A 57,671-nucleotide genomic window follows, 5' to 3' on the forward strand; every position below is an offset into this window, starting at 1 on the left:
CATGGTTTTAAAAGTGTTGATACGTTTCACTTTTTTATCTATAAATTTGAGCAGGGCAAAGCGCTTATTAATGCCTAAAATGAGTGATAAGAAAAATAATGCGAAGAACATCAAGACACTCGGTAAGTTATCTTCAATCATGTTAAAAAACAGCAAAGCCAAAAAGCAAAACGCAGCTAAAAAGTAAGAGCTAGGTTTAACGACCTGCTTAGCCATTGAATTAAGTCTCCAGTATAAGGAATGCTAGTTATTAATAATCATTATCAAGTTCCTAAATTTGCACCTAAATCGTGTTGCTTGCAACTATTGTCGGTGAAAAATTTTTTAAATAATGATTTGTTACTGGTTTTTGGTAAAGCAGAAATGTGTAAAAAATTGAGTTTGTTTCTTTTATGTAAACATTCGAGATGAAATAACCGTATTGTAAGACAGCTTTGCTTGTGGGATGAATATGAAGGGCATAAGTTAAAGGTTAAGAATAATAAGCGTCTGCGATAAACAAGGTCAGCTATGAAAACGTTAACATCAATTGCTTTGTCATCTTTACTTGGTGTGTTTGCACTGAGTGCCAAAGGGGCAAATCAACTAGATTACATCGACCAACAAAAACTTCATGATATCAATCAAGCCATATCGGCGGCGAATATTGAAAAAGACATAAAAAAGCTCGTTAGTTTTGGCACACGCCATACGCTGTCAGAAACGGACTCAGATACACGAGGTATTGGTGCAGCAAGGCGTTGGATAAAGGCGGAGTTTGAAGCTATTTCAAAAGCCTGTGGTGGCTGCTTAGAAGTGTATTATCAGTCTGAAGTTATAAGCGGTGAAAAGCGTATACCTAACCCAACTGAAGTCGTGAGTGTGATTGCCATACAGCGTGGGCAAACAGATCCCAATCGCTATGTGATGATGTCGGGTGACATAGATTCTCGCATTACAGACGTGATGAACTTCACCGATGATGCACCGGGTGCAAACGATAATGCATCGGGTTTGGCTGGCACGCTAGAAGCCGCGCGTGTACTGAGTAAGTACAAGTTTAATGGCAGTATTGTCTATGCGGCGCTCGCGGGTGAAGAGCAAGGCTTGTTCGGTGGCAAGATCATGGCCAAGCAAGCAAAGGCTGATGGCTGGCGATTAAAAGCAGTGCTGAATAATGACATGATCGGCAACATTGAAGGCGTGAATGGGGTGATCAATAACACCACTGCGCGCATATTTGCCGAAGGCACGCGACAAACAGAAAGCGAAGAAGATATTCGCAATCGCCGTTTTCGTGGAGGCGAAGTTGACTCGCCAAGCCGTAATCTGGCTCGTTACATAGACTGGATGGCTGACCGCTACATTCCGAACCTAGATACCATGGTGGTGTATCGTTTAGATAGGTTTCGCCGTGGCGGACATCATCGTCCGTTTAACGATTTAGGCTTTCCGGGTGTGCGCATCATGGAAACCAACGAAAACTACAACCGACAACATCAAGATTTACGCACTGAAAACGGTATTGTCTATGGTGACACCATAGATGGCGTCAACTTCGATTATGCGGCTAAATTAACTGCGCTCAACGCCGTCTCACTTGCTGGCATGGCTTGGGCACCGACGCCACCAGCAAAAGTCAGCATAAAAGGTGCTGTTTCACCCGATACTACACTGTCGTGGCAACAAGCTGATGACAAAGAAAACCCACAGCTAGCAGGGTATAAAATTTATTGGCGATTGACTGATGCACCGCAATGGCAATACAGCAAGTTCGTTGGCAAAGTTGATAGTTACACGCTGAAAAATGTGGTGATAGATAACTATTTCTTTGGTGTCGCCAGTGTCAGTAAAGATGGGTTTGAAAGCCCTGTGGTGTTCCCTGGTCACGCGGGTGATTTTGGCGATTAAGCACTTAATTTCATATTTGATCAATAAACCAACTTATCAAAAACACAGACCGAGCCAATGAGCTCGGTTTTTTGTCGTAAATAAAGTCTGGTATTCATTCTTAAGTCAGTTAAATTTCCTATAATCCCGCTCTTTTTCTAAATTTAAATAACCTGAGCTTTGGTTAAGAGATTTACTAAAGTATTGAGATTAAATTGATAAGTGCTTTTTCAATTCTGTAGCCGGAAACTTTTAGGGATAACAAGGCGAATTTACGCGTCAATAGCTGGCCTATTGCAAGTAAATTCAACGCAGTTAGCGTTGAAAGTAGCCGCTGGAGATAGATTTATTATCCATAGTTCAGGTTAAATAATATAATAGGCGGCGAGTGATATTGTGAAAACCTTTTGGGCTTTTTTAGGTAACCGAAATTGGATGCTGTGGGCACTATTACTAGGTGTGGCAACAGGGCTTATTTTTGGTGAGCGGGTGGCATTTTTACAACCCATAGGTACTGGGTTTGTTAAGCTGATGCAAATCACGATTTTCCCTTATATTGTGGTCAGTTTAATTGTTGGTTTAGGTAAGTTTAACCCCGAGCAAGTACGCAGCATTTTAGTTAAAGCCGCCACAGTCATGGTTATGCTATGGGTGTTAGGCTTGGCTGCAATTTGGTGTTTTGCGTTCACACTTCCCCAGCATGATGCGGGCACGTTTTTCTCTCCTGCACTGATATCTCCGGCAGGGTCAATCGACTTTGTTGAGCAATATATTCCCGATAATCCATTTGCCTCTTTGGCCGAAGGTAACGTGCCAGCCATTGTGATATTTTGTATTGCACTCGGTATGTCATTGATTGCTAATAAGCGCAAAGGGCAAGTACTCGACTTTTTAGAAGTCGTTGGGCAAGGCTTAACGGTGATCTCTAAAAAGGTCATTGCGATTTTCCCAATTGGTATTTTTGCCATGACAGCCAGCACGGCGGGCACGCTCAGTGTAGAGCAGCTTCATAACTTGCAAGTCTACTGGGTGTTGGTGTTATGTTTGGGCTTGTATTTGATGCTGGTACTCATGCCCATGCTGGTGGCGGCTGCAACCCCCGTTAAATATCGAGATCTTATTTATGTGATGCGCAATGCGTGGATCACAGCGTTCAGTACCGGTAATGTGTTTATTGTTTTACCAGTGATCACTGAGGGTATTAAGGCGCATTTACGTAAAATAGGTCGCGCCGACGAGCAAGCCGATCATATTGCCGAAGTCTTGGTGCCGATTGCTTATACATTCCCAAGTCTTGGTAAACTAACCACCTTAATGTTTGTGATGTTCGCGGCTTGGTTAACGGGCAACCCAGTGAGTCTTACCGATATTCCCAATGTGACCTTATCGGCCATGCTCAGTTATTTTGCCAATGTACACATTGCCATTCCATTTATGCTTGATACGCTGCGCATTCCAGCCGACAGCTACCAGCTTTATCTATCTATGTCGGTATTGAGTGCCAAAGTTGTCTCGCCAACCACTGTGGTATATATCTTCGCCTTTGTACTATTGAGCATTTTTTACTGCCGAAAGCAGCTGCATTTTAAGCGTTTAAGAGCGGCTTATTATGTCATGTTACCAGCGGTGTTATTACCTGCATTTATGTTGGCCAGTTTCACTTTTAATACTCAACTGGCTGCGAGCAGCAAAGCAGCGAATGAAGTCATAGCTAACATGGTAGTGTCTGATAAAGTGCCAGCACATGTATTGAATCATGTGCCAAAAGCCTACCAAAGCGGTGAGTTATCTTTGACTAACATTGACGTCATTAAAAAACGCAACTTACTGCGGATTGGCTACGTAGTCGATAACGTGCCGTTTAGTTATTTCAATCAGAATAATGAACTTGTGGGCTTTGATATTAGCTTGGCGCACAAGTTAGCAAATGACTTAGATGTTGAAGTAGAGTTTATTCCATTCAAAAAGCACCAATTGAGCGAATACCTTAATAAAGGCTATTTCGATATTGCGATGTCAGGATTGGAGATAAATGTAGCCGACTTAACTAAAGTGCGTTTCAGTCAAAAGGTGTTAGAACTGCAATTGGCTATTTTAGCGAAGGACTATGAACTCGCGCGTTTTAAAAATGTTGAGCAGATCAGAAGTCTGGGAGATTTAAATTTTGCGCACATGGAATATGGTCCTTTGTTAAAGCAAGTGAGCCAGCGTACCAGCTCAATTCAGTTTAAACAGTTGTCGACCTTGCAAGATTACTTTAAATCCCCTGAGCAATTTGATGGCTTAGTTATTAGTGCTGAAGCTGGGTTTGCATGGAGTATGTTCTATCCTGAATATGGGGTGGTGGTGCCTGAAGGCGGTATGCAAAAGTATCCGGTTGGCTTTGCTGTTGCAAAACGTAATCTTGATTTATTGAGTTATGTAGATGCATGGCTGGCCATTCAGCAAACCAATGGGAGCATTGATAATGCCTACAATTATTGGATTTTAGGGCAGGGAACCCAGTCAAAAGAAACCCGTTGGTCAGTACTTGATGATGTAATTCAATAAAAATAACCTGAGTTCAGGTTAAATAAAACTTTAATGCGAGGAGCTCTTAGAGCTCCTTCGCGTTGTGGCTATAAATATTCAAATTACTCACTAACCGCTTCTAATTGCTTTTGTTTACTAAAACTATATTGTAAGAAAACAGCAATACTCCAAATCGACAAAGACACTGCCGTTGCCATTGCAGCACCGGTTAAGCCAAATCTAGGAATTAAAAAGCCATTCGCGAGTACATTGATAATAATGGCCAAAACACCGTACTGAACCACCTGCTTTCCTTGTCCTGTGTATTGCAGCCAAGTGGCGGTTAATGCCGCAAGGGCACAGATCCCATAACTTGGAATGAGAATGAGTAGGGCAGGGCTTGCATCTATGTAGTCGCTTCCAAAAAGTGTTAAAAGCTGAGTCGAAAAAGTCCAAAGCAATAAAGCCACCAGCACAGTGAGGATTAAGGTGATAGTTTTTGCTTGCTTAAATAGCTTTTCTGCGGTGCTGGGTTCTTTATCTAAATATTTACCGATGAGGGGTAAAAATAAACTGGCAATGGTCACTTGCGCAACGGGAATAATATGCGCGAGTGTATTGGCTGCCGCAAAGTGACCTACGCCATGTTCGTTCGACAGCCATTCCAGCATGAGTAAATCACTTTGATTTAGCAAAAGCGTCACCAGCATGGCTAGCATCATAGGAATTGATAGCTTGAGCAATTCATTGTCAGGCGTGTTTGATTCGATGGGGGTGAGTGTAACAATCTTTCTTTTGACCAGTAGCCACATCTGCCAAACCACGATAGAAATAACAATCATGATCCCCGCGATAATGACAAGCTCGACACTCATATCAATATAAAACTGCGCTAGGATAAGTATGGCAAAGGTCTTAAGCAGAGGCAGTGCAACACGCCATGGTAAATTAGAAAATGCCAGTAGTTTTGCGCTTTGTAGTACTCGGCTTAAGAGCGCACCAAGGGCAATAATGGGAACGGCAACTATCATCAGAGATAGGGCATGATGACCATCAGCATCAAAATGGATCACATAGACGTAGCTTAAAAACCAAACCAAAGTAATGATCACGACAGACAGTGAAAATGCCCGTTTTATATAACATGCCAAATAACTCGATACGGCGGAATTATCATTATCAGCGATATGTTTCGACAGAATACGAGGTGCAAGTCTGTCCCCGCCAAGTAACACGAGTACCGAGGCTAGCATCGTTAAACTATAAGCAACTTTGTAGTCACCATATTGGTGTGCTTCTAAATGTTGACTTAAGGTTAGATTAAAGCCGTAGTCGGCAGCATAGCCAAAAATAATTGAGCAAACGAGTATCCATGCACCCTGGCTCAGGTAGTGCTTCTGTTCTTTCACACTGTTCATCCTAGTTCACGTTTTATGAGACTATAGACGCAAATATTGAATAAAATATGGAAATGAAAAAGATGAATAAAGGTCAAGTTTAATAAAGCTGCGGTTACGCGAAATGCACTTTAGTCTAACGAACATATTTGCACTGAATTGGACGTTGAAAATAGCTAGTTTGGTGCAGAATATAAAGAATCGGGTAAATTCTTTAATAAAATCATAGTTAAAAATCTGGTCTAAGAGTTGCTTATAGATTTTTGGATAATTTATAAAAGTGACTTTATTATGACTGCGGCATTATGTTACCGAGCATCTCATTCCCTTCATTATTCTCCTGCTTTGATCCGCATTGGCGGGCTTGAAGAGCGACAAGTTATAAAGCTTCTAAAAGAGCATATCATTGATATGTATGCCAATTCGCCTGAGGAGTGTGTGCATACTCTAAATATTAATGCACTGCAGAGTGAGACCATTAAATTTTGGAGTGCATGGTGCGGTGATGAAGCCGTTGGGTGTGTCGCGATTAAATATTTATCACCTTATCACTGTGAAATAAAATCAATGCGCACCAGCAACCAAGCCCGCGGCACAGGAGTGGGTCGTCAATTGCTTGAGCATGTTATTAAGTATGCCAAACTCAACGGTGTAAAACGCTTGAGTCTAGAAACCGGCACCATGGATTTCTTTGCCCCTGCTCGCAAATTGTATAGCCAAAATGGCTTCGAACTTTGCGGACCATTTGGTGATTATGAGGTTGACCCGCATTCGTGTTTCATGACTTTGATCCTCTAATAGAGAGTATCTGTACCTAAACGTAATATATCTGAAATAAATCTGTAGTAATGTCAGTGCCTTCAAAGTTATAGCAAGTTATCAATAAGCTTGCTGAGGTGGCGGCAAAGTCAGGTTGGGTAAAGTGCCGAAATTCAGATATAAATTCAAAGCATTCAGTATTGCGCTGGCAGGGATGCTGATCGTCATCGCAATGCTTTACCCAAGAGAAATAGCCAATAAAAAGCAAGCTTTGCTCAATCAAGTACAGTCTGACTTTAATTGGTTATTACGAGATTTAAACCAACAGCTCGAACAACTTAATCACTTCTTTACAGAGTACGACGACTTAGACGCGGCTTGCACTGAGCAAACTTTATATGAACTACGCCGTGCGCACTTTAAAATTCCCAACATTGCCGAAATGGGTATAGTGAACCCAAACGGCGAATTAATTTGTACCAGTTGGAGCAAGCTCGATACCCCTCTTAAAACCGCGGGGCCAAAGCCGGCTCGTTCTGCAGAGTTACGTTTCTTTGGGCCAATTCACACTAGCTTTATTGGCGAGGCTGCACTGGTTATCGCGAAAACCCGCACCGATGGCTATGAGATAAACGCACTGTTACCGCAATCCATATTAAATCGCCACTTAGATGACTTAGACAGACCTTATAACTACATTGTGATTGCTGACTCAAAATCGGGAGTGCCGATTTTTAAAGTTGGGGATTACAGCTTGCCAGTAGACAATCAATTGTTTCCTATAAATAAGCCAATTACGTTCGAAAGTAGCCTATTTGATGATGGTAAGTCGCACGTGTTGGTGGCATCTCCCCTTGAGAATTTGTCATCCTTGTCGTTGTTATTAGCCATCAATGAAGATGCGCTTTATAAAAAAGTCTATCAGCCATCTACTATTAGCTTAGTCATTTATGGGGTGACATTTTTACTGCTGTTTTTATTAGTTAAAAACTATCAGAAATATTACCAAAGCCGTAAAAGTCAGCTCAAAGATGCCATTTCACAAGGCCAAGTGACTAATTTCTATCAGCTCATTTGGGATACCAGAACCCGTGGCTTTATCGGTGCAGAAACCTTAGTACGCTTAAAAGATCCTATTGAGGGCATATTAACCCCCAACTTGTTTTTGGCAGACATTGAAGCCAACAACTTACTTAAAGAAATGACCTATGAAATCATAAAAACACTAATACAAGACGCGGAAGTACTCACTCAACAGCATAAAATTAAAAAGGTGAATATCAATATCACAGGTGAGCATTTAAAAGACGCGCAATTTAAAGCTCTTATTTTAGAATTAAATCAGCTTATTCCCGTGCTGGTACTCGAGCTGACCGAAAATGAGCTGTTAGAGTTTGATAATCAGCATGTGATGCAAACCATTCAAGACTTTAAAGCCGAAGGTATTTTATTGGCGATAGATGACTTTGGGACGGGCTATGCGGGCTTACAATATTTAAAGTCTTTACCGCTAGATATTATCAAAATTGATCAAAGTTATGTGGCAGCCATAGGCACTGAATCACAACTTGCGACTATGTTAGATGCCCTAATTGAGCTTGCAAAGACCTTTAAGATTGATGTTGTAGCAGAAGGCGTTGAGACTCAAGCGCAAGCAGATTACTTGGTCGATAAAGGCGTGTATTTACATCAAGGGTGGAAATACCACAAAGCTTGTTTGCTCAGTGATATTCCCATTCGATAATAGGTTTATAGTTTAGTCAAAGCTATAACGTCTTTTAACCTCAACAACTTCGACGACATAAGATTTATACCATTTATCACGACCTAACTGTTGTGCAACGGCATGTTGGCTGTCTTGGTGCCAGCGTTTTATGTCATCTTCGTTTAGCCTATAATACCAATCCTCAATAATACTCAATCATTTTAAGGGACTAAAACTGACGCTAACTTCGTTGAAAACTTCTTATTTAGAACAACTAAATCGCAAAATTTTCGCCTCGTTATCGACCAGTTTTCCTTGCCTTAAAATAGTTCGCTTAATTAAGAGAATTGGTATGAGAAATCGTGACTTCTTTATCGCCCTCTTGCACTGCTAAAAAGTCTTGGCAGTTGTACTTTTCAAAAGCGAGTTCTCGCATTACTTTGACCATTTTGGAATAGTCAGCATCTTGCTGATTGGCGATGGCTTTAAAAATGACGGCGTACATACTTGCTCCTATATACTCAATAAACGACTTATAAATGTGTGGTTCTAAAAGCCTGATAGGCAGACAGCGCTTTGGGGACTGACATAACAGGATTCTCGCCATGTCCTGCACCTTGGCTAAAGCTGTATTGCCAAGTGAGGTTTTCAGGCGCACCTTGATCTAATACTTCAATTAAGCCATTAAATGATCCTGTAATAATGCTAGGCTCTTCTGCCCCTAGGCTTAAATAAAAGAATTTAGGCTTTCCAGCTAATTGCTGAATGTCTTTTCGAAATTGCTCAACTACTACTGAATCGTCATACCAAGCAGCGGGGCTAAAAGCAAAGTAACCGTTAAATAAGTCAGGTTTGGTGACCATGGTATAAATCACAAAACTGCCTCCAGCAGAGTAACCACTTAAAATACGCTCGCCACTGAGAGAATAATGCTTATGCATATAAGGCAGTACTTCGGTCTCTATGAATGATAAGAATAAATCTGCTTTGCCAAATATCTCAGGGTCGTTATCGCTTGCAGGGCGAGGTTCGATATTGACATCGCGACGCGCATAAGGGGGCACTAAATCTCGGTTGCGGGTATTGGTCCAAAACTGATTAGGAATAGACACCAAAATAGCTTCGGGGTAAGTTTTTTCCTCGGCAAACTCATCCAATACAGTGTCCCAGCGGGCTAGGTTAAAGTTGCCGTCAGAGCGAATAATGAGGGGGTATTGTTTATCAGCAGAATAATTTTCGGGCAGGCGGATAAATATTTTTCGAGACTCATTGAGCACCTGAGACTCAATCACGCGGTCTTCAAAGTCCGACATATAGTATTTGTTATATTGATAGGCTTTAAAACCTGAAAACCCTAACGCAGCAAGTAAAGCACAGCCTAACAGCCAAGATTTCTTATTTGATTTTATTTTTTTAAACATACTTTAAACACTCAAGTCCTTGTTTCTGATTGGGTAACTTAATTTAAAACAGTGAACATGAAAAGTCATCGGTGCATTCTTGTTAATCAAAATTGTAAGCAAAGGTGTGAAAATGTTTCTTCACATTCCTTTCACATCCAATCATAAACACTAAGCCCAGACATAAAAATAAACGGAGTTCACCATGGGCATCGCAATCAACTTAACGAACCTGACACACCATATTCCTATTAATAAGGACTTAAACTTAGCACTACTTGAAGACGCGTCTTTGCAAATTAATGCAACTGAACAAGTTGCCATAGTAGGCGCATCCGGTAGCGGTAAAACGACTTTGTTGAGCATTTTGGCAGGACTTGAACCGCTGCAAAGCGGTGAATTGGCTTTTATAAAACAGCAGGTCGTGCTTAATTCTGGCGATATCAATCAGCATAGTGGTTTTGTGTTCCAACAATTCCATCTAATTCCTGAGTTAGATGCATTGAATAATGTGGCACTGCCATTGAAATTAAAAGGCGATAAACAGGCATTTGAAAAAGCGCGCAATTGGTTGTCTAAAGTCGGTCTTACTGAGCGTGCTGATTTTTCGGTCAGTAAGCTCAGTGGTGGGGAACAACAGCGCGTTGCCATCGCGAGGGCTTTTGTCTCTGAGCCTGCACTTATTTTTGCCGATGAGCCAACGGGGAATCTTGATGAGCAAACCGCAGAGCATATTAGTCAATTGATGTTGCAATGCTGTCGCGAGACTAACGCAACCTTAGTGTTGATTACCCATAACCAAGCTTTAGCTGAACAGCTCGACACAGTTTATAAACTAGAACATGGGAGGTTGCAGCTATGCTCGTAAATACACTTTCAAATCTTATAGATAAACGCGCGCCAGCGTCAGGCAATGGCTATTCTATTAAGTCGTTATGGGCGCTCTCTTGGCAATTTCATTGGCAGCAAACCCGCTCACGCGTCAATCTAGTTCAGTTACTCACGCTGTTCATCTTATTCTTCTATTTAAGCTTCACCACACTGCTTGGTAATGGCGTACAAGGGTATTTAAAACAAAATTTGCAGCAACTGCTGGGTGCTGACTCTGTTGTACAAACATTCCAACCTTTAAACCAAGCTCAGCGTTCGTCGTTTACCCAACACAGTCATGTGCTTAGCGAAACCCAAACCTTTAATGTCACGCTGACTCATCAAGTTGCAGATAAACATTTGGCCCAATTAGTCAGATTAAAAGCAGTTGATGATAATTATCCAGTACTTGGCACGCTTGGTGTGAGTGAGGAACAAGGACTCACTACAACAGAGTATACAAAAGGACCAAGCCAAGATGAGATTTGGCTAGAGTCACGCTTAGCCGCAGCTTTGTCACTTAAGATCAATGATGAAATTAACGTTGCGGGGCAAACCTTTAGATTCACGCATTATTTAATCTCAGAGCCTGACAGATTAAGTGAGGGTCATAACAGTGATATGCGTGCCATGGTGCACTTAGCCTCCCTTGCAAAGCTAATAGAAGGCAATACACTTGAAGCCAAATCATATCGATACTTAATGGCACATGATGAAACACAATTACAAAGCCTAGTTTCAGAAAGTGATGACATTGATGGCGCGACGTTCATCAGTCAAACCTTGGGTAATCATCCTTTAGCTAAAAGCTGGCAGCGAGTCGAAAAGTTTATGGGGTTAGTGTCTGTGTTATTGGTCATTTTGGCGAGTATCATTTTGGCATTGAGCAACCAAAACGTCATTAAACCATTGCAAACCTTTAGCGCAATTTGTATGGCGAATGGTTTAGCAAAGCAGGCCTGTAAATGGTTGGTTATTTTTGGGTGTTTATTTACGACGCTTATTACTTTAGTGCCAAGTGTTTTACTGGCAACAGCGACCACTTATGTTGCAGTGCAGTGGCTAGAAAATTACCACATTGTGATTGCGCTTGATTGGCAGTGGATGGCGCTGTTAGAGGTGATAGTCATCGCGCTTAGTCTGTATATTGCGCTCACTCTACCTGCTTGGTATTCGGTGCTCACTTCACCAGTTAAGCGTTTACTTATGAGCTATCAAGCACCTGCACGTAAGCAATGGCTCGCTATTATGATGCCCGTTGTCGCTATTATTGCGCTAATTATATGGTACTCAGATAATTGGACTTTAACCGTCATGGTCGTCGGCACACTGGCGGCTTGCCTATTTGGCTTAGTTTTGTTGACTTGGTGTGTACTTGGCTTGGGTAAGTGGGGGCTATCAAAGCGCGCTCAGCTATTTGGTTTTGCACTTTATCTTATGCAGCAACGTATTTATGTTAAAGGCGCGCAGATCATCGCCCTAGGCTTGAGTTTGACCTTACTGTTATTATCACTGCGGATCACGCAAGATGTCACCAATATACTTGAGCAACTTACTTATAAAGACCAAGGCAATGTGGTAATAAGCCAAGTAACTAAAACTGAGCAACATGCCTTAGCGCAGTTTTTAACTCAATACCAAGGGAAAATTAACCATATCGCCCCCTTTCAATACGCGCAGTTAACGCATATCAATCAAGTAAAGCTTAACGAGACTGGGCTGCAACCCAGTGAGTCATCAGCGCGTTTAGAGCGACCCATTCGTCTGCACTGGCAAGCGCAAGTGCCAAGCAACAATGAAGTTGTATTAGGCAGCTGGAAAAGTGACCAAGTTCTTAAAGCAAATCAGTGGCCGGTTTCTATCGAAAGTGAAGTGTTTGAAGACATGCAATTTAAATTGGGTGATGTATTGCAAATGCGCATGGGGGATCAGTCTGTGGAGTTGCTTGTTGCCGCTAAACACGACTTTGTTTCGGGTGGCAGTAATACGACGTTTTGGTTTGTGAGGCATAGCAATGATGCGGTTGAAGACGTTGAGACATTTTATATGGGAGATGCACAACTGAGCGATGAAGCGCTGGCAAACCTTGGCCAAGTTTGGCAAGCACACCCAAGCATGAGGATGATGTCGGTAGATACTATGCTGGCTGATATACGTTTTTACATGAACTTTTTAATCATGATAGTGGTGATCTACAGTGCATTCATTGCACTTCTTACAAACTTACTTTTAGCGGCTGCAATTTCGGTGCATCAAAAGCAAGATAAAGCCCGCAATGGGTTATTGACTGTATTTGGTATTGATAAAACAAAGCAAAAGCTACTGATACTTTATGAATGGACGATCATCACTTTATTACCCGCTTTGGTGGCGACTATGTGCGTTTATTTCTCCATTGCCAGCTTTTACAAATATGAGTTAGCCATGCCTTATGAAGCAAATTTTATTGCAGTTTTAACACAAGCTTTATTCATTGCTACAGCTATTGCCATCACTGGAATTTTAATGTCTTTGAATCAGTTAAAATCCCCTACAAGAGCCTTACTTGAAGAGCAGTAGAAAATTTTTGTAATGATTTTTACAATAACAGTGCTTGGCTAAAGCACTGTTATTGTGTGATATTAGTACCCAATGAATGCACTGAATAAGGCAACTCTCATGCATAGACCTTGGGTAAATTGGGCAATTAAAACCATTGAAGCAGATTACACTCGCTCTGCGGATACACATTTAATTCGTTTAGATTTAGCGTCTCATCCCGATGTATTAATTTATTTAAAAGATGAAAGTACACACCCGACAGGTTCTTTAAAACACCGTCTTGCGCGTTCACTATTCTTGTATGCCTTATGTAATGGCCACATTACTGAAAACACACCTATCATTGAGTCTTCATCAGGCAGCACTGCCGTTTCGGAAGCCTATTTCGCAAAACTACTTGGCCTTGATTTTATTGCCGTGGTGCCAAAATCTACGGCGCAAGAAAAAATCAAACAGATTGAGTTTTATGGTGGTCGCTGTCATTTAGTTGAGCAAACAGATCAAATTTACAGCGAGTCGCAGCGTTTAGCCGATGAGTTAAACGGTCATTATATGGATCAATTTACTTATGCCGAGCGTGCGACAGACTGGCGCGGTAATAACAACATTGCTGAAAGTATCTTTAAGCAAATGCAAGACGAGCCTCATCCTATTCCAAGTTGGATAGTAATGAGCCCAGGCACTGGCGGCACATCAGCGACGCTAGGCCGTTATTTACGTTTTCAAAAATACGATACTAATTTGTTGGTGGTAGACCCAGAGCACTCAGTGTTTTATGACTATTTTCAAACTCGTGACAACAGCATTACGCTTAATCACGGCAGTCGTATCGAAGGCATTGGCAGGCCACGTGTTGAACCGTCGTTTATTGTAGGAGTCGTAGATGAGATGCAAAAAGTACCAGATGCCGCCAGTATTGCCACCATGCATTGGCTTAGTAAAAAACTAGGTAAGCGTGTGGGGCCTTCATCAGGCACTAATATGTTCGGGGTGTTGAACAAGGTGCTTGAGATGCAGCAGCAAGGTCAAAGCGGTGCCATTGTTACTTTATTGTGCGACAGTGGCGAGAGATACCTAAATACCTATCACAATCAGGATTGGGTGACTGACAATATTGGAGATTATAGTCAGTACAACGTTTTTTTAGAACAATTTGAATAAACTAATATCAATAATAAAAGAAGTAAATACATGCACTTAAGAATCGCAACTCAGGATGATTTAAACGATTTATTGCAATTTGAACAAGCAGTCGTAGAAGCAGAAAGGCCTTTTAACCAACATATAAAAGCCAAAAAAGCGACCTATTACGATATTCCTGCGCTCATTAACGAAATCAATAGTCAGTTATTAATACTAGAAGAGAAAGACCAAATTATTGCAACAGGTTATATTCAAATAAGGCCTAGTAAGCAATCTCTTTCTCATGAAAAACATGGATATTTGGGATTTATGTATGTGGCGTCAGAATATCGAGGACGGGGCTTAAACAGGTTAGTTATGGATGCCTTGATTGGCTGGGGCAAAGCACAGGGTATCGATGTGTTTTATCTTGATGTGTATGCCGAAAATCAAGCTGCGATTAATGCATACCAAAAATTAGGCTTTAAGCCTTCTCTAGTTGAAATGAAATTAGATGTGAGCCTTTAGGCTCACATTTTCCACAAAACCGCTTACAGATTATCTAACTCCTTATTTATTCTCTTAATTACCTCACCTTAGCTTGTTAATATAGTGCATTAATTATCAAATGTATTTCACTATTGTTATATCATCTCAATTTAATGTGGTTTCATCCTGTTTGTTTCTAGTTTGTGAATAAATCATTAAACTATTGGCGCTATTACTGCTCTAACTGGATTCAAGAGCATAATTAAAATAACAAAATAGGAAGCAACAAGGTGTCGACAAGTGAACTAGCTCAGCCGAGCAGCGGTGGTGTCATCGCATTTATTGAAAAGGCAGGTAAAAAAATACCCGATCCCATCATTATTTTTATGTGGTTCTTGGTATTCGTATTTGCCTTAACCGCATTAATAGGCGGCTTAACGTTCGAAACGCAAAGCGCCGATGGCAGCGCAATAACCCATACCATCAAAAACATGACCGAAGCCGAACATGTTCGTTGGGTATTTGATAATGCCCTGCTGAATAACTGGCTCGGTTTTGGTGGCGGCGTATTAGGGGTTATCTTAATCGTGATGCTAGGTGTAGGGGTGGCTGAAAGCTCTGGCTTATTCAATGCCCTTATCAAGAAAATTGGTACACGTTTAAACGAGAAGTTCTTAGCGCCAGCGCTTATCTTTTTAGGGATCATGAGCTCAATCGCAACCGATGCGGGCTACCTTATTCTTATTCCTTTGGCTGGTCTCTTGTATGCCGGCCTTGGTAAAAACCCGATGATAGGTATGGCGGCTGCATTTGCCGGTGTATCAGCAGGGTTCAGTGCCAACTTAATCCCAGCCACGCCAGTGGATGTGATCATTGGTTTGAATGCACAAATTTTTGCTGAATCTCAAGGCATTCCTTTCCAAGCTGCAGATGGCAGTGCGCTAACACCAGCAACCATGCATTACTACTTTATTTTTGTCTCGACCTTTATGCTGGTGGGTTTAGGTGCTTGGGTAACCAAAAAGTTCATCGAACCTAAGTTTAAAGACATGCCTTATGATCTGCCTGAAGGTATGGACTTGTCTGATTTCTCAGTGACCGAAGACGAGAAAAAAGGTCTTCGCGCCGCATTCTGGGGTTTGCTTGCTTCAATTGGTGTAGTAGTTTTGTTGGCGCTAGGACCGCTAGCTCCATACGAAAATGAAGCCGGTAAAACCGTGACGCCTTACCTAAATAATGTAATTTTATTGATCACCTTTATTTTTACCTCAGTAGGTGCTGCTTTTGGTGTCGCAACAGGTAAATTTAAAAGCCTGATGGACGTAGTCAAAGCCATGGTCGCGCAAATGAATACCATGGGTTACATCTTAGTGCTTACCTTCTTCTGTTATAACTTCTTAGGTATTTTGGGTTACTCAGGCTTAGGTACATACATCACTTATTTAGGCGCAAGTGGTTTGTCTGCTATGGGTCTACAAGACTCCCCAATTCTGCTTATTATCGGTTTTATTTTTACAACCGCACTAATCAACTTGTTCGTTGGTGGCCTAACATCAAAGTGGATGCTACTGGGCCCAATTTTCGTGCCTATGCTATATGCAGTAAACCCAGCGATGACGCCTGATTTAGTCTCAGCAGCATACCGAGTAGCCGATTCTTCAACGAACATCATTACTCCGATGATGACATACGCGGGCGTTATTTTAGCGTTTATGCGTAAGTACAATAAAAACCTGAGCTTCGGTGATGTGATCACCATGATGATCCCATATTCACTGACGTTCTTAGTGTGCTGGACAGGGTTATTAATCGCGTTCTTCGCGTTCAACATCCCGTTTGGGTTCTAGGTGCAAAATACATCTCGCTCCGCGAGATTACTTTTGCGCAAGGTGAAATGAGCAAGTTTAACCGCTGTTACGTGTAACTTAATTGGTAGCGGCGGTTTTAAACAGCGATCTATAGTCGTGTAGGTCGTGCTTTAGCGCGACAAATTTAAGCCATCCAGTTTATCTATTTTGCACGATATAAAATCACACCCACAAAGCTGCAATCTACTCAAACCCAACCTGTAGGCTCGGCTTTATGCCGCGCTTTTCAAAAACATACCCGATCCCTGTCACCCTGAATTTATTTCAGGGTCCATGTTTTGAGGTTACGAGCCAAACTCCAATCTGCGCGAAATAAAATTACACCTACAAAGCTGCAACATATTCAATCTCAACCTGTAGGCGCGGCTTTATGCCGCGCAATGTTTGTTACTTCTCTGCAAAGTTCACCAGCGTTTCACCGCTCATGCGATAACCAATCCACTCATGTTGTGGCTCTGCGCCTAATGATTCGTAGAACTCGCGTGATGGCGTATTCCAATCTAAACAGCTCCATTCAAATCGGCCACAGCCTTTTTCAACGGCGATTTGTGCTAAACGTTTGAGTAGTGCAATACCAGCACCTTTACCTCTATGCTCTGGCGACACGTATAAATCTTCAAGATAAAGCCCAGGCTTTGCTAGCCAAGTAGAGTAGTTATAGAAATACACTGAGAAACCAATGGCTTCACCGTCTAACTCACAAATTAAACCATGCACACCACTGTGCTCTGCGAACATGCTCGACTTAATGGTTTCTGGTGTAGCTAACACTTCATGCTCTGCTTTTTCATAAATGGCAAGCTCTTTAATGAAATATAAAATAGTGTCGATGTCGGTGACTTCTGCTGGTCGAATGGTAAGTTGTGACATAGCGCTTCCTCTTAGAGCGTATTCGCTCGGTATTTACTTTTTTAAATATATTAACCGAACAAAAAAATGAAACCAGTGCATAATGTTCATAGCTAAATGAATATGGTGCAGGTTTATGGATCTCAAACAGTTTGACCTCAATTTATTACTGCTGTTCGATAAGCTTTATCAATATCGGTCGGTCTCAAAGGCCGCTGAGTCGTTATATTTAAGTCAGTCTGCGTTTAGTCACGGCTTAGCTAGGCTCCGAAAACGCCTAGACGACCCTTTATTTATTCGAGTGAATAATCAAATGCAGGCGACTGAAAGAGCAGAGCAATTAGCCCTGTATGTAAAACAAGCCTTGCCGTTACTAGAACTCGGACTAGGTCAAGCAAGCGGGTTCGACGCAAGCCACAGTGAGAAAACATTCCGTATCGCCGCGACCGATTACACTGAGTTTTGTTTTTTGCCTAAATTAACTCGGCACTTTGCCAAACAAGCGCCGCATATTCAGATTGAGATCTTGCCAGCCAGCCCTTTACCAATTAAAGAACAGTTGGAGCAGCGAAACTTAGATTTCGTATTAGGCTTTCAGCATGATGAACATCCGCAAGCAGGTGTTGAGCAGCTTGCTTGGTTCAGCGACAGTTACAGTACCTTAGTGTGTAAAGCGCACCCGAGAATAAAAAATGCGCTGTCTCTAGAGCAATTTTTACAAGAGCAGCACATACGCATCGCACCGTGGGGAGAGTCACAAGGTATTGTCGACCAAGTATTAGCGAATTTAGGTCATACGCGTCATGTTGCGTGTCAGCAAACCAGTGTACTTGTAGCGCCGCACCTAGTGGCTGGCAGCGAGTATTTATTAACTTTGCCGACTCAAGTTGCCAAACAAGTACAGCAAGGTCAAAAGCTAACACGATTACCACCACCAATCACGGTACCTGACTATCATTTACAGCTATATTGGCATCCATTAAAAGCCAGTAACCAAGCCAATAGATGGTTTGTAGAGCAAGTTAAAGCCCTGTTTTTATAGGTTTAATCAAAATAGAAATGGCTGGGGTGAAAAAACTTTAAAAATAATTCACCCCCTAATTCATAGTCGTCCGTTTATAGCAGTAAACCTTCTATAAAAAGAGACCGAATATGAAAACCAACAAAACCTTAATTGCATTAACCCTTGGCGCTTTGTTTAGCTCTTTGTTTATTACTGGCTGCTCGAACCAAGACAGCAAGAGTGAACAAACGGCGCAAAAGAACCAAGAAAAAGCACAACAAGAACGTAAATCAGCTCAAGAAGCTGTAGAAAAAATTACGGTGACGGGCAGTCGTGTTGCAAAGGTGCAAGCTGATGGCTCAGCAATGGGCACTGCGGTTGAGTATATGCAGATTAGTCAACCACAGCCTTTAATGGCCGCACCTGCAATGCGAAAAAGAATTGCACCGCCAGCCCCTGAGTTTTTTGCTCATCCTGAGGATCGCGATAATTACCTGCCGAGCGACAGCAATGGGGTATTTCAGGCCGCAACAACGCCATTATCGACCTTTTCGGTGGATGTAGACACGGGCAGTTACGCCAATATTCGCAGCTATTTAAATATGGGGCAGATGCCACCGACCGATGCTGTGCGTGAAGAAGCCTTTATTAATTACTTTGACTACAACTACAGCGTGCCAGAAGACAAATCGCAGCCGTTTGCAACTTTTACAGAGTTGGCCCCAGCCCCTTGGAATGATGAACGCCATATTTTGCGTATCGGCTTGCAAGGTTATGACTTACCTGCAAGTGAAAGAAAGCCATCGAATCTGGTGTTTTTGGTCGATGTGTCGGGGTCGATGCACGACAAAAATAAACTGCCTTTATTGGTGCAAAGCCTAACCATGATGGTAAAGCAGTTATCAGCCCGTGATACCGTGAGTTTAGTGACTTACGCCGGTAATGTGCAGGTGGTGTTAAGCCCTACTAAAGGCAAAGAAAAGCAAATCATCATAAATGCCTTAAAAGAACTCAAAGCAGGCGGTGGCACGCATGGTGAAAGTGGTATCAAAATGGCTTATCAAGAAGCGAAAAAGGCCTTTATAAAGGGCGGAGTGAATCGAGTCATTCTGGCCACTGATGGTGACTTTAATGTTGGCACCACAAGTATCGATGCGTTAAAAGACTTGATCGCAGAGCAGCGTAAGCAAGGTATTTCGTTAACTACACTGGGCTTTGGACGAGGCAATTACAACGACGCCATGATGGAGCAATTAGCCAACATAGGTGATGGTAATCACGCTTATATTGATACCCTGCATGAAGCACAAAAAGTCTTGTTAAGACAAATGAGTGGCACACTGCAAAGTATCGCCAACGACGTAAAAATTCAGCTCGAGTTTAACCCCGCTGAGGTTAAAGAATATCGTCTGATCGGTTATCAAAACCGTTTATTAAAACACGAAGACTTTAATAACGATAAAGTCGATGCGGGTGAAATTGGGGTCGGCCATACCGTAACTGCATTGTACGAAGTGACTTTAGCTGGTAATAAAGGGCAAGTGGATGAACTGCGTTATCAGCAAAAGAAAATGGTCAGTACCAGTGATGAACTTCTACAGGTGAAAATTCGTTATAAATTACCGGGCGACACCGAGAGTAAACTGATCAGCCAAGTGGTCAGTAAACAGCAGGTGTTACCCGACTTTAATAGCGCCAGCTCCGACTTTAAATTTGCAACCTCGGTGGCCGCATTTGCTCAAAAGCTAAAACAAAGTCAGTACCTTGGTGACATGAACTATCAAGATATTGCCAGTATTGCGCGAGCAAATAGAGGGGATGATCCGTTTAACTATCGCGGTGAATTTGTTAACTTGGTCGAATTAGCCAGTGCACTGTAATACATAGAAACTCAAATATTTATGACTCAAATCGCGCAATTACAATCAGACACGGACGAAGCTCTGATGCTCAATTATGGCAAAGGCAGCCAAGCCGCCTTTGCCGAGTTGTATGGCCGACATAAAGGACCTGTATATCGTTATGTGTGTCGTCAATTGGGAGCAAAGCATCAGGCTAAAGCCCAAGAGCTATTTCAAGAAGTTTGGCTCAGAGTCATCGACAATCGGGCCAGTTATACGGTTGAGGCTAAGTTCAACACTTGGCTTTACCGTATCGCCCATAATTTGTTGATTGATGAACACAGAAAACACACTGCGCGCGGTGAGCATCTAGCACTGGTTGATGAGGCGCTTAATAATAACGATAGTGCGTCACCTGAAGTGCTTAGTTCAAACCAAGACAATCACGAAAGTGAGTTACATAATGACTTTTTGCAACGGGCGATTAAGCACTGTGTAGAATTACTGGTACCACAGCAAAGAGACGCATTTTTGTTGCGCCATGAAGCAGGATTTAGCGCAAGCCAAGTATGCGAAATTGTTGAGGCAAAACCCGAAACCGTGAAAACGCGATTACGCTATGCCATGTCACAGTTAAGAGATTGTTTGCAACGCAAAGTAGACGCATCAGAAACAGGAGGCGCACGACAAGCATGAGCAAGCAATTAAGTGATAACGAACTCATCAAGCTTTATCAGCAAAATAACGACTCAATGCCGCCTAAACATATCGATGACGCTATTTTGGCGTGTGCAGCAGATGCCGTTAATGATGAAAAAGTATCTGATAACAAAGGTTTAGAGAGTAAAGCGCGAGCGCATAAAGCTACGAAAACCTCAAACCGGTGGTGGCAATACTCAGGACTCGCAGCTGCCATCGTCGCTGTAGCCGTGTTAGGGCCTTGGCAGTATTACCAAGATCCTATGTTAGTTTCAGTTGAATCAGCTGAAGTGCCCGCGATGCCAAAAGCGAAGCAAGCACAAGAAAGTGCCTCTCAAATCGAGCGAGGAGAGATACTAGCTGAAGACGTGCAAATGGAACGGATAGAAGTCACAGGAACGAGAATTGAACGCGTAGCGCCAGAGCGAAAATCGCGAGCTGTTCAGGCTGTCTCGCCTGTTATGTATGGCATTAATTTGTCTGAGCCAAACGGTAAGTCAAATGTCGTGTTTAAAGATATTTTGGCAAAGCTAGAAAACAAAGATGAAGCAGGTGCCCAAAACGCATTAATTAAGCTACTTAAAGAGAAGCCTGAATATCATGATGATATTCCAGAGCCATTAGAAGACTTATATAAAGCGCTTGTAAAAAGTGGCAAAATTGAGCGCCCAGACACGTCGTCAAAATCAGACGATAAATCAAAAGATAAGAACTAAGAACGCGGCTTTGATAGATGAACAAATATGTACGAAATTAAACAAGGTCAACTCAGCGATATTTTGGCTATCGAAACCAATATCCCTGAGTTTGGCACACCAAAAACGCTAGAAATCATAAAGCAAAAGCTAGCAGATAAAACCTATTTACTGCTGGTGGCTTATTACAACGAGCAACCTGTAGGATATAAATTGGGTTATGCGCTGAGTGACACGGTTTTTTATAGCTGGTTAGGTGCAGTAATGCCTGAGCATAGAGGTCATGGTCTCGCTCAGAAAATGCTCAACGAGCAAGAAGCTTGGTTAAAAACGCAAAACTATCAAGCGGTGCAAGTTAAAACTATGAACCGCTTTCGAGCCATGCTCGCCATGTTAGTGAAAAACAACTACCACATCATTGATATTGAGCCAGGAGATACATCACTCGACAACAAGATACGCTTTGAAAAAGTATTTTAAATTGTACCGACTTGAACATTATTCTTAAAGTTAAAAAGTCTAGAGTAAAAAGCTAAAAGGAAAGTAAAAACAATGCGGTTTATTTATGTGGTCGACCCCATGTGCGCATGGTGTTTTGGCTTTGCGCCTGAGCTCGCGGCATTTTTAAAGCAGCACTCAGAGATTAAAGTTGACTGGATCATGGGCGGTCTCGCCCCTGATAATGACCAACCAATGGATGAAAGCCTGCGCACCGTAATCGCCAGCTACTGGCAGCAAATAGAGCAACGCACGCAAGTGAACTTTAACCACGATTACTGGCAGTTAAACACCCCATATCGCTCTACCTATCCTGCGTGTCGCGCGGTGATAGCAGCTGAAACCTTAAGCCCCAACAGTGCTGAGCACATGGTTAAAGCCATTCAATCTGCGTATTACCAAAAAGCACAAAACCCGTCTTTACAACAAACGCTGGTTGAATGTGCTGTAGATATAGGATTGGATGGTGCAGAGTTTGAAAAGGTGTTGTTATCGGCTGAAACTGAAAGTCAGTTACAGCAACATTTGGCTTTGGTACAACAGCTTAGAGTGAGCGGCTTTCCAGCGTTATTTTATGTGAATGATAATAATGAAGCGTTTGCTTTGGCGTTGGGGTTTTGTGAGGTAGGGGATTTAGAAGAAAGGTTTGATAAGTGCAAAAACAACATTGCATAGCAAGGTGAGTTTTCGTGTGTAGGTCGTGCTTTAGCGCGACAGGTCTGAAACCTGTTTTCGATTTAACTCTTTATCGCGCTGGCGACGACAACCAAGGGGAGGCTTAGCATTTCAATTTAGCCTATTACAGAAATTCATCCTCGAAGCTTGGGCCTGTCGGCATCCATGCCTTCACTTCCTCGCGCTGCGAAACTGCGTTTCGGTCACTCGTCACCCTCACGGCGCCCTTCATCACACTTATCTTGCAAAATACACGTTGCGAAGCAAGGTTATTTTTGCGCAAGGTGAAATGAGCAATTTTAATTGCTGTTAAAAATATCGATGAACGCAAACGCCATGAAGGTACGTCCATGTACAAGCATGGCTTGGCTCGCATTGCCTAAATGGATTTAGGTACTTGGGATTTGTCGGGAACAAAAATCCCGCAATGCGAGCACATTACTCATCAATTTTATTCTTTTAAAGGTGTGATAAAAGGGGAGTTGCCGGTTGGTTCTGAGTTTATACTTGCGCAAAGCAAGACTTGAACTAGTGAATTAAGCTTGCTCAGTTTGCAGGGTTTTTCGGTAGCCGAGGCTTATCTGATAGAAATTCATCCCGCCTACAATTTTTTATTCCTTGCGTTTCTTGTTTTTAGGTACTATATATTTTGTCGGTTTTTAACATATATAAGGAATATTATGTACAAACTAATCATATTGACTCTAAGCTTGTTAGCTTTACCCACCTATGGAAATAACTTAATGGGTTGTGATGGCTGCTCACAAAGTATCATGACTGAAAAAGTTAAAAGCAGAGCTAACTTCCTCCCTCCCGGTGTACACACTATAAATGTAATCGATACTCAAAATGCAAATTTCGAGCAATTTAAAGTCACTGTGTATAGTAATTCGGGTAGCAAAACCCCTGGTAGGCAACCTAGAATTGACATTAAAGCTGTAAAATCTCCTCTAGAACGCCAAATAGAAAACTCATTAATGGAATCTAAAAGATCCATAAATGATTTAAAGAATCACTTGTCTAACAGAATTGTATTAAATCAAAACTCACCATATGCGACTTCAGCCGAAGCACTAAATGCAGGTTCATCATTTTCTAACTTTATAGATGATTATGTGAATAACCAACAATCACCAATGTTATCTACAATCAAGGAATTAAGAGCTGCTTTTGATCAAATGGCTGCAGATCTCAATGTAAGGTTCTCAGCTATTATTAGTGTGTCAACTAGTTTAAAGACGACAGCTACAACGACAGTGGTATTTTCGGATGGTAGCTCTATAGAAGTAAATACTTCATTCAGAAACCATCTTTCTGAGGGGGTAGAAGTTGAAGTTAAGACAACTGAAAGAGCAAAAACGTCAGATGGAAAGTTAATTCCGACAGATAAATATCAGGCAAGGAACTTCAACACTCAGCAAAATAATGTTGCTGCATTAATAGAATGGTTTAATCGTTTAGGTATTGAAACTCATGATGGTGGTGGTTCTTGTGAATCTACAGACTTTAAGTGCGATTCTAAGTCATGTGTCGTTGTTTATAGGTGTAATTAAGGTGCAAAATATACGTTGTGAAGCAAGGTTACTTTTGCACTAATTGAAATGAGCAACCTTAACTATTGATATGGAATACTCAATAGTTATTTGTGTAGGTCGTGCTTTAGCGCGACAGGTTTGAAACCTGTTTTCAATTTAACCCTTTGTCGCGTTGGCGACAGCAACCAAAGAGGGGCTGCCGCTGGCCCCTCTCTGGACTCACCCAGCGCCCTTCATCACACTAAATCCTTCAAACAATAAATTGATATGAACGTACACGCCATGAAGGTACGTCCATGTACAAGCATGGCTTGGCTCGCATCCATGCGAGCGCATTACTCATCAATTTATTCTTATCAGGGTGTGATAAAAGGGAAGGGGAGTTGCCTGTTGGATTTGGGAAAAGGTTGCACAATGCAAGATCTGCCCTGTAAATCTTCATGACCTGATTCCTTTCTTTCCAATATTTGGGTGATTGGGGTAGGATGGCTTTAATTTATATATAAAAGTCATGGAAGAAATGTATGATTGAATCAATTTCTATTCAAGGAGTAGCAAGTTTTCAAAACCCTACCCCGGTATCGCTAAATATAAATAAAAAAGTAGTGTTGTTTTATGGGCATAACGGTACTGGAAAATCTACAGTAGCAAGATATTTGCAAGATACAACGCACAATAATTATAGCAATTGCAGTTACGTGTTACCCAACGCTCAAGATTATCAAATACTAGTTTATAACACAGACTTTGTTGAAAAAAACTTCTCTCAAGATAGCTTCGAGGGAGTTTTTACTTTAGGTGAAACGAATGTAACAGCTGAACAGGCTATAAGCGCTGCTGAAGAAGAAATATCAAAATTAGAAGAGCAAAGAACCCAAAAGCAAACGCTTAAAAAACAGCACGAGGATAAAGAGGTAGTACAAGTCAAAGCAATTAAAGATAAGTGCTTTGAAACTAAAAAAGAGCATGACAAAAAAGACCTAGATCATTGTTTAACAAAATTTAAAGCATCTGCTTCTGCGTTTTATGATGAACTTCTAAGAACAGACCTCATTGAAGTACCTGAGTACACGTTTGAAAGTTTAGCTACTGAATCTAAAGAGTTAAATAGTAAAAGTGCCGTGCCAAAAAGTATGATTCCTAATGTTCTTTTAAACCTAGCATCAAGTGAATCAAATACCATTTTAGCAGAGGTAATTGTTGGCTCTAGTGAAAGCTATTTAGCGGAGCTAGTGAAGAAATTACAAAACTTTACTTGGGTTGATAAAGGGCGTATTTATCTCGATGATGCTGAAGGCAAATGCCCGTTTTGCCAACAAGCTATAGATGAGGATTTAATTGAAAATATAAATAATCTTTTTGATGAATCATATAAAAGAAAAAAAGATGAGTTAAAGGCTCTAAAAAGCGCATATGAACAATCTATCGAGACTTTAAATGAAGTATTATCAGCTACTCACTATACAGATCTTAATGATACAAAGTTTGACCTAGCAAAAGAAAAGCTTTCTAGTGTACTGCAAGCAAACCATACTAAATTAGGGCAAAAATTAGCTGATCCAAGCATCAAAGTTATCTTGGAACCTACGTCTAATTTAGTTCAGGCTCTCAATGATATTATTAATGATAAAAACGCTTCTAGAATAGCTTTTAACGCTAAGCTCAGTAAGAAAAAAGACTCTCTTGCAGCTATTAAAAAGAAGTTTTGGTCTTTGGTTCGTATAAAATACGATGCGGCTATAAAAGCTCACGATACTTTAATTGAATCTATTAAAACTGATATAGAAAAAGTTAAAGGGGAAGAAGAGGCCCTCACCATAGCTATTCAGGCTCAAAATGACGTGATTGTTGAAAATCGTAAGTTAATTACCAATATTGAAACGTCTGTAATCAACATAAACAACCAAATAAAATCGATAGGTTTAGAAGGTTTCGAAATTAAACAGAAACCAGAAGAAAGTAATCACTATTACTTATGCCGAGGAGTTTCTTCGAGTGGTCATAAAGTATATAAGTCGCTCAGTGAAGGAGAAAAAACACTTATTACTTATCTATACTTTTTAGAATTATGCCAAGGAAGTGTAAATAGTAACTTCTCAACCCCAAAAAATAAGAAAATTATTGTTGTAGACGATCCTATATCGAGCCTTTCTCATAATTACATATATGAGATAGGCGCTCTCACACACAAAAGACTTATTAGAGGCTACCAATATGCACAAGTGATCTTACTCACTCATAGTCTCTATTACCTGCATGAAATGATGAAATACCTTCCTTCCAACCCACAAGATTTTGGAAGGAAATGTAATTTATTTAGAGTACTAAAAAATACGAATAGTAATATCTTACCGATGGAAAAAGGCGAAATAAAAAATGATTACCAATCATATTGGCAGATCATAAAAGATGCTCAAAATGGCATTACAAATAATATAGTCTTACCTAATATCATGAGAAATATTCTCGAGTATTACTTTTCTTTTGTTCATAAGACAGATGCTTTAAAAGCCGCACTTGATGAGCTAGAAGAAACGGATTCTGAATTTTCACCTTTCTTCAGGTTTATAAATAGAGAGTCCCACTCTGACTCTGTAAATATCACAGATCTTGGTGAAATAGATTCTGATAGGTTTATTAATAAATTTAAAGACGTATTTATTAAAACTCAATTTGAAGAGCATTACGATAAAATGATGTCAACATAGTTAAGGCAATAGGAAATAACAGGGTTAAGTTTAGCATTCAGTAACTCTAATACTCAGGATCAAAGAGTTCGACTCCATGAACTCAAAAACAACTCAAACTTAACTTTAATCCCATAACTCACAGACAACCACCTTTCCCTTTTATCACACCCTGAAAATAATGAATTGATGAGTAATGTGCTCGCATGGATGCGAGCCAAGCCATGCTTGTACATGGACGTACCTTCATGGCGTGTACGTTCATATCAATTTATTGTTTGAAGGAACTAGTGTGATGAAGGGCGCCGTGGGGTTCCAAGGGGAGACCGGCGGCAGCCTCCCCTTGGTTGTAGTCGCCAACGCGACAAATGTAAAATTGAAGACAGGTGATAAACAATACATAGATTCTGAAACAAGTTCAGAATGATAAAAGTAGTTAGAAGTCGCGGCGTAAAGCCGCTGCTACAGGAAAAGTATTACGCAGCTACAGCTAAAACTGCTCATTTCACCTTGCGCAAAAATAACCTTGCTTCGCAACGTGTATTTTGCACGATAAGTGTGATGAAGGGCGCCGTGGGGGTGACGAGTGACCGAAACGCAGTTTCGTAGCGCGAGGAAGTGAAGGCATGGATGCCGACAGGCCCAAGCTTCAGAGATAAATTTCTGCAAGAGGCTAAATTGAAATGCTTAACCCCCCCTTGGTTGTAGTCTCCAATGCGAAAAAAAGTTAAATTGAAGGCAAATTTCAAACCTGTCGCGCTAAAGCATGACCTACATACCAGACACCTCAAAAAGAAGCACCTGATTCAACTGCGGGCCATGCACATTAAAATTATTATCCGCCACCATTAGCAAACTGCGATTACCATTCGCTAAAGTCGGGCCAAACGTTAAACCTTCCAAGTTATCAATCTGCTTTGACCCTAACTTGTCGGTGATTGTCGCTAAATCTAATACTAAGGTTTTCTTCGCGGCTTTAAACGACTGGTTTTTTAAAGAGGCAATGTTCGATGTGTCGGTCGCATCTTGCGTGTCGATTAAGTAAATACTCACATTATTGCCACCGTCTTTTAGCCCAGACGTATAAGAGCGCTCCATGGTTAAAAAGTGGTGTTCGCTGATTTGTAAGATCTCAACTAAACCTGTGGTACGAAATGCATCTGGTTTAGCGCCTTTGCGGTCTACCAGTGGTTCAACGTAATAGGCGAACTGTTTTTGCATTTGCTTGCTGGCAAAATCAAAGTGTGAAATACGCACCATGCTGCCGTTTTTTAAAGTCGCTTCTTCACCATCTTGTTTTAGCGCGCCTTCCATCGATACCCAAATACCCTTACCTGACATATCGAGTGTTACGCCTTCAAACACTGCATTATGACGCGGGCCAGTGCTTTTACCGATGTTAAACATGCTCGGCAATGCAAAAGTGGTTTGAGTTTGGTCTATGTCACCTGCGAGTGATTGCATAAAAATAGCAGGCGGCTTGTTGTATTTCACACTGCCTTCACTGGTCCAAACGATACTGTTTTTCTTAGGGGCGGGGATTAAACTTTCAGGGTCGACAACACGCTTGCTCGATTTTTGGCCCATTAGCGGTAATGATTTTTCGAACGTGATATTGCTGATTTTCGTGTTTTCTACCTCAGTACCTTCGATACTGATTTTGGCTTGAAAATAGCGCGGCTTTTTAGAATCATCAGCAATCATTAAGTACTTGCCGTTAACGAATTCAATACTTGATAAACCACCGACCTTATCACCATCAACGCTTAGCTCTGTAGGGATTACGTATTCGTCGAGAAAGTTAAGTTTGATAGGGGTTGTGTGTGCAAAAGCATTTGTAGAGAGCGTCGCCGATAACGCGAAAGCCGATAATATTAAATTGCGCATTGTTTTACAGTGTCGAATAAAAATCTAAACGACGAATATACGTGGCTGAAGTTCAGATTGCATCTTTTTTGGGTGAAAGAGGGGAGTGCGGAAAATGAGTTAAATATGGGTGCAGTTTCTTAAAAACAGTAGGGATTTGTATTGTGGGCTTAAAGCTTACAGACAACGCCCTTTCCCTTTTATCACACCCTGAAAAGAATGAATTGATGAGTAATGTGCTCGCATGGATGCGAGCCAAGCCATGTTTGTACATGGACGTACCTTCATGGCGTGTACGTTCATCGATATTTTTAACAACAGTTAAAATTGCTCACTTCACCTTGCGCAAAAATAACCTTGCTTCGCAACGTGTATTTTGCACGATAAGTGTGATTTAGGGCGCCGTGGGGGTGACGAGTGACCGAAACGAAGTTTCGCAGCGCGAGGAAGTGGAGGCATGGATGCCGACAGGTAGAAGCTTCAGGGATGAATTTCTGCGAGAGGCTAAATTGGAATGTTTAGCCTCCCCTTGGTTGTCGTCGCCAATGCGACAAAGGGTTAAATTGAAGACTTGGGTTAAGACTTTAAACCTTGTAAGAAAAGTTTTGTGTTGTATTACGTCCTTGTAGCTTGGGTCCGGTTCGGCCATCCAAGGCCTCACGCTCGGCGCTAGTCTTGCTGCGCGCCCTCGCAAGCCTCAAGACGCGCCTCCCCCTTGCGCAAAAGTAATCTTGCTGCGCAATATGTATTTTGCACTGTATTAAAACCTAACGTTCATACCTACCCAGATGTTTCTCGCTTTGTCTTTGACGTTGTAGTCATCTGTAAATACAACTTCGCTTACTACGCCACGGCCGCTTGAGTAAGTGAACTCACCGTCACCATCTAAGTCTGTGTAATCAACGCTGTAAGATGTAAAGTCAGTATCTAGTAGGTTATTGATACGAGCAAACACAGTGACGTTTTCGTTTAGGTCGTATTTTGCACCTAAATGGAGTAGTTGGTAATTTTTGTAGTACAGCGGTTTTTCAAGTGTGCTGTCCCAACCACGGTAACGGTCTGAACGTACTTCTGCGTTAAGTGTTACAGAGAACTCGTCCGTCACTTGCCAATCAAGGGTCGCGTTTGCCATGTGCTCAGCAGTGTTTGTTAGCGGTTGACCTTCTTGTGGGCCACTCTTTTGCTCGCTGTCAGTCCATGTGTAGTTTGCGTATAAAGACACAGCATCGTTAAATGCATAACGACCTGCGACTTCTAAACCTTGGATCTCAACTTTGTCGATGTTGATCTTTTGGCTATAGCTGTTGTAACCCAATTCGTCGTACTGGCCTAAGTTTACACATGGCTTAACATTGCTGGTCGCAGTACAGCTTTGAATGCGGTCACCACGGGCAATTTTGTCTTCAAACTCTGTTGTAAAGTAAGTGATATTAAAGTTGTGCTCTTCACTTGGATGATTCCAGTAAAGGGCAATTTCGTTGTTAGTACTGGTTTCAGGTTTTAGATCTGGGTTACCTGCAAACGGTGAGGTCCCTTGACCACCAAAACCAGTAATACCGTTGTATAAGTCAGTTGTTTTTGGTGTTTTATAACCTGTGCTGATCCCGCCTTTTACAGTCCAGGCTTCACCAAGTTCGTAAACACCGTAAAGACGCGGTGAAGTTTGGCTACCAAATACATCATGGTTGTCGTGGCGTACACCCATGGTAATAGTAAGAGGTTCTGTGATTTGCCAGTTGTCTTCAACGAACAGGGCGGTCATTTTGTGTGCTTGCAAGCCTTGTGTTTCGCCTGATTCCATGCCGAATACGCCGTCTTGCAATTCACCATCAACAAGTTGACCACCAATCACAAATACGTGATCGCCCGCTAAATCGTCAACAGGAATATCAACACGTGCGTCGAGTGTGTATTGGTTACTGTTTAGCGTACGTTTAGGGCGCGGTAAGAAAGTACTCTCAGCCAGTGCTTTACGCGCAGCATCGTCTAGGTTTGCATACTCTCCCGTACCATCATACATAGCTTGTAATTGCTTACGCTCAGCAACTGATAGCGGCATAGTACGGCCGTTGTTGTCGGTATCAACATAAGCTAAAGACACAAAAGTGGTGAAATTTTCAAACTCGCCGTTATGGGTTAATGACCACCATGTTCTGTCGAACTCTTGATCAGCAGCATAACCGGCACGTGGGTTTACGATACCTTTGCGGTCTTGCCAGATTGATTCAATATTGTCTTTGGTACCAAGTGGATAAGTGATCTGGCCAGTTTCTAAATTATAGTTTGGCGTGTTGTCGTACTCTTGATTTGATACATCGTAATCAAAGGTAATGGTGTTTTGCTCGTTTGGCGTGAATACGAACGTGGCACCTAATTGTGTGTTGGTGTTATCAACGGTTTTACCGCCGCTACCAAAACCAAGTTCGCGGTGATGCACTTTACCATTTGCATCGACAGCTGGCGCAAATTCAGGGTTAGATGCTTGGCGCTCATATACGCTGCCGCGTGCCGAGAAGTTAACTAATCCTTCGATTAGCGGGCCGAAAACACTGAAATCAGTGGTGATGTCGTCACCAAATTCATCGTTTGTTTGAAAGCTACGGCCAAAATCAATGCTGCCTGTCCATTCGTTTAATGACTTTTTAGTAATGATGTTAATTACACCACCCATAGCATCAGCGCCGTAAAGTGTAGACGCTGGCCCTCTGATCACTTCAATACGTTCAATGGCGCTTTTTGGTGGAATGTGGTTAAACGCATTGCCTCCAAAGTTGTTTGGGTAAATGTCACCATGGTTGTTTTGGCGCTTACCATCGATAAGCAATAGGGTGTACTCACCGGTTAAACCACGCATACTCACACTACCTTGACCTGTTTTGTCACGAGTAGTGCCCACGTCGACACCTTCTTGGTACTTAACGGCATCAAGTAGGGTTGTGTACGACTGACCTTGTAAGTCTTCAGCGGTGATAACAGAAATACTTGCCGGAGCGTCAGGTACTTTTTGCTCAAAACCCGTTGCAGTTACAACGATGCGTTCCATGTCATCTTGTGGGGCTTTAGGTGCTTGCTGAGCCAGTGCCGAAGTGCTTAATGTCGCTGCAATAAGCGAAGAAAGTGCGCAGAGTTTAAAAAGTGTGTTCATTTTTAGAGAGCCTGATTTATTGCTATTAATGAAATTTTTTGGGTACTGTATAGATCAAAAATACAAAAGTAAAGCGAATTGATAATAATTCGCATTAATTTAAAGTGGAAAGGTTAAGAGCAGACTTTTAAATTACGCTTATATTTCTAGATTTTTTAAAATATGGATTATTTTTAGGCATTTAAAGCAAGCACTAAAAGTGCTTTAAAGGCCATAATTACAAAGTCATGAAGCGGATATTACTGATTAAGAGCGCTTTTGCGCGCTTTTTTAGCGCGCAAAAGGTTTTTATTTAACACTTCATAAGTTGTTTTTCATATTGGTATAAGTCTATCTCGGTATTTCGCTTTTAAGCTGGTCGAAAATGACAGATGCGGTAAACCAACAACAGCTAATAAACATCTTTGCGATAAAGGCCTTGTTGCTCAAGTTTGCTCAAGGTTGTTTGTCCTAAAATTTGCACTAAAGTGCTTTCAACATCTTTTGCCATACCTTGCAACCTGCCGCAGATAAAAATCGCAGCTCCGTTATTGACCCAGTCTTTTAATTTCGCCTGTTGCGCTAACAAGGCATCTTGTACATAGCCAGAATTGCATCGACCTACTTGTATTTTGTTATCAGCGACCTGTCTAGAAAAAGCGAGGTCGATTTCAGTTAAATGCTTGGCATTAAACCATGTTGTGAGTTCTTGGTGCCAAGGTAAATCATGTTCTGCGCAACGCTCACCGTAAAGTAGCCAGTTTTCGTGATGTTGCTTAAGTTCTCGATGTTTTAAATGGCCTCTAAGCCCCGCTAAACCGCTGCCATTTCCTATCAATATTAGTTTTTGGTTTTCATCTAAAGGGTGAAACTTTGGATTTGCTCTGATCGAAAAGGCTTGCGCACTGTTTAAATCAGCTTGGTGGCAAAGCCAACCAGAGCCGAGGCCAAGCTCGCCATTTGGGTGCTTTTGTTCTCGCACCAGCAGCTTTAAGTGTTGCTCTTGCGGCACACTGGCAATGCTGTATTCACGTACTTTATTGTTAATGTGCAAACGGGCAATATCGCCCGCTTGCCAAGTTAAATCATTTGGCACAGCGAGGTTTATTTCAAATAAAGGAGCACCGAGGCTATTGATATTTACTTGCTCTCGAGCGGTCAGTATGAGTTCTTGAATGGAATGCTGAACTTCAGTCAGGGCTACACTTACAGCAAGTTGTTTTAAAACTCCTGCATTATGAAGATGTGCGTACCAATCGTCTATACTGGCAGTGTTAAGTTTGTCGACTAAAATCGGTTCAAATATCGGTTTGCAGTGTGTTTTTTGCAGTGCTTTACTGAGGGCTAGGCCAAATTGACAATACTGGCTATATGCTCTGTCTCCAAGCGCAAGTATCGCGTAATTTAAGTGAGCAAGTGTGCTTTTAAATGTGTCTAACTTGCCTAGAAAATGCCTACCATTATTAGGTGCTTCGCCTTCACTATAAGTGCTGGCTATGATCAGCAAGGTATCGGCTTGTTTTAATTGTTGCTCGTTGACTTGGTTAAGCGTAATACAAAGAGCAGGGTCGCCCTGATTTTTTAGTTTTACATGTAACTCATGGGCTAGTTGCTCACCAGAGCCGCTTTCGCTTGCATAGGCAATGAGCGTTTTTGCATTGCGTTGTTTATGGGTTTGCCACTTAGCAGTAATGACTTTGCGATAGCAAAACAGCGTAAAGGCAAAATAGCCGACCAAAAGCAGGCCGGCTTGCATAAAGGGAGATGCGTTTAGCATATTAGTTAACTAAAGCTCAGGTTAATCAGGTAAAACTTCTAACACAGCAACATAAGTACCGCGGCGCACAGTCGCTGGTGCCTTGGCTTTATTATCTTGATATTCTGCTTCGAAGAAGTAACGGCCTGCGCCATTCCAGTTAAGCGTTACAACCCCATTTTTATCTGCTTTTACGCTGATCTTTTCTTGCGCATTGCGATAGCGAGTACCTTCACGAATAGCTACGACTTCAGCGCCGACAGCAGGCTTGCCGTCAATTAAAAACTTAAACTTAGCGGCTTCGCCCGCATAAAGCTCATTTGGGTGAGTGATGGCAATGAGCTCTAAGCCTTTGTTTGTTGCTTTTAGTGTTTTTTCGGTCGGTGCACCCAAAGTTACAAAGGTTTCCATACGACGAGAAAACTGGGTAACGGTTAGCTTGTCAGCATCTTTTGGTACGCGTTTTTTAAACTCTTCCATAGAGAAGGCTTCGCCACGACCTGGGTACCACTTACGTTTGCCGTCTTCATACCATCTTGCAGATAGGCCACTGCTTGCAGTAAATACTTTATAAGTACCTTCTTGGGTTAAGGCTAAATCGAACACATGACGGTATTTGCCTTTATGCATGTTCTCGACTTCAGTCGGTGTGCCATCAGGGGCATGAACTTGAACACCCGAGAAACGACCCGGATTGTAATTAGATAAAAAGATGTCATTCGATACCGCAGCATCAAAACTTACCCAGCGGTTTTCACCCGAAAGTTGTGTTTCTTGCGGTACGATCCAAGCTCGGTGGGCGTTTACGTTAAAGCAGCTTGCAGCTAGGCCCGCCAATAATAGCGATTTAAGAAGGGTTACTTTCATGGTGTTTCCTATGGGTTAATCGTGAATGAAATAGCGCCGAGCTCAGAGTTACCGGCTTGTTTAAATGTGGTTGCTTTAGTCTGCGGCCAGGTAAAAGGCAGATTAATGAGTTCGCGACCACCCACTTCTCGAGCAGCTTCAACACGCAGGCGATAGTTTCCTGCTGGCAGGTTTTGAAGTTGGGCTTGCTCTAAAGAAAAACGCATTTGGTGTGTGCCAGGCCCGCGGGTCGCGCCGCTCATGCCATCAACAGGCAAGTCAAGGTTACGGCCCGTTCTTCGCCACCACTGACGCATATCTTTAAGCCATTTTTCGCCTTCGTTATTACGCATATCAAGGTCGTACCACACAGCTAGATTACTGACGACTTTGTTGCTGTCACTTTCAATCCACACAGCGACATAAGGCTTGTGATATTCGGCAACTTGTAATCTTGGCAGCTCAACAGAGACGCTGAGATCTGAGGCGAAGCTTGGAGCCGCGGCCGCAACAAGTAAAAGTGGGGCAATATAATGTTTCATCAAACGCTCCTTAATGCGCATTGAGAATTAAAATAATGATAGGGAATACCGCACCAGCTACGACCAGTGGCCAAGTGCTAGGGCGTTGATTTGCATAGCGAATAAGTAACCAAAAACCACTGATTGAAAACACAATGCAAAGCACAGAAAAAAAGTCGATAAACCAGCGCCATGCTGTGCTGGTATTACGGCCTTTGTGCAAATCGTTAAGATATGAGATCACACCGCGGTCGGTGTTTTCATACACAAGCAACCCGCTATCAAGCTCGATACTCAACCAAGCATCTCCACCAGGTTTGGGCATACCTAAATACACCTCATAGTCATCCCACTCAGCATCTGTTTTTGGGGTCGTAATGTTGTGCTCGTTGATTAAAAACTGCCTAACGGCTTGAGGAAGTGGGCCGCTATCGCGATTGTTAAGTGTCTGTTTAATGCCTTCACTCAGCTCGATTTCTAGTGTGGTTATCACTGGCGTGGCTTTTATATCTGCAGCATGGTTCAGAGTGATCCCCGTTACAGCAAATAACAGCATGCCGACCAGGCATAATGCGGATGTGATCCAGTGCCACTGTCTGACGGTGCCAAGTAAGTTTGAAAGTTTCATTATTAAATACAACGAGCTGACGACTATTTTATCTCGCGCAATTATACATATGAAATACCAAATGAGAAGGATTTTTATTTGTATTTATTTTGTTGGTTTGCATTTGTCTGAGTATTTGTTAATTTCATTCTTATGTTTTAAAAGGAGGTTCTATATGGGTAAAAGCCCAGAGGTAGTGGCTGCAACTGAGGTTGGTAATCTAAAAATCATGCAGTTAAAAAGGGTTTGGTCGCAATGGGTGCCCTTTAAGCCAAACTATGACAGCAACGAATTTGAATTAAACCAAAGCTTATTTGATTTAATGGGGATCAATTTCAAACACGCTTTGCAGTATTTGTTGCAAAATCAACCTAGTTTTGCAGAATTCGAGCAGTGGTGTATAGAGCTGGCAGGCAAACCATCGATTGAGCATATCAATTATTTTAACTCAGTTATTACGAATTTATGCTCTACGAATGCAATGGAAAAAGTAGGTCTAGCTACAGAGAGGCAAGCTAATGTTTTAACCGAAGAAGATTTGGCTTTTTGGGACGAAAATGGTTATGTCATTGTGAAAAATGCCGTAGATAAGGAAAGTTGCGAAAAAACAACAAAGCTTATTTGTGAACATATAGGTGCCGATTTAACCGACCCAAAAACTTGGTACTCCTGTCAGCACACTTCAGGTATTTGGGTTGAATTAACAAATCACCCTCAATTGAGTCTAAACCGGCAAAGTATTCGGCTGAAAAAAGCTTATTCACAATTATGGCAAAGAGCTGATATCTTTCCGTCAATTGATCAGTGTGGCTTTAATCCACCTGTGACCATGAATAATCCCTACAAGGGGCAAGCAATCCATTTAGATGTAGATTTTAATAAACCACTTCATTTTGCAACTCAAGGCATTCTATATTTAACCGACACTACAGAGCAGCAAGGCGCCTTAACCGTCATACCTGGGTTTCACAAAACTTTTGCACAGTGGTTGAATGAAATGCAAAAGGCTGGTGTTAATAATCTCCAAGACTTTTCTGGATACCAGACGAAAGCAATCGCTGCAAATGCGGGGGATTTTATTATTTGGCATCATCACTTACCTCACGGCAGCAGTCCAAATCAAGAAAACCAGCCTAGGATCACGCAATTCATAAACTATAAACCGATTGGACCTAACTACTGATTGATAAAGTGGACAAAGCATGAGTTTTCTACCAATCCTCTATATTAAGTGATCTATTTTTAGGATTGGTATTAAGCGATTGCCCACATTTTAAAGCTACTGGCCGCTTAAACGTTTCCCAAATGAAATGGCATAAGCCATTGAACGCATTTTTAATACAGGGTCGTCACTGGCCGTAAATTCGCCTTGCCTACATGGATGTAGGTACCTTAGCGATAGCAGGACGCGTGAGCGGTGTTATCGCTAAAAGTCCCCGGCTGCAGACTTGAAAAATACTTATCAATTCAATATTAGTAAATCCCTTAACCAAAGCTCAGGTTAAATACATATAAGTGCTTGATCATGATGAGCAGTCCTCTGTCTTGTTGAAGTTAACTGTTGTACTGTTAAAGACAGAGAATTGTTCAATTACATTTCATAAAGAAGTCATTTTATTTTCGTGGGTTAAAATAAATTATTACCGCTAATCATTATTCGCTTTGGGGTGGACATAAACTGTTTGCAGTGAATCTTTATAGTGCTTCACGCAATTTTTACCTTGCTCTTTCGCTAAGAATAGTGCTTTGTCAGCACCGCTTAAAAGGCGTTTTGGTGATAGGTTTTCATCGGCCAAAGAGGTATGAATACCGATACTCAGTGTTTGATGCTCAGGCCATTTTGATTCGTCATTAAAAAACTGTTTACGTAACCTTTGCGCAAATTGCAGTGAATCTTTAGGACCTAAGTTAGGGCATATTAATATAAACTCATCCCCGCCCCAACGTACAATATGATCATATTGTCTTGAATGGCTCTTTAAAAAATTGGCCAAAAATACGAGTGCTTTATCACCCATTTCATGGCCGTATTCGTCGTTTACTAATTTGAAGTTATCGAGATCTATTAGTATTAAAGAAAGCGGCTGTTGCCTGTGTGAGCACTGTTGCAGCTCAATTTCTAAAGCACTGTCGAAGGCTCGTCGATTTAATAGGCCGGTTAAATGATCGGTTGTCGCCTCTATAGTTAGCTGTTTATGTACTGTTTTGTCTTTAATCATGCACACTGTATGGAAGTGCTTGCCTATTAATTTATTGGCAAGAGAAATAGCCACTTCAATTTCGCCACGATCTTTGGTTTTACAGAGTAAGTTTTTATGCCGTTGCTCCATACTCAAAGATTGGTTTTTTGACATAAATTGCATTCGACTGTTTTTATGCTCAGCTCTCAATTGTTCGGGTACAAGTTGCTCTACTGTCATCTCACTTAATTCTTCTGCTGAATACCCTAAAATGCTTGACGCGGATTCGTTGCTGCGAATGATTTTGCCATGTTCATCAATATATAAAATACCGTCAGGAGAAAGATTTAAGATAGTATTTAGCTGTCTGGAAGAGCGATATTCCTTGCGAAGCAACTTAAGGGTAAAGAGACTCGAAATAAGAAGTATGGGTAAAAGTATGGTGAGTAGGATGATGTTTCGCTGATTGATTTGTTTTGTCGTCAGTGCAGTTTGGCTTTTTAAAGCTTTTAACTTAGGCAGCACTTCAAGGCGTAAGGTTTCTAACGCCATTTGCGCACGGCTGTCGTCGACTTTAACCCGTTCATCTAGTTCTGCAATATCTAGGTGTTGGTTATCGCGAGCATAAAGTAACTTTTGATAATAAAGTTCGAGCGTTTCAAGAATAATATTAATGTGTTGATTTGAATTAGTGCCAATCAAAGTGTTTTGCAACTGTGCAAGTGACGCTTTACTTTTGACATAGCGTCTTTCTGCTAAATCAAAAAAAGCAGGATCGCGGCGAATAATATAATTTTTAAAGTGGTGAATAAAACCAACGTAGCCAAAGTTTCTCTCAAGTTCAGCCAGTTCAATGGCATTAACTACTTTTATCGTTGCTGTGCCATCCCAGCTTTGTTGTAAAGCATCTGTACTATTAATCTGTAAAACCGTAAACACAATGAGGGATATGTTCACGGTTAAAGTTAGCACTGTCACTATAATGAAATTAAAGCTTAATTTTTTCATTTTCTTCCATGTGTAATTAAATATTCTAAAGGCACTATATAAATTTAGTTCACAGTTAAAGCTAAGTACAAAAAGATGACGTAAAATAAAATTTATAGTCGAAACTTATGAGAAGAATAGGTGTTTATTATTTAATATCAGGAATCGAGGCTTATTTTCGAGAGCCAAATCTCTGCGTATTTTTCTCTAAGTAATTGTGTAAAGTGGGTATTGAAAACCGCATTTGCTTAAATTGTGCAAGCAAGTTTAAATAGAGCCCATTCTTTGCTCTCAGTCTTATTATTCGAAAATCATGTCAGAAAGTCCAAATATATACCTGAACGAGCCAGATCCTTTGAGTGTGCTGCTGAAGCGCTTGTCACTTAACGCTGAGGTGTATGTGAACGGCGATTTTTGTGGCACGTGGGCCGTTGATACATCAGGTAGTCGTCGTATTCCATTTCATTTAATTGGTGATGGTGAGGCTTGGTTGCATATGAATGGTGAGATTAAGCAACTAAAGAAATGGGACTTGGTGATTTTTCCGCACGATCATCAACATATCATTGCCAGCTCTGCGGATAAGCCTGATGAACAGTTAATAAACGCCCCAATGAGCAATGATGGCGCAGTAACTAATATGGTCTGTGGCTTTTTTGAATTCAAGCATGTTCAGATGAACCCGCTATTAGATGCAATGCCTGAGGTGATCCATCTTCAAGCAAGTACAAATACAGATGATGCTAAAACCCGCAGACTGATTGAAATGATGATCAACGAGTTAAAGCAGGCTAGGGTAGGGTGCTATACCGTGGTTGATCAATTGGCTTATCTGCTTTTTATTGAAGTTTTACGACAACAAGTTGAAACAAATGTATTAAATTCAGGGCTATTAGCTGCGATGTTTGATACGCGAATTGGCAAGGCATTGAATGCCATTCACCAAAACCCACAACGCAATTGGCAGTTACAAGCATTGGCCGACGAAGCGCTGATGAGTCGCTCGAACTTTTCTGACAAGTTTACAAGTCTGGTTGGCTTAAGCCCGATGAAGTATTTAGTTAAATGGCGAATGGTTGAGGCATATCGTTTGCTTGTGAATACCGAGAAAAGTGTTGCCGATATAGCACAGCTCAGTGGTTATGAATCAGAAGCGGCTTTTCGTAAAGCATTTAAACAACACCAAGGCGAAGCACCGGGGGCGGTAAGAAGTAAGTCAAATAGGATATAACATGACAATAGTTCAAATAGCCCGTTACATGATTACTTTTGTGTGGTTGTATCACGGTATTTTTCCAAAACTTATACATATTGCGCCGCTCGAACAACTCATGACAGGCAGCATAGGTTTTTCAGATGATATTTCTTATTTAATTACCAAGGCGGCGGGTATTGGCGAAGTGATATTTGGTTTGCTGTTTTTTGTTTTTTATAAAACTAAGCTTATGAATATATTAAATATACTCGCACTGGCTTTTTTATTACTCTCGGTTGCTATGCTTCAACCGCAATTGTTAATTGAAGCTTTTAATCCTGTGACCACAAACTTGCCAATCATGGCATTTAGCTTTGTACTCTTAAATGAAATCAAGCAAGGTAAGTTAAAATAGACTTAGCAGTTGATATAAAAAAGTCAGGCTAAGTTCCCTAAGCCTGACAAACAAACTTTGAGTGGTTAACACTTAAAGTTTGTTAGGGTCGACCTCTTCTACCTCGGGCCATTCTGAATTGGCTTCAAGAATGTGCTTAGGTACGTTTTCAGCCCAAGCCTTATAAACGTCCAAGTTTTTGTTTACATATAGCTTGCCGTCTACGACTTCAAATGCCTTACCGTCGATTTCGAATTTTTTACCAAATGTCATACCGTATGCGCAGAAGCCGCCATATTGAGGGGCGTACTTAGCTGGGTTCTTATTAAATAAGTCTCTATTTTCAGCTGATGCGAAACGGTAAATTGCGTCGTTATATACGGCGGTAAACTTTGCGCTACCAAGGACTGGTTTACCTTCTGTGAAGTAACCAATTACATCGTGACCCGCTAAAATAACGCCATTTTGATCTGTTTCAGTATCATGCCCTGCATGGGCGATTGATGAAATACCGATTAAAGCCACGGCTATTGCTGTTTTAAAAGAAGTGAATAAAGCCATCAGATTTGCTCCAAGTGTTCAAGTTGGTGATAGCTTAACCAGTGAGCAAGTTTGCTAATATATCCAAACTGCCAGAATGTATGTCTAAAAATCCGAATCGTTTAAACGGGCGGCTAATGGATATTAAGCGCTTTTTTAAACTTATATTTTACCGAACGCCAATGAGTCATAGGTGTGGTAGGTGCTGAATCTATCAAACCATCAAAGTCTATATCGGCAAAATCTAACTCGCCGTCATGCGCTAAAATGACAGACTTGGGCTGGAGTAATTTAATGGCCAATAACGAGTTGCGGTAACGTCGCGGGTAAAACAATGGAAACGGAGGTATTAATTTACCTTTTACTTTAACCATTAAATCAGCCACATAAACACGCTCTGAAGGAATATGATAAGCGGCAATGTCGCGGTCGGTGTGACCGGGAATATGCATAACTTGCCAGTCATCGAACCCAGGTATAGTCATGCCATCGGCGAGAAAGTGGTCGGCTCGCAACTTTCTTGGGTAAAACAGATTTTGTTTTTTCTTACCTTTGCGACCAGCAACATAAAGCGCGAGTAGCATATCTGTCCAATGCATTAACATGCCATCTAAGCCTCGGTACCAGTGCCCGGGTGCATTACATGCAGCAATTTTTGCCCCTGTGGTTTTAGCAAGTTTATGTGCGCCACCGGCATGATCCGGATGCATATGAGTAACTAAAATAATTTTTAAATCACTGAGCGGGCGATTTAATTTTTGCTGAATAAACTCAGTGACGACATCATGATCAGCTCGACAACAACCATCTAACAACATGAGTTTGTTATTTTCTTCAACGAGATAAATGGTTTGGATATACCCTTCAAGCTGATGAATGTTCATAGTTTTCTCTAAAATTATGGGCAAAAAATGGACGCTAAAAATACAGCTATGATTGCATAGCGCTCTTTATTTATAGCGTGATTCAATGTTTAGTGTAAAGACTCTATTTTTACAAAGGCGTCTATCACAATATTAAATCACTCACTCATCATGTCACTTTCTCTCTCCAGAGTTTTATGAGCCAGACCATCAGCAAAGCGCTGTGGCGCTGTTGTAAAGTTATGCCAGAGTTGATGTTCGACGCTGTTTAAAGATGCGGGTTGATAGTCAGGTAATTTAGCGATGCGTGTAGCAACAGAATGATGCACGAGTGGTTTTAATTGGTGACTAATTTGCTCATTTTCTATGACGCAACAGCGTCGATCATCTAGTGAGATCCATTCAAGTACCGAATTACGACTTTGTTGATGACTTTTTCCAAGCGGATTTGGGGTACAAAACAAGTCGTCAATTTGAATTGTTTGTTGTAACGCGTCGGGACAAAGAGATTGAAGTTGGCTTTGTGTGGGTACCCTTAAATTGAAATGCGCTAAACAGTGGTAAGCTTGATTATGATTGAGCCATTGCATTGCAAAGTTCAAACACACGTCAGATAGAGCGTCATGATAATAGCCTCCGCCGATGTTTGAGTGTGCGCCAGCAAACCATAATTCAAGCACTTTGTTAGCTTCATGATTCATCAAAGTTGGTTGGAATGCTTTGCGTTTTTCATCGAGGCTCACTAAATGCAGTGCTTTTTTAACAATATCAGCCAACTTATGGCCGTGTTCAAACACGACGTCAAAACGGGGTCTATTTTGGGTGCTTAAGTCTGGCAATCCCATACTTGCAACGGTATCGAATACACACAGGTAAATAAAAGCGTCAGTGTTTTTATCTACATTAGATTGAATGAGCGTCACAAAGCGCCTTGCTATAGCGGCACCACGAGAAAACCCTGTGACTAAAAGAGTGTCACCTTGTTGGTAATGCTGGCAAAAATCTTCAATAGCACGATTTAAAATGCTTGTGACATCTGCACTTTGCGGCGCTAACCCTTGATTGATGAGTTTGCTCAACCAGTTGCCGTAAGTGCCCACACCTTGATAGTAGAAGCAACGGTGAATACGACTTTGCAGACAGTGACCTCTTAAATCGCTGTCAGAATATAAATTACCACCTAGCATTAGGTGTAATTTCAAAATATTACTGATGCTCTCATCTTTAAATTGATCAGAGCTTACACCTTGAACAGCGTCTCTGGGTTCATTTCCTGTGCCATCAAAATTAAAGACTAACAAGCGACTCATAAACAAATCCTTTATTTATAAATGTTTTTCAAGCAGTTGAGCATAACTGAATTTGAGCTTAGTTGTGTAGTTTTATTTGGAACGTTCAGTTAATTATTCTAAATGATATTGCAAATAAATATCATTTAGAATAATCTATTGCGGAATTTCCAATAATAAACGCTTGAGGCGCTCTCATGAAAAGTCGTGTTTTTAAATTAAATACTCTCTTTGTGGCCACCACAATGGCCCTTTCTTACCCTGTTTTAGCGGATGATGCTGATAAAAAAATCGAAAAAATAGAAGTGCTGGGTGATAAACACAGTAACTATTTGGCTGTAGAGGCTGAGTCGGCATCAAAGCTTGGACTTTCAATCAAAGAAACACCGCAAACGGTACATGTAGTAACACGCGCATTGATGGACGACTTTTCATTGGATGATGTAAACCAAGTACTTGAAACAACGCCCGGTGTATCGGTTGAAAAAATAGAAACTGACCGAACTTATTATAAAGCGCGAGGCTTTGACATTTTAAACTTCCAAGTTGACGGACTGGGTTTACCGCAAGATCAAGGTGCACTGCAAGGCACGATAGATACAGCTATTTATCAGCGCGTTGAAGTTGTGATGGGCGCAAACGGTATGATGACCGGGGCGGGTAATCCATCTGCGACTGTGAATTTTATTCGTAAACGCCCAACGGATGACTTACGTGCCAATGTTTCTTTTACGGCGGGTTCTTGGGCAAATAAACGAATAGAAGCTGATGTATCAGGGCGCCTGAATGATTTAGTGTCTGCACGCGCTGTGGTTGTTAAGCAAAAGCGTGATTCGTATTTAGATCGTTACTCGGTTGACCGTGATGTATTTTACGGTATTACCGAGTTGGCGCTGAGCGATTCAACAACTTTAACCACCAGCTTAACTTATCAAAGTAATGATGCTGATAGCCCACTTTGGGGCGCATTAGCTTTATTTGATAATAAAGGGCAGCCAACAAACTATGATGTTTCAACTTCAACAGCCGCTGATTGGGCATATTGGAATAACACATCAAAACAAGCATTTGTCGAGCTCGAACAATATATTGGCGATGATTGGAGTGTGGTCGCGCGTTATGCACATACGCAAAACGAACAAGACTCAAATCTTTTCTACGTTTATGGTACGCCAGATTCAGAAACAGGCTTAGGCTTAACAGGGTACGCCAGTGACTATCAGTTGCAGCAGCGTTTAAATCTATTTGATGTATATACCCGCGGTAGTTTTGAATTGTTTGGTCAAACACATTTAGTGGCATTGGGGGCCAGCGAAGCAGATATGGCTTATCGCGACCGCTCTCTGTACGATTATCAAACTGGAAATGGTTTTCCGGCTATGCCAAACATGCATGAATGGGATGGGGTAGCGCCAGTACCAACTCTGGTGGATGTTAACCCTTCAGCGCCTGGCTCAGACGTTGACAGCGATCAAAGCTCACAATACGCATCGGCGCGTTTTTCGTTGTCTGAAGACTTAAAGTTATTAGCTGGCTTACGTCACACTGCTTGGCAAAGTAAGGGCATGTCTTATGGTAAAAATAAAGGCACTAAAGAAAGCGATCTCACTCACCATTTAGGCGCGGTGTATACCTTGAACGATAATGTGAACCTATATTCTTCATATAGCGAAACCTTTGCGCCTCAAACCGAAAAAGATATTAACGGCAATCAATTAGCTCCGATTGAAGGCGATACTAAAGAGTTGGGTATAAAAGCCGAATTGTTCGATGACAACATGATGGTGAACTTTGCCATTTTCAATGCTGAGCAAGTGAATATTGCAGTAGGTGATACGGTTAATTCAACCCCAGATAATAGTGTGTATATTGCAGCACCAGGCATTCAGTCTCAAGGCTATGAGCTAGAGATCAGCGGTGAACTAGGTTGGGGCGTAAGCGCAAATTTAGGTTACACCTACACAGATATTGATGTTTCTGACACCTTGAATGCGGGTAACAGCGAAGCACAATTAGTGAAAGATTACACGCCAAAACAAGTCTTTAAGCTTGCTGTTAAACAAGAAGTTGCTGCAGTTGAAGGCTTAAGCTTTGGTCTTAATATGCGTTGGCAAGACGACATCAGTCGTGTGCAAAATGCTGCAGCGAACTTTGTCACAAAGCAAGATGCTTATGCGCTTGTGAATCTCATGGCCAGCTATGATGTGAACGAACAAGTGAATGTGACCTTTAATATCAATAATGCATTTGATGAAAAATACATTAATTCATTGTATTGGGCACAGGGGTTCTATGGTGCACCTCGTAACTATGCATTGACCCTAAACTGGTCGTTGTAATTCTACACTTGAAGGCTGCGATCGCAGCCTTATCTATTTTAGCCCTCTGTCACATTATGGTTTTCAATTCATGAGAGGGCTTTAAAGGGGCATAAATTTATGAAAAAAACACTCCATTTATGGCACCGCTATCTCGGTTTATTAGTTGCCATTCCATTGATCATTATTTCTGTCACAGGCAGTATTCTAGTTTTCAAAGAAGAGCTCGATCATTGGCTGATGCCAGAACTTGCCGTCGTTGCAGGCGAGCAGGGCCAAAGGCTAAGTTATGACGAACTGCGAGCAAAGCTGAACAACCAGCTTGAGGGTTATGAAATTGGCAGTTGGGAAGTCTTTGATGATGGTAAAACCGCAGATCGCATTTATGTGCTCAAACACGGCACCAACGAATGGTTTAAAGTCTATCTTGACCAATATCAAGGGGTTGTTCGCTCTGAGCCTGTGGCCGTAAATCACTACTTAACAGACTGGCTGCTTGATTTACACTACAAGTTTTTGATTGGTGATACAGGGCTTTGGGTAACGGGGTTGGCGTCTCTTATTTTGCTCTTTATGGGCATTTCAGGACTGATTATTTACCGTCAGTTTTGGAAAAAGTTTTTTACCTTGAGGTTAAAGGTGAAACGCGTCGCGATGTTTAGCGATATTCATAAATTAGTTGGTATTTGGTCAGCCCCCATTTTATTGGTGATTGGTTTTACCGGTGTGTATTGGAATATCTCTGAGATTATTCATCATGAGTTAGAACATGGTGACGACCATCAAACGGTGATCACTGAAAGACTTTATAATCACCAGCTTTCACTCGATAAAATGGTCGCAGAGTCGACCCAGCAAATGGGTGGCTTTAAACCAACTTATTTACTCTTTCCGTATGAGCCTGATCTGCAAATTACCTTTTTTGGTGAAGTTAGCGAGACCAGCTTTGTCACCAGTGAATATGCTTCAACAGTGAGCTTTGATAAGCGAACGGGTGAACGACTATCAAATTTCGACGTTCGTGAAGCGCCGTTCTTTTTGGTGGCGGTTGATAGCTTTCGAAAACTTCATTTTGGCTATTTTGCGGGTTTACCGAGTCGAATCATTTGGTGTGTGATTGGTTTAACGCCGCTTATCTTTGCGATTACGGGCTGTTATTTGTGGCTAAAAAGAAGAAGACCAAAGAAGCGTGAGGTGAAAGTTGCGCAGCCAATTTAGACTAGCATGAAGTCTTTGTCGGAGCAGCTAAACTGAGCTGTTAAACACCTAAAGATCTGGTTACATAATACAGCCTCTTTGAAAAAAGAGGCTGTATGTGTTTGTGCGAATGCGATTAGGCTTGTTGCAGCGCAATGAATGCGGGCTCTTTTCGTAAGCCACTAAAGTAAGATTCTCTATCAAGTTCTTCTTTGAGGGTGCTAGATAGAGTTAAAGCGGTGCGAATATCTTCGAGCGCTTCTTGAGATTGTGCTAACTTAGATTTAGCACAGGCTCTTTGCCAGTAAGCTAGTGCATAATTACTATCTAATTCAATTGCTTGATTAACGAGTGATAAGGCCCAAGCGTCATCATTCATATCTAACAATAGATCAGCTTTATAAGTAAGTGCTTCAACGTCATGCGGATTAATTTCTAAAATTTGGTCATAGATGTTGAGCTTTTCTTGGTCACTCTTTTCAAGGCCCGCTCGCATCCAGAGTGAATGCACCATATTGCTTTCTGATATTACTTTTTGCGCTTCAACAATCTGATTTGAACGCTCTTTAATGGTATCTTCAAGCTGATTTAACCTGTCTTCATATTTGGCTGTCAGCTTCTCAATGCGTCGTGTTGTTGATGCTTCCATACTTTCTTTGATGTCGCGAATAGATTTCCAACCGAGTAATACCAAAATAGAAGCCGCAGCGGTAATGATATAAAAAATGGTGTTAGTGGTATCAGCAGTATATCGAATGGCTCTATCTGATGATTCCAATTTAGCATTAACGACCTTCTCAATCAGTTCCGCACGCGTAGCTTGTTGGTCTTGGCGCAGTTGTTTGAGCTCATCCAATATGTAGCGTTCTACAAGTGGTTTATAAAGTGGCGACTCGATTTGTTGCACCGCTTTATCGGTCTCTTTTTCAGTATTTGCGTTACTAAGAAATGAAAGTGATGTCAGAAAAAGCATGGCTAAAAGTGTACGACAGTGCATGCGAGAGTAAACTCCTTTGGAAGGTAAATAAAATTAACCGTACATTAGAGCGAGCATTTATTTTGAGAATAATGCGTGTATAAGGCATTGGTTAAAACTAATACCAATTTTATTAACTAACTAATTATTTTAGCGAGACAAAATGTCCCTAACTTCGTCTGAAATTTAATATAGAACAACTATATAGCAAACTTTCATACTTGTTATTGGTCATTTTCGTTTACTGGAAACGGTAACCGGTAACCGGTTACAGGTTTTTGTGTCGCAATAATAGATTAGAAATTTAATGCAATTGGAATAAACCTAGATGGTATCAAAAGCTGTCGCGGTTTTCTTTCGATTAGGCAAAAAATTATTTCAAATCTAATTAAATCTATACATTAAATGTAAGTGTTTAATAAAGAGTTTTAATGGTTTTAATCGGTTGACTTGTTAGAGTTATAAGTATTAGGCAATAGAAAATGAGGCTTTTCTATTGCCTAATAGCGTTTGAATTTTATAGCCTTTGAAAATCGTACACAGAGCCTAGGTTCATAATTTGTGTGAGTTCATCCAACGCTTGTTGCGATTCAAGCATCAAACTTGGATCGGCCAAATCTGCTTCTACTAAACGATCGCGATAATGCTTATTTACCCATGTAGTTAGCCTGTCATATAAGTCTTCATCGATTAAACAATCCGGGTTAACCGCGTTTAATTCATGTTGAGATAGGGCAACCCGTAAGCGCAAGCAAGCTGGTCCACCACCATTTTGCATGCTTTGTTTTAAATCCATGTAAATAACTTCATTAATTGGATTACTGGCTTGGCAAAGTGCCGCTACATAGCGTTCAACCGCATCTATGGTTTGGCATTCGCTCGGTGCTATTAATGCCATGCCACCACCTGGCAAGCTTACTAACTGGCTGTTAAAAATATAACTATTGACGGCATCTGCCACACTTAGGTCGTCGCTGGTCACTTCGATGAGGTGCAATGGGCGAGTACCTGTGTAGTATTGGCGTATTTTGGCTATGACTTTCTTTTGTTGGTAAAAGGCCTGCTGGTGAAACAAAAAGACATTCTCGTTTCCTATGGCAATGACATCGTTATGAAAGACACCTTGGTCAATGACTTCTGGGTTTTGCTGTATGTATAAGGTTTGTGCAGGATCGAGTAGATGGCTACGGGCTATGGCTTCACTGGCCTGACGCGTTTGTCTTGCCGGAAAAACTTGCGGTTTAACTTGGCTATTTATGTCTTCACCATAGACAAATAAGGCTAGCCCGGAGTGGCCGTAACTATCAGCTAAGCGCGTATAATTTGCCGCCCCCTCATCGCCAAAAATGGGGTGTTGTGGCAGTGGCTCATGGTGAGTGAACACTGCGTCGTCTGAAAATGTTGCTTTTAATATTCTACTGGTAGTTTTAGCTTCAATGGCGCGATGGATTTTATTGTTCAAATTCGCCGGTGTGAAATGTACTTTGCCGTCGCCACTGTCACTACTCGGTGACACCGTCGCAGCGTTAGCTGTCCACATTGAAGAAGCGGAATAACATGCTTTTAAAAATTGTGGAGCGGTTTTAGCAGCTTGAGTTATTACATTTGCATCAGAGCCTGAAAACCCCAAAGTTCTTAAGGTTGCCAGATCAGGTCTTGCATTAGGCGCTAAAACCCCTTGATGTAAGCCCATTTGATTAAGTTTAAACATTTTCTCAAGCCCTTGAAGCGCGGCTTTTTTGGGGTTTGAGGCTTTATTGGCATTAGATTTAGATGCGACGTTACCATATGACAAGCCAGCATAATTATGTGTAGGCCCAACTAGGCCATCGAAATTGACTTCTGTGTAATTCATTGTTGCCTCATTATGGTGCAATATTGCACTAATACAGTGTTATTTTTATCCCGAAATCTGGTCGAAAATAGAAAAGTTTAACTATTTCATTGGTTTACTTTTGAATTAACGACAATTAGCTATAATTAGTTCAAGCTATGTGCCAAATGGCTGCTGCAATCAGAATAAAGGCCATAAACCCCGTATATTTCTATGCTTATGATCAACTAACAATAGTCAATAAGTGGTACAAACAAAGAAGGAAAAACCATGCTAGCCCAAATAAGTGCGCTACTGAATTATACAATTTTCACATTTAACGAAGAGCCGCTTACGGTAGGTGAGGTGTTGATCATACCGCTGTGGCTAATCGTGAGCTTTTGGTTGGTAAGGGTCGCAATAAAAACGGTCGAAAAACGATTAAAAGCAAAAAGACGTGATCCTAATATCATTCAATTAGTACGCAGAATTATCGTTGTTGTGTCTCTGGCGGTTATTTTCTTAACCACTTTATCTATGATCAATGTCCCAATCACAGCCTTTGCATTTTTATCTGGCGCGATAGCCATTGGCTTTGGTTTTGGTGCGCAAAACATCATTAATAACTTTATCAGTGGCTGGATTTTAATTGGTGAAAAGCCCATTCGCATAGGCGACTTTCTTGAAGTAGAAGGCGTAAAAGGCATCGTCGAAGAAATTAATACACGCTCCACTCGCATCCGCAGGGTTGATGGAGTGCATATGTTGATCCCAAATAGTAAGCTGCTCGAAAATACAGTTGTAAACTGGACGCTGAGAGATAGATTAGTGCGCGGCACGGTAAGAATTGGCGTTGCTTACGGCTCTGATTGCGAGCAAGTTGCGAAACTAATGCTTGAAGCAACCAAAGCACATGACAAAGTGTTAGATGATCCTGAACCATCGGTGTTCTTCTTAGATTTTGGCGATAACTCTTTGGTTTTTGAGTCTTATTTTTGGATAAACTCTACTGTTGAAGGCGGCTTGAGATTAGTATCAAGTGATATCCGCTTTGCTTTAGATAAAGCATTTAAAGATGCTGATATCGTGATTGCTTTCCCACAAAGAGATATTCATATTGATGGAGAGTTAAAGATCACTAAGTAATGCGTGTTGGCTAATAAAAAAGAGGGCTCATCGTGAGCCCTCTTTAGGAATGAGGAGGTTGCTAATATAGCTAGATAGTTTAGGTTGCTCTATTTGCCTGTCCCACATCCTTAGGCATCAGTGCAAAGGCAGTAATTCAATTAATCTGCTTTTTCGATGTATGCCAATACATCAGCCAATGTTTTAAATGTATTGTACTCACCTGCAGCTAACTCTTCGTTGACGCAGTCAAGTAATTGCTTCTCATCTTTGTCGCCATAAGCTTCAACGCAGTATAAATACGCGTCTTTCACTTCCCATGGAGATGCATTCTCAGACTCAGCGGCATTCACTAAAGTCATTGCTGATGCAAACAAAAAGACAACACATAAAAAGTATTTCATCGTTTTTCCTAGTAGGGTTATTTCCGAGTTAAATCTATGGCGTAAATTCAAAAAAGAAAAACTAAAAAGATTTTATTTCACGACAATTATTATTTGTTTTTCAAACTTTAAATCTTCTTTTATGTTTGCCTTGTCCCTAGCTTATTAGGGCCCACATTTTGGAGACAGTTATGATTGCGGATATTCGTCCAGGAAGTAAAAAGTTCTATGCAGAAGAACACTTCTTTGGAGGTATTGATCGTTCTGGGTTTTTCACAATCTCAGAGGCAAATTATTTAATTCACTATGGGCATACACTAAAAGGCCTTTATGACGGGTCGTTAATGCCAGAAACTGAAACAGAGCATAAATTTGTGGCTGCATTGCAAGCAGAAGAGCCCGTAATGCTCTATGAACATAAGCTTTGGAAAAAGTTTTTATATGCTGTTTATCGCACCTCTCATCGCTCAAGTGCAGTGAGCAATAGCAAAGGTTCGATGAACCCAAGTGACTATTACTCAGAGGTGTTCCATGATGCGTATTAACTGTGAACCGCTGCGAGATGACAAGCAAGAAAGACGCAATAAGAAAATGCGTGATGAAAAGCGCAAGAAACAAAAGCGCAGCTATATAGAAGCTGATAAAGCAAAGTGGCGTTAATACCACTAACTAAAATTTAAGTATCTTCATTGCCCTTGGTAAATGACTATTCGGATGTGGTTATTTATGCAAGGGCAATTTTTATTCGCGTTATGAGAATGACAACGCTAAGATTTGAAAAAGTGTTATGAATCTTATCGAGTTAACAGCAACATGGAATCTGTAATGGAAAAAGCCAACACGACGCAACGTGTTTATAATTTAAAATCTCAAACTCAATTAGCCCTAGAGTCGCTGGATCAAAGTCAGCCATTTTGGGTGCATTTAGATTATAACGAAACGCATGCAGTAGAGTGGATTGAACAAGCTGCTTTTTTATCTGAAACAGTAAAAGAAGCGTTAACTTCTGAAGAAACCAGACCTAGAGCTCAATTTTTTGGCAGTGGCTTATTCGTGTCTTTGCGAGGTATTAACTTAGCGAAATCGGCAAAGCCCGAAGACATGGTATCTATCAGATTATATATCACTGAAAATTGTGTGGTCTCGACGGCACATAGACGTATATTTTCGGTGTCTGAAATTGCGGAGTTAATCAATCAAGGTGAAGGCCCAAAAACCAGCTCTGAGTGGTTAGTGAGCATGATTGAACACTTAACAGATAACATGTCTGATACCGTACATTTTATTGACGATAAACTGGGAGACTATGAAGACTCTATTTTAACCGGTGAAAAGAACAGTTTTCAGTCTGAACTTGCTAACTTACGTAGACAGATCATAGCAATACGACGCCATTTATCACCACAAAGAGAAGCGTTACAGTCTCTTTTAAATGATAAAAACATACTGCTGAGTAGTGAATGTAAACATCAAATTCGAGAGTCACTCGACCATATTACTCGCTACATTGAAGAACTGGACTCTTGTAAAGAACGTGCGGCAGTGCTGCAAGAAGAAATTAATGTGCGAGTTGGGCAGACAATGAACGACCGCATGTATGTATTGTCTATTGTGGCTGCGATATTCTTACCACTTGGGTTTTTAACTGGATTGTTAGGCATTAATGTGGGGGGGATCCCAGGTACAGATAATCCAATGGCATTCTATATATTCAGTGGTTTGTTGCTGGTGCTGGTTATTGCCCAAGTAATATATTTCCGTCGAAATAAGTGGGTTAGCTAAAGACTGTTTAAGTTGTGTTTGCTGGTTAGCTGTGGCCGACCAGCATATTACTAAATAAAACCAAGGCATAACCAAATACCGCCCCGAGCGGTGGACCCCAATGCCTTTTCAGTTTTGACTGCGGTGCAATATCTTGAAAGATAAGATATAAAATTCCACCTGATGCAAACAACATAATACTGCCTAAAACCGCTTCATTCCCAGCTAAAACATAGTAGCCGAATAAGCCTGCTATTGGTCCTAATGGCACTAATAAAAACATGATAAACATGGTTTTTTTAGTGTTGTTATTATTTTGTTCTTTTAGTTCTCTAAAGGCATTAAAGCCTTCTGGTAAATTTTGTAAGCCAATTAACAAAGCCAGCATGGTTGCTGTGGCTGAGCCCGTAGCAACCAAACCGCCTAAAGCTATCGCCTCTGGGACAAAATCTAGGGTCATGCCCATTAATTGTGGTGATTCACGACGTTTGAGGCCGAGTTGACGTTCAATAAAAAAGAATGTCAAAGCACCCAGAAGTAAAATAGGAATGGCAAAAAGTGAATTGGTCAAGTTATGCATCCCCTCGGGTACCAGTACAATGGTCACCGCGCCCAATAAAATTCCTCCGCCAAAAGCAATCAGAAAGTGGCGTAGTTCTTTCTCAAGCCAATAAGGGCGAATGGATTCCACACTTGCAATCATGCCACCGACGGGAATACACAAGCCCGCTAAGCAAGTTAAGATAATTATATTGAGATACTCAGGCATGGTGTTTTACCTATGTGGTTGCGTGTTTGAGAAAAACAGTTTCAATATAGGAGATAAGCGTCTCAGTGTTAAGTGTTTTATATGAGATCCACTGCTTTACAGAATGATTGAAGCGAACTAAGTTTTAATTGAGAAAGATAAAACTACAATAACTTATTATTAGCCATCAGCACCTCTAAACGAGTCGCCATGCAACTATCAACTTCAACTTTATTATTAATGAGTGGCATTGGTGTATTCACATCAGCGTTATCATTAGTCTTTTTGTGGTTTGCGAATCGTGATATCAGCGCCGTGCGTTATTGGGCGTTGTCTTCTTGCTTTTTGATGACAGGATTATTGTTGTTCACAGGCCAGCAGCACCTCCCTGAATTGCTGCGATATGTCTTGCCTAATTTTGTGGTCCAATCGTCATTTTTATTTATTTTGCAGGGAACCTATAAAGCCTGTGGGCAACCTTCTCCTAAAAGAGAACTATTCGCATTTATCGGCTGTTATGTCTTTGCGCATTTATTATTAACGTTTGTTTTTCCTAGTTACCACCTGCGATTTTCTCTTGGAGTGACAACCGCAGTGATATTTTTAAGCTGGGTACTTTGGTGCCTTTACCATCATAGTAAAGGGCGATATCGCGCTTCAAGCTTTTTGATTTTACTCAGTGTGATGATTTTGTTTGTGGTGTCATTCAACAAGGTTATCGATATTAATTTGCAAGGCGTTAGTCATCTACAGCAAGACGAATCAATCAAAGCTCAGTGGTTTATAATTGCATTGTTCATGAGTCAATTACTGTTTAATTTTGCGTTCGCTATCATGACTGGCGAAATTCGAAATAATAAAAATAAGCAATTTCAGAAGCAACTTATCACTACAAATGAAGCGTTAAGGTTAGAAAAAGAAAGAGCTGAGAACCACTCTAAATTGAAGTCTGAGTTTTTAGCTAATATGAGTCATGAGATCAGAACGCCTATTAATGGGGTTATTGGCTGCTTAGAGTTATTGCAATCTACCCATTTGTCAGGCCAACAAGAGCAATATTCTGAACTAGCCCATGCCAGTGCTAATTCACTGTTGGGTGTAATCAATGATATTTTAGACTTTTCGAAAATAGAATCCGGTAAATTAGAAATAAATAATGAGCCAGTCGAATTGCTTTCTCTTTTAGATTGCGTCGCTAAGTCATTCGCAATTGAGCTCAGTCAAAAGCCCGTGATGTTATTTGTAGATTGTCATGGTGTGTCACATCACTGTTTAAGGCTAGATCCTGTGAGAATGCGGCAAATTCTTAATAACTTGTTGAGTAACGCCATTAAATTTACCCACCAGGGACATGTGAAGTTGATTTTGAGTTCTCAACTGCAACATGATGGTCGGGTATTAATAAACGGTAAAGTCATAGACACAGGTATCGGAATCGACAGTCAAGCTCAATCAAAACTGTTCAATGCATTTAGTCAGTGTGATGCTTCGACCACCAGGCTTTATGGCGGTACTGGGCTTGGCTTAGTGATAGTAAAAAGGCTGTGTAATTTAATGGGAGGGGATGTTGAACTAAGAAGTAGCTCACCAGATCAAGGCACCGAATTTGCTTTTTCAATCCAAGCTGAACTCGATGAAAGCTGCGCTATGGAAGAAGAGGCGTTAAATGTACCAAATTCAATCGGGTTATATAGTTCCAATACAACATTTTCATCAATCATAGTAAGTCAATTTGAATCGCGAGGTTTAAAGTTAGACATTCTGGATTCAAAATCTATTTCTCAATCGCGTTATGATTTAATCATTTTAGACTTAGTAAATTGTTCTGATACGGGATTAGAAAGTACATATTTGCTTGAAAGTGCGCAAAGGCAAGCTCAGCAAGTGAGTCTTATTTGTGATGTGAAAAGTAAATTACCCAACAGCCAATTGGTCAAAGAATCAGGGTGCGCGGTTTTCTATCATCCCTTTACTTGTTATGACCTAATGCAACTGTTTACAGAGAAAGTTAAGCAAGTACAAACGACAGCACTGGCGGTGGAAAATGAAGACTCTGCAAAAAACTTGGCAGGATTAAAAGTGTTGCTTGCCGAAGACAATAAGGTCAATCAAGTCGTTGCAACTAAAATGTTGAGTAATTGGCAAATAGAATTCGAAATAGCGAATTCTGGGCAAGAGGCCCTAACTATTCTTGAAAATGCAGAAAGTGATAGTTTTGATCTCATTTTAATGGATTGCCAAATGCCCGTTCTCGATGGTTATCAAGCGACAAAAGAGATCCGAGAAAACCCTAAATATAACCAGTTTAAATCTATTCCGATCATTGCTTTAACCGCCAATGCAATGAACGGCGATAAAGAAAAATGCTTACAAGTTGGTATGAATGGTTATGTGAGCAAACCGATTGAAGCCGGCAAATTAAATGCTGAAATAATGCGTTTAATAACGCCCTTATTCAATGAGTCATCAAGACATCTTTAAATAGCAATAATGTGGAGAAGTTAGAAACAAGGTGATAATCTGAACATTGAATAATAAAAAGGAGAAAACATGGATCCAGTTAGCCAAATTTTAGAATTTGTATTTCAAGTCGAATTCTTTCTACTACTTTTTGTCATCATTGTTTTAAAAAGTAGCATCAAATTTGTCCCACAAAACCGTGCTTGGATGGTTGAGCGTTTTGGTAAATATCAATCCACCAAAGAAGCGGGTTTGAACTTTATCGTCCCTTTCATTGATCGTGTCGCTGCTGATAGAAGCTTAAAAGAGCAAGCAGTCGATGTGCCTTCACAATCAGCAATTACCAAAGACAACATCTCTTTGATTGTTGATGGTGTTTTATATTTCAGAGTGTTAGACCCATACAAAGCAACTTACGGCGTAGATGATTATATTTTTGCGGTAACTCAGTTAGCGCAAACTACAATGCGTAGTGAGCTCGGTAAAATGGAGCTAGATAAAACATTTGAAGAACGTGATTTATTGAATACCAATATTGTTGCTGCGATTAACTCTGCATCAGAGCCTTGGGGTATCCAGGTATTACGTTATGAGATTAAAGATATTGTGCCACCTAATTCTGTAATGGAAGCGATGGAAGCTCAAATGAAAGCAGAACGTGTGAAGCGGGCACAAATTTTAGAATCTGAAGGTGATAGACAAGCGGCCATTAATGTTGCCGAAGGTAAAAAGCAAGCTCAAGTTCTGGCTGCGGAAGCTGATAAAGCGGAGCAAATATTACAAGCCGAAGGTGAAGCAAAAGCAATTTTAGCCGTCGCCGAGGCACAAGCAGATGCTCTTCGTAAAGTCGGTGAAGCGGCAAATACAGAGCAAGGTCAAAAAGCCATTCAGCTCGACTTAGCAACAAAGGCTATTAGTGCTAAAGAAGCAATTGCTAAAGAGTCTTCTGTTGTCTTGCTGCCAGAAAGCGGCACAGATGCAAGCTCTTTGGTTGCACAAGGCATGTCGATAATTAATTCACTTAATCAAAAACAAAAAGGCTAGCCTATGGCATTTTTGACAGACAATATCCCTCAAGCTCTGTTGATACTTGGGGTTTTAGCTTTGATCATTGAAGTTGCAGTACTTGGCTTTGCCACTTTTGTGTTGTTCTTTGTAGGGCTTTCATTGGTGTTTAGTGGTGCCTTGATGTATGCAGGTTTACTCGAGGCAGATTGGATAACCGCCCTTTGGGTGAATGCCATCATTACAGCAGGCCTTGCAGCACTACTTTGGAAGCCACTTAAAAGGTTGCAAGAAAGTCGAGAATCAACCGATGTGCACAGTGACTTTGCAGAGCTTACCTTTACCTTAGAACAAGATGTCGATGAGCATAATGGCTATAAATATGCTTATTCAGGTATTGAGTGGTTGGTGAAAAGTCATCAACCTCTAGTGAAAGGTACGCCTGTTAAAGTGGTCAAAAAAGAGGTCGGTGTGTTTTGGGTTGAGCAAATTTAATTACTCATTTTTGCTTAATGTAAAACAACAGAGCGGGTTTAAATTATTCAACTTAAACCCGTTTTTTGTTCTTATAAAATACTCTTAATAATGTCGCTATTTTTTATTTGATGCTTAGGGTTTCTTCAGTTTTTCATATTTAGCACTTCAGCTCCCCTCTAATTACGAACCCTCTCTATTTAACTACTTTGTCAGGCTGTAATGGCAAG

General features: G+C 41.1%; 50 protein-coding genes (1 of these 50 cut by a window edge). 29 read left to right on the plus strand and 21 right to left on the minus strand.

The features are described 5' to 3' along the window. Positions 1–216, minus strand: the 5' portion of a protein-coding gene (locus ACH784_RS20785) for a hypothetical protein (protein WP_404395656.1). It extends 3 nt beyond the left edge of the window; the window shows 216 of its 219 coding nt (coding positions 1–216); its start codon is at positions 214–216; its stop codon lies beyond the left edge, outside the window. 294 nt (positions 217–510) lie between these two features. On the opposite strand from ACH784_RS20785, the gene ACH784_RS20790 reads away from it, so the two are divergent. Continuing rightward, on the plus strand, positions 511–1,890 hold the full coding sequence (locus ACH784_RS20790; RefSeq protein ID WP_404395658.1) for a M28 family metallopeptidase: 1,380 nt from the start codon (positions 511–513) through the stop codon (positions 1,888–1,890). Between the two features lie 414 nt (positions 1,891–2,304). After that, on the plus strand, positions 2,305–4,419 hold the full coding sequence (locus tag ACH784_RS20795; protein WP_404397006.1) for a cation:dicarboxylate symporter family transporter: 2,115 nt from the start codon (positions 2,305–2,307) through the stop codon (positions 4,417–4,419). 83 nt (positions 4,420–4,502) lie between these two features. On the opposite strand, the gene ACH784_RS20800 is transcribed toward ACH784_RS20795, so the two are convergent. After that, the gene (locus ACH784_RS20800; RefSeq protein WP_404395660.1) at positions 4,503–5,789 is read right to left on the minus strand and encodes an oligosaccharide flippase family protein; all 1,287 of its coding nucleotides are present in this window, start codon (positions 5,787–5,789) and stop codon (positions 4,503–4,505) included. 279 nt (positions 5,790–6,068) lie between these two features. Here ACH784_RS20800 and ACH784_RS20805 point away from each other — a divergent pair, with 279 nt between their 5' ends. After that, positions 6,069–6,575, plus strand: a complete 507-nt coding sequence (locus tag ACH784_RS20805; RefSeq protein WP_404395662.1) for a GNAT family N-acetyltransferase — start codon at positions 6,069–6,071, stop codon at positions 6,573–6,575. Between the two features lie 124 nt (positions 6,576–6,699). Beyond that, entirely contained in the window at positions 6,700–8,280 is a 1,581-nt protein-coding gene (locus ACH784_RS20810) for an EAL domain-containing protein (RefSeq protein ID WP_404395664.1), read from the plus strand. A 12-nt stretch (positions 8,281–8,292) separates the two neighbouring features. On the opposite strand, the gene ACH784_RS20815 is transcribed toward ACH784_RS20810, so the two are convergent. From ACH784_RS20815 to ACH784_RS20825, 3 genes are all read right to left on the minus strand, one after another. Next, complete coding sequence (locus tag ACH784_RS20815) at positions 8,293–8,457, minus strand: hypothetical protein (protein ID WP_404395666.1); 165 nt, start codon at positions 8,455–8,457, stop codon at positions 8,293–8,295. Between the two features lie 118 nt (positions 8,458–8,575). Then, a complete protein-coding gene (locus ACH784_RS20820) occupies positions 8,576–8,746 on the minus strand; it encodes a hypothetical protein (protein ID WP_404395668.1) in 171 nt (56 codons plus the stop codon). 28 nt (positions 8,747–8,774) lie between these two features. Continuing rightward, positions 8,775–9,662 (minus strand): alpha/beta hydrolase, encoded by an 888-nt coding sequence (locus ACH784_RS20825; protein WP_404395669.1) that lies wholly within the window; start codon positions 9,660–9,662, stop codon positions 8,775–8,777. 184 nt (positions 9,663–9,846) lie between these two features. Here ACH784_RS20825 and ACH784_RS20830 point away from each other — a divergent pair, with 184 nt between their 5' ends. From ACH784_RS20830 to ACH784_RS20850, 5 genes are all read left to right on the plus strand, one after another. Further along, a complete protein-coding gene (locus tag ACH784_RS20830; protein ID WP_404395671.1) occupies positions 9,847–10,509 on the plus strand; it encodes an ABC transporter ATP-binding protein in 663 nt (220 codons plus the stop codon). Then, positions 10,500–13,070: an ABC transporter permease gene (locus ACH784_RS20835; RefSeq protein ID WP_404395672.1), complete on the plus strand. Its 2,571-nt coding sequence runs from the start codon at positions 10,500–10,502 to the stop codon at positions 13,068–13,070. The genes ACH784_RS20830 and ACH784_RS20835 overlap by 10 nt, the downstream gene beginning before the upstream one ends. A 99-nt stretch (positions 13,071–13,169) precedes the next feature. After that, the gene (locus ACH784_RS20840) at positions 13,170–14,213 is read left to right on the plus strand and encodes a PLP-dependent cysteine synthase family protein (RefSeq protein ID WP_404395673.1); all 1,044 of its coding nucleotides are present in this window, start codon (positions 13,170–13,172) and stop codon (positions 14,211–14,213) included. Between the two features lie 30 nt (positions 14,214–14,243). Continuing rightward, positions 14,244–14,702, plus strand: a complete 459-nt coding sequence (locus ACH784_RS20845) for a GNAT family N-acetyltransferase (protein ID WP_404395674.1) — start codon at positions 14,244–14,246, stop codon at positions 14,700–14,702. A 251-nt stretch (positions 14,703–14,953) separates the two neighbouring features. Continuing rightward, positions 14,954–16,510, plus strand: a complete 1,557-nt coding sequence (locus ACH784_RS20850) for an AbgT family transporter (RefSeq protein WP_404395676.1) — start codon at positions 14,954–14,956, stop codon at positions 16,508–16,510. Positions 16,511–16,918: 408 nt separating this feature from the next. Here the strand turns inward: ACH784_RS20850 and ACH784_RS20855 are convergent, their stop codons facing one another. Further along, entirely contained in the window at positions 16,919–17,401 is a 483-nt protein-coding gene (locus ACH784_RS20855; protein ID WP_138566718.1) for a GNAT family N-acetyltransferase, read from the minus strand. A 115-nt stretch (positions 17,402–17,516) separates the two neighbouring features. On the opposite strand from ACH784_RS20855, the gene ACH784_RS20860 reads away from it, so the two are divergent. The 7 genes from ACH784_RS20860 (at position 17,517) to ACH784_RS20890 (ending at position 24,344) form a co-directional block, all read left to right on the plus strand. After that, on the plus strand, positions 17,517–18,422 hold the full coding sequence (locus ACH784_RS20860; RefSeq protein ID WP_404395678.1) for a LysR substrate-binding domain-containing protein: 906 nt from the start codon (positions 17,517–17,519) through the stop codon (positions 18,420–18,422). Positions 18,423–18,532: 110 nt separating this feature from the next. Continuing rightward, positions 18,533–20,263: a von Willebrand factor type A domain-containing protein gene (locus ACH784_RS20865; protein ID WP_404395680.1), complete on the plus strand. Its 1,731-nt coding sequence runs from the start codon at positions 18,533–18,535 to the stop codon at positions 20,261–20,263. Between the two features lie 21 nt (positions 20,264–20,284). Then, entirely contained in the window at positions 20,285–20,920 is a 636-nt protein-coding gene (locus ACH784_RS20870; RefSeq protein WP_404395682.1) for a sigma-70 family RNA polymerase sigma factor, read from the plus strand. Next, positions 20,917–21,639 carry a hypothetical protein gene (locus tag ACH784_RS20875; RefSeq protein ID WP_404395684.1) on the plus strand — a complete coding sequence of 241 codons (723 nt, stop codon included), beginning with the start codon at positions 20,917–20,919 and terminating at the stop codon, positions 21,637–21,639. The genes ACH784_RS20870 and ACH784_RS20875 overlap by 4 nt, the downstream gene beginning before the upstream one ends. A gap of 27 nt (positions 21,640–21,666) precedes the next feature. Further along, on the plus strand, positions 21,667–22,098 hold the full coding sequence (locus ACH784_RS20880; protein ID WP_404395686.1) for a GNAT family N-acetyltransferase: 432 nt from the start codon (positions 21,667–21,669) through the stop codon (positions 22,096–22,098). 72 nt (positions 22,099–22,170) lie between these two features. Continuing rightward, positions 22,171–22,791 (plus strand): DsbA family protein, encoded by a 621-nt coding sequence (locus tag ACH784_RS20885; protein ID WP_404395689.1) that lies wholly within the window; start codon positions 22,171–22,173, stop codon positions 22,789–22,791. A gap of 680 nt (positions 22,792–23,471) precedes the next feature. Beyond that, positions 23,472–24,344 carry a hypothetical protein gene (locus ACH784_RS20890; RefSeq protein ID WP_404395691.1) on the plus strand — a complete coding sequence of 291 codons (873 nt, stop codon included), beginning with the start codon at positions 23,472–23,474 and terminating at the stop codon, positions 24,342–24,344. Between the two features lie 232 nt (positions 24,345–24,576). On the opposite strand, the gene ACH784_RS20895 is transcribed toward ACH784_RS20890, so the two are convergent. After that, positions 24,577–24,768, minus strand: coding sequence for a hypothetical protein (locus tag ACH784_RS20895; RefSeq protein ID WP_404395693.1), 192 nt, complete (start codon positions 24,766–24,768; stop codon positions 24,577–24,579). An 82-nt stretch (positions 24,769–24,850) separates the two neighbouring features. Between ACH784_RS20895 and ACH784_RS20900 the strand changes: the two genes are divergently transcribed. Continuing rightward, the gene (locus ACH784_RS20900) at positions 24,851–27,034 is read left to right on the plus strand and encodes an AAA family ATPase (protein ID WP_404395694.1); all 2,184 of its coding nucleotides are present in this window, start codon (positions 24,851–24,853) and stop codon (positions 27,032–27,034) included. Positions 27,035–27,784: 750 nt separating this feature from the next. On the opposite strand, the gene ACH784_RS20905 is transcribed toward ACH784_RS20900, so the two are convergent. The 6 genes from ACH784_RS20905 to ACH784_RS20930 all read right to left on the minus strand — a co-directional run bounded on the left by ACH784_RS20905 (position 27,785) and on the right by ACH784_RS20930 (position 35,754). Then, positions 27,785–28,900 carry an esterase-like activity of phytase family protein gene (locus tag ACH784_RS20905; protein ID WP_404395696.1) on the minus strand — a complete coding sequence of 372 codons (1,116 nt, stop codon included), beginning with the start codon at positions 28,898–28,900 and terminating at the stop codon, positions 27,785–27,787. 739 nt (positions 28,901–29,639) lie between these two features. Next, the gene (locus tag ACH784_RS20910) at positions 29,640–32,024 is read right to left on the minus strand and encodes a TonB-dependent receptor domain-containing protein (protein WP_404395697.1); all 2,385 of its coding nucleotides are present in this window, start codon (positions 32,022–32,024) and stop codon (positions 29,640–29,642) included. Between the two features lie 391 nt (positions 32,025–32,415). Beyond that, a complete protein-coding gene (locus ACH784_RS20915) occupies positions 32,416–33,780 on the minus strand; it encodes a sulfite reductase subunit alpha (RefSeq protein ID WP_404395699.1) in 1,365 nt (454 codons plus the stop codon). 21 nt (positions 33,781–33,801) lie between these two features. Beyond that, on the minus strand, positions 33,802–34,626 hold the full coding sequence (locus ACH784_RS20920; protein WP_404395701.1) for a DUF4198 domain-containing protein: 825 nt from the start codon (positions 34,624–34,626) through the stop codon (positions 33,802–33,804). An 8-nt stretch (positions 34,627–34,634) separates the two neighbouring features. Further along, positions 34,635–35,147: a DUF2271 domain-containing protein gene (locus tag ACH784_RS20925; RefSeq protein WP_404395702.1), complete on the minus strand. Its 513-nt coding sequence runs from the start codon at positions 35,145–35,147 to the stop codon at positions 34,635–34,637. Between the two features lie 10 nt (positions 35,148–35,157). Next, a complete protein-coding gene (locus ACH784_RS20930; protein ID WP_404395703.1) occupies positions 35,158–35,754 on the minus strand; it encodes a PepSY-associated TM helix domain-containing protein in 597 nt (198 codons plus the stop codon). A 154-nt stretch (positions 35,755–35,908) separates the two neighbouring features. Between ACH784_RS20930 and ACH784_RS20935 the strand changes: the two genes are divergently transcribed. Then, positions 35,909–36,916 (plus strand): phytanoyl-CoA dioxygenase family protein, encoded by a 1,008-nt coding sequence (locus ACH784_RS20935; protein WP_404395704.1) that lies wholly within the window; start codon positions 35,909–35,911, stop codon positions 36,914–36,916. Between the two features lie 463 nt (positions 36,917–37,379). On the opposite strand, the gene ACH784_RS20940 is transcribed toward ACH784_RS20935, so the two are convergent. Then, entirely contained in the window at positions 37,380–38,921 is a 1,542-nt protein-coding gene (locus ACH784_RS20940; protein WP_404395706.1) for a diguanylate cyclase, read from the minus strand. Between the two features lie 292 nt (positions 38,922–39,213). On the opposite strand from ACH784_RS20940, the gene ACH784_RS20945 reads away from it, so the two are divergent. Continuing rightward, positions 39,214–40,131, plus strand: coding sequence for an AraC family transcriptional regulator (locus ACH784_RS20945; RefSeq protein ID WP_404395708.1), 918 nt, complete (start codon positions 39,214–39,216; stop codon positions 40,129–40,131). 1 nt (position 40,132) lies between these two features. Next, a complete protein-coding gene (locus ACH784_RS20950) occupies positions 40,133–40,510 on the plus strand; it encodes a DoxX-like family protein (RefSeq protein WP_404395710.1) in 378 nt (125 codons plus the stop codon). Positions 40,511–40,582: 72 nt separating this feature from the next. On the opposite strand, the gene ACH784_RS20955 is transcribed toward ACH784_RS20950, so the two are convergent. The 3 genes from ACH784_RS20955 to ACH784_RS20965 form a co-directional block, all read right to left on the minus strand. Further along, a complete protein-coding gene (locus ACH784_RS20955; RefSeq protein ID WP_404397008.1) occupies positions 40,583–41,053 on the minus strand; it encodes a YHS domain-containing (seleno)protein in 471 nt (156 codons plus the stop codon). Positions 41,054–41,163: 110 nt separating this feature from the next. After that, on the minus strand, positions 41,164–41,913 hold the full coding sequence (locus ACH784_RS20960) for an MBL fold metallo-hydrolase (protein ID WP_404395712.1): 750 nt from the start codon (positions 41,911–41,913) through the stop codon (positions 41,164–41,166). Between the two features lie 137 nt (positions 41,914–42,050). Beyond that, positions 42,051–43,202, minus strand: coding sequence for a phospholipase effector Tle1 domain-containing protein (locus ACH784_RS20965; protein ID WP_404395714.1), 1,152 nt, complete (start codon positions 43,200–43,202; stop codon positions 42,051–42,053). A 176-nt stretch (positions 43,203–43,378) separates the two neighbouring features. Between ACH784_RS20965 and ACH784_RS20970 the strand changes: the two genes are divergently transcribed. Next, complete coding sequence (locus ACH784_RS20970) at positions 43,379–45,520, plus strand: TonB-dependent siderophore receptor (protein WP_404395716.1); 2,142 nt, start codon at positions 43,379–43,381, stop codon at positions 45,518–45,520. 99 nt (positions 45,521–45,619) lie between these two features. Then, positions 45,620–46,717: a PepSY-associated TM helix domain-containing protein gene (locus ACH784_RS20975; RefSeq protein WP_404395717.1), complete on the plus strand. Its 1,098-nt coding sequence runs from the start codon at positions 45,620–45,622 to the stop codon at positions 46,715–46,717. A 115-nt stretch (positions 46,718–46,832) separates the two neighbouring features. On the opposite strand, the gene ACH784_RS20980 is transcribed toward ACH784_RS20975, so the two are convergent. Continuing rightward, positions 46,833–47,693 (minus strand): tetratricopeptide repeat protein, encoded by an 861-nt coding sequence (locus tag ACH784_RS20980; RefSeq protein ID WP_404395718.1) that lies wholly within the window; start codon positions 47,691–47,693, stop codon positions 46,833–46,835. A gap of 496 nt (positions 47,694–48,189) precedes the next feature. Further along, a complete protein-coding gene (gene astB / locus ACH784_RS20985) occupies positions 48,190–49,527 on the minus strand; it encodes an N-succinylarginine dihydrolase (protein WP_404395720.1) in 1,338 nt (445 codons plus the stop codon). Between the two features lie 249 nt (positions 49,528–49,776). On the opposite strand from astB, the gene ACH784_RS20990 reads away from it, so the two are divergent. Further along, entirely contained in the window at positions 49,777–50,631 is an 855-nt protein-coding gene (locus ACH784_RS20990) for a mechanosensitive ion channel family protein (protein WP_404395722.1), read from the plus strand. Between the two features lie 140 nt (positions 50,632–50,771). On the opposite strand, the gene ACH784_RS20995 is transcribed toward ACH784_RS20990, so the two are convergent. After that, the gene (locus tag ACH784_RS20995) at positions 50,772–51,014 is read right to left on the minus strand and encodes a hypothetical protein (RefSeq protein ID WP_404395724.1); all 243 of its coding nucleotides are present in this window, start codon (positions 51,012–51,014) and stop codon (positions 50,772–50,774) included. A 170-nt stretch (positions 51,015–51,184) separates the two neighbouring features. Here ACH784_RS20995 and maoP point away from each other — a divergent pair, with 170 nt between their 5' ends. The 3 genes from maoP to zntB all read left to right on the plus strand — a co-directional run bounded on the left by maoP (position 51,185) and on the right by zntB (position 52,775). Continuing rightward, the gene (gene maoP, locus ACH784_RS21000; protein WP_404395726.1) at positions 51,185–51,538 is read left to right on the plus strand and encodes a DUF413 domain-containing protein; all 354 of its coding nucleotides are present in this window, start codon (positions 51,185–51,187) and stop codon (positions 51,536–51,538) included. Then, positions 51,525–51,653 (plus strand): hypothetical protein, encoded by a 129-nt coding sequence (locus tag ACH784_RS21005; protein WP_404395728.1) that lies wholly within the window; start codon positions 51,525–51,527, stop codon positions 51,651–51,653. The genes maoP and ACH784_RS21005 overlap by 14 nt, the downstream gene beginning before the upstream one ends. A 165-nt stretch (positions 51,654–51,818) precedes the next feature. Continuing rightward, the gene (zntB, locus tag ACH784_RS21010; protein ID WP_404395729.1) at positions 51,819–52,775 is read left to right on the plus strand and encodes a zinc transporter ZntB; all 957 of its coding nucleotides are present in this window, start codon (positions 51,819–51,821) and stop codon (positions 52,773–52,775) included. 25 nt (positions 52,776–52,800) lie between these two features. Here the strand turns inward: zntB and ACH784_RS21015 are convergent, their stop codons facing one another. Then, a complete protein-coding gene (locus ACH784_RS21015) occupies positions 52,801–53,523 on the minus strand; it encodes a ZIP family metal transporter (protein ID WP_404395731.1) in 723 nt (240 codons plus the stop codon). Between the two features lie 189 nt (positions 53,524–53,712). Between ACH784_RS21015 and ACH784_RS21020 the strand changes: the two genes are divergently transcribed. From ACH784_RS21020 to ACH784_RS21030, 3 genes are all read left to right on the plus strand, one after another. After that, complete coding sequence (locus ACH784_RS21020) at positions 53,713–55,983, plus strand: ATP-binding protein (RefSeq protein ID WP_404395732.1); 2,271 nt, start codon at positions 53,713–53,715, stop codon at positions 55,981–55,983. Positions 55,984–56,052: 69 nt separating this feature from the next. After that, entirely contained in the window at positions 56,053–57,006 is a 954-nt protein-coding gene (locus ACH784_RS21025) for an SPFH domain-containing protein (RefSeq protein WP_404395734.1), read from the plus strand. 3 nt (positions 57,007–57,009) lie between these two features. After that, complete coding sequence (locus ACH784_RS21030; RefSeq protein WP_404395736.1) at positions 57,010–57,462, plus strand: NfeD family protein; 453 nt, start codon at positions 57,010–57,012, stop codon at positions 57,460–57,462. Positions 57,463–57,671: the final 209 nt, after the last annotated feature.

The organism is Pseudoalteromonas phenolica (assembly GCF_044788725.1).
GTDB lineage: Bacteria > Pseudomonadota > Gammaproteobacteria > Enterobacterales > Alteromonadaceae > Pseudoalteromonas > Pseudoalteromonas phenolica_C.

Bases quoted from the DNA above. Each gene is read 5' to 3' on its own strand.
- ACH784_RS20790 (WP_404395658.1), top strand. From the start codon at position 511: ATGAAAACGTTAACATCAATTGCTTTGTCATCTTTACTTGGTGTGTTT.
- ACH784_RS20795 (WP_404397006.1), top strand. From the start codon at position 2,305: ATGCTGTGGGCACTATTACTAGGTGTGGCAACAGGGCTTATTTTTGGT.
- ACH784_RS20805 (WP_404395662.1), top strand. From the start codon at position 6,069: ATGACTGCGGCATTATGTTACCGAGCATCTCATTCCCTTCATTATTCT.
- ACH784_RS20820 (WP_404395668.1), bottom strand. From the start codon at position 8,746: ATGTACGCCGTCATTTTTAAAGCCATCGCCAATCAGCAAGATGCTGAC.
- ACH784_RS20825 (WP_404395669.1), bottom strand. From the start codon at position 9,662: ATGTTTAAAAAAATAAAATCAAATAAGAAATCTTGGCTGTTAGGCTGT.
- ACH784_RS20830 (WP_404395671.1), top strand. From the start codon at position 9,847: ATGGGCATCGCAATCAACTTAACGAACCTGACACACCATATTCCTATT.
- ACH784_RS20835 (WP_404395672.1), top strand. From the start codon at position 10,500: ATGCTCGTAAATACACTTTCAAATCTTATAGATAAACGCGCGCCAGCG.
- ACH784_RS20840 (WP_404395673.1), top strand. From the start codon at position 13,170: ATGCATAGACCTTGGGTAAATTGGGCAATTAAAACCATTGAAGCAGAT.
- ACH784_RS20845 (WP_404395674.1), top strand. From the start codon at position 14,244: ATGCACTTAAGAATCGCAACTCAGGATGATTTAAACGATTTATTGCAA.
- ACH784_RS20855 (WP_138566718.1), bottom strand. From the start codon at position 17,401: ATGTCACAACTTACCATTCGACCAGCAGAAGTCACCGACATCGACACT.
- ACH784_RS20860 (WP_404395678.1), top strand. From the start codon at position 17,517: ATGGATCTCAAACAGTTTGACCTCAATTTATTACTGCTGTTCGATAAG.
- ACH784_RS20865 (WP_404395680.1), top strand. From the start codon at position 18,533: ATGAAAACCAACAAAACCTTAATTGCATTAACCCTTGGCGCTTTGTTT.
- ACH784_RS20870 (WP_404395682.1), top strand. From the start codon at position 20,285: ATGACTCAAATCGCGCAATTACAATCAGACACGGACGAAGCTCTGATG.
- ACH784_RS20875 (WP_404395684.1), top strand. From the start codon at position 20,917: ATGAGCAAGCAATTAAGTGATAACGAACTCATCAAGCTTTATCAGCAA.
- ACH784_RS20880 (WP_404395686.1), top strand. From the start codon at position 21,667: ATGTACGAAATTAAACAAGGTCAACTCAGCGATATTTTGGCTATCGAA.
- ACH784_RS20885 (WP_404395689.1), top strand. From the start codon at position 22,171: ATGCGGTTTATTTATGTGGTCGACCCCATGTGCGCATGGTGTTTTGGC.
- ACH784_RS20890 (WP_404395691.1), top strand. From the start codon at position 23,472: ATGTACAAACTAATCATATTGACTCTAAGCTTGTTAGCTTTACCCACC.
- ACH784_RS20895 (WP_404395693.1), bottom strand. From the start codon at position 24,768: ATGAAGATTTACAGGGCAGATCTTGCATTGTGCAACCTTTTCCCAAAT.
- ACH784_RS20900 (WP_404395694.1), top strand. From the start codon at position 24,851: ATGATTGAATCAATTTCTATTCAAGGAGTAGCAAGTTTTCAAAACCCT.
- ACH784_RS20905 (WP_404395696.1), bottom strand. From the start codon at position 28,900: ATGCGCAATTTAATATTATCGGCTTTCGCGTTATCGGCGACGCTCTCT.
- ACH784_RS20910 (WP_404395697.1), bottom strand. From the start codon at position 32,024: ATGAACACACTTTTTAAACTCTGCGCACTTTCTTCGCTTATTGCAGCG.
- ACH784_RS20915 (WP_404395699.1), bottom strand. From the start codon at position 33,780: ATGCTAAACGCATCTCCCTTTATGCAAGCCGGCCTGCTTTTGGTCGGC.
- ACH784_RS20920 (WP_404395701.1), bottom strand. From the start codon at position 34,626: ATGAAAGTAACCCTTCTTAAATCGCTATTATTGGCGGGCCTAGCTGCA.
- ACH784_RS20925 (WP_404395702.1), bottom strand. From the start codon at position 35,147: ATGAAACATTATATTGCCCCACTTTTACTTGTTGCGGCCGCGGCTCCA.
- ACH784_RS20930 (WP_404395703.1), bottom strand. From the start codon at position 35,754: ATGAAACTTTCAAACTTACTTGGCACCGTCAGACAGTGGCACTGGATC.
- ACH784_RS20935 (WP_404395704.1), top strand. From the start codon at position 35,909: ATGGGTAAAAGCCCAGAGGTAGTGGCTGCAACTGAGGTTGGTAATCTA.
- ACH784_RS20940 (WP_404395706.1), bottom strand. From the start codon at position 38,921: ATGAAAAAATTAAGCTTTAATTTCATTATAGTGACAGTGCTAACTTTA.
- ACH784_RS20945 (WP_404395708.1), top strand. From the start codon at position 39,214: ATGTCAGAAAGTCCAAATATATACCTGAACGAGCCAGATCCTTTGAGT.
- ACH784_RS20950 (WP_404395710.1), top strand. From the start codon at position 40,133: ATGACAATAGTTCAAATAGCCCGTTACATGATTACTTTTGTGTGGTTG.
- ACH784_RS20960 (WP_404395712.1), bottom strand. From the start codon at position 41,913: ATGAACATTCATCAGCTTGAAGGGTATATCCAAACCATTTATCTCGTT.
- ACH784_RS20965 (WP_404395714.1), bottom strand. From the start codon at position 43,202: ATGAGTCGCTTGTTAGTCTTTAATTTTGATGGCACAGGAAATGAACCC.
- ACH784_RS20970 (WP_404395716.1), top strand. From the start codon at position 43,379: ATGAAAAGTCGTGTTTTTAAATTAAATACTCTCTTTGTGGCCACCACA.
- ACH784_RS20975 (WP_404395717.1), top strand. From the start codon at position 45,620: ATGAAAAAAACACTCCATTTATGGCACCGCTATCTCGGTTTATTAGTT.
- ACH784_RS20980 (WP_404395718.1), bottom strand. From the start codon at position 47,693: ATGCACTGTCGTACACTTTTAGCCATGCTTTTTCTGACATCACTTTCA.
- astB (WP_404395720.1), bottom strand. From the start codon at position 49,527: ATGAATTACACAGAAGTCAATTTCGATGGCCTAGTTGGGCCTACACAT.
- ACH784_RS20990 (WP_404395722.1), top strand. From the start codon at position 49,777: ATGCTAGCCCAAATAAGTGCGCTACTGAATTATACAATTTTCACATTT.
- ACH784_RS20995 (WP_404395724.1), bottom strand. From the start codon at position 51,014: ATGAAATACTTTTTATGTGTTGTCTTTTTGTTTGCATCAGCAATGACT.
- maoP (WP_404395726.1), top strand. From the start codon at position 51,185: ATGATTGCGGATATTCGTCCAGGAAGTAAAAAGTTCTATGCAGAAGAA.
- ACH784_RS21005 (WP_404395728.1), top strand. From the start codon at position 51,525: ATGATGCGTATTAACTGTGAACCGCTGCGAGATGACAAGCAAGAAAGA.
- zntB (WP_404395729.1), top strand. From the start codon at position 51,819: ATGGAAAAAGCCAACACGACGCAACGTGTTTATAATTTAAAATCTCAA.
- ACH784_RS21015 (WP_404395731.1), bottom strand. From the start codon at position 53,523: ATGCCTGAGTATCTCAATATAATTATCTTAACTTGCTTAGCGGGCTTG.
- ACH784_RS21020 (WP_404395732.1), top strand. From the start codon at position 53,713: ATGCAACTATCAACTTCAACTTTATTATTAATGAGTGGCATTGGTGTA.
- ACH784_RS21025 (WP_404395734.1), top strand. From the start codon at position 56,053: ATGGATCCAGTTAGCCAAATTTTAGAATTTGTATTTCAAGTCGAATTC.
- ACH784_RS21030 (WP_404395736.1), top strand. From the start codon at position 57,010: ATGGCATTTTTGACAGACAATATCCCTCAAGCTCTGTTGATACTTGGG.